Genomic DNA, 55614 nt, shown 5'->3' with positions numbered 1-55614 from the left:
TTGGGCGCCGATGCGCTGCCTGACAGCGCGACCATCTGCTCCTGCCACAACGTCAGCAAGGGGGCGGTGTGCGCCGCGATCGACAGTGGCTGTAGCGACTTGGCTGCGGTCAAGGGCTGCACCAAGGCCGCGACCGGCTGCGGCGGTTGCGCGGCCCTGCTCAAGCAAGTCTTCGAGCACGAGCTGACGGCCCGCGGCGTGGCGGTGGACAAGAGCCTGTGCGAGCACTTTGCCTACACTCGGCAGGAGCTGTACGGGTTGGTGCGGGTGGAGGGTATCCGCACCTTCAGCGAACTGCTCCAGCGCCATGGCAAGGGCCATCTGGGGTGTGACATCTGCAAGCCGGCGGTGGGCAACATTCTCGCCTCGTGCTGGAACCAGCCGATCATGGACCCGGCGCTGGTGCCGCTGCAGGACACCAACGACACCTTCATGGCCAACATGCAGAAAAACGGCACCTATTCGGTGGTGCCGCGCATTCCCGGTGGTGAAATAACCCCCGACAAGCTCATCGTCATCGGCCAGGTGGCCAAGAAATACGACCTGTACACCAAGATCACCGGTGGCCAGCGCATCGACCTGTTCGGCGCCCAGTTGCACGAGCTGCCGCTGATCTGGGGCGAACTGATCGAGGCCGGTTTCGAAACCGGTCACGCCTATGGCAAGTCGACCCGCACGGTAAAGTCGTGCGTGGGCAGTACCTGGTGCCGTTACGGCGTGCAGGACAGTGTCGCCATGGCCCTGCGCCTGGAAGACCGCTACAAGGGCCTGCGCAGCCCCCACAAGCTCAAGTTCGCGGTATCGGGTTGCACCCGTGAATGCGCCGAAGCGCAGAGCAAGGACATCGGCGTTATCGCCACCGACAAGGGCTGGAACCTGTACGTGTGCGGGAACGGCGGCATGCGCCCGCGGCATGCCGAGCTGTTCGCCACCGACCTGGACGACGAAACCCTGGTACGCCTGATCGACCGCGTGCTGATGTTCTACATCCGCACGGCCGACAAGCTGCAGCGCACCTCGGTGTGGCGTGAGAACCTGGAAGGCGGGCTGGACTACCTGAAGCAGGTGGTCATCGACGACAGCCTGGGCCTGGCCAGCGAGCTGGAAGCGCAGATGCAGCATGTGGTCGACCAGTATGAATGCGAATGGGCCAATGCCCTCAACGATCCGGAGAAGCTCAAGCGCTTCCGTACCTTCGTCAACGACCGACGCGCCGACCCGGACGTGCACTTCGTGCGCGAACGCGAACAACGCCGGCCCGCTGCACCGCTGCACCTGATCCCAACTGTCGAGGAGGCTGTCTGATGAACCTGGCCAATGCTGCTGTGAACACGCAAGAAAACTGGCAGACGGTGTGCCAGGCGCAAGACCTGGTGGCCGATTCCGGGGTCGTGGTTTGGTTCGATGGGGCCCAGGTGGCGTTGTTCTACCTGCCGGGGCAGGCGCAGCCGTTATACGCGGTGGACAACCGTGACCCGCGCTCCGGCGCCAATATCATCGGCCGTGGGCTGGTGGGCAGCGTGCAGGGCGAACTGGTGGTGGCGGCGCCGTTGTACAAGCAGCATTTCAGCCTGCTGAGTGGGGAGTGCCTGGAGGATGCCGGGCAGAGGTTGCGGGTGTGGCCGGTGCGGTTGACGGGGGAGGCGGTGGAGCTGGCTTTGGCCTGACAACCCTTTGCTGCCTGTGTCGGCCTCTTCGCGGTCAAGCCCGCTCCTACGGAATCTGCACCGCCTTCAAATACGGCGCTGCACCTGTGGGAGCGGGCTTTCCCGCGAGGAGGCCAGCACGAGCCGACTAGATAACCAACCCCTGCGGCGTGCGCCCGGCAAATACATCCACCAGGCTGGCCACCACCATCTCGCCCATGCGCGTGCGTGTCTGTACCGTGGCACTGGCTCGATGCGGTTGCAGGACTACATCTTCGCGCTCGAACAACGCCTCGGGCGCTCGCGGTTCATCGGCAAACACATCCAGCGCCGCGCCAGCAATCTCGCCGGCCTGCAGCGCGGCGATCAACGCAGGCTCATCTACCAGCTTGCCGCGTGCGATGTTGATCAGGTACCCCTCGCTGCCCAACGCCTGAAGCACGTCGCGATTGATCAGCGCCTCGCCCTTGTCAGCCGCCGCCGCGAGGATCAGCGCATCGCTGTCCTTGGCCAACTGCAGCAGATCTGCCTCGAACCCGTAGGGCACATCCAGCGCCTGTAGATCGGTGTAGCTGATTGGGCAACCGAAGGCTGCCGCCCGCTGTGCTACCGCCCGACCGACCCGGCCCATGCCGACGATGCCCACGCGCATGCCCGACACCTGCCGGGCCAGTGGCAGCGGTGCCAGCGGCGTGGTGCTGGTGGCCCAACGGCCGGCGCGAACGAAGCGGTCACCGGTGCAGATCCCCCGGCACAAGCCGATCAGCAGGCCGATGGCAAGATCGGCGACGTCCTCGGTGAGCGCACCGATGGTCGCCGTCACCTGGATGCCGCGATCGCGGGCATAGGCCAAGTCTACCGCGTCGGTGCCGACGCCATTGACGGCGATCACTTCGAGGTTGGGCAGGCGCGCCATCAGCGCCTGGCTGATGCCGGTGTGGCCGCCGGTAATCACGCCCCGAATGTTGTTTGCATACTGGCTGACGTAGGCATCCTTGTCGGCCTGTTCGTAGTAACGGTGTACGGTGAACAGCTGTTCCAGGCGCTCACGTATCTGCGGGATCAGGATAGGGCTCAGTTGCAGGATTTCTGGTTTCATCGGTCACTCCATCATAAACAGGGATCAGCCACGGCCAACGAACGGCATGTTGCTGGCCATCACGGTCATGTTCAGTACATTGGCGTCGAGCGGCAGCGCTGCGATGTAACGCACCGCATCGGCCACATGGCGCACGTCGAGCATCGGCTCGGCGGCGATCTCGCCATTGGCCTGACGCACACCCCGGGTCATGCGCTCGGACAACTCGGTCAGGGCGTTGCCGATGTCCAACTGGCTGCACACGATGTTGTAAGGCCGACCATCCAGCGCCAGCGCTTTGGTCAGGCCCAGCACCGCATGCTTGCTGGCGGTGTAAGGTGCGGTGAACGGGCGTGGGGTGTGCGCCGAGATCGAGCCGTTGTTGATGATCCGCCCGCCTTGCGGCTGCTGGCGGCGCATCAGGCCGAAGGCGGCGCGAGCGCACAGGAATACACCATCGACGTTGGTGGCGATGACGTTGCGCCAGTTCTCCAACGGAAGCTCGTCGACGGGTACAGCGGGGGCGTTGATGCCGGCATTGTTGAACATTACGTCGAGGCGGCCATGCACCTCCTCGATGGTGGCGAACAAGTGCGCGACGCTTTGCTCATCGCGCACGTCAGTGGGAACGGCCAAGGCCTCACCACCCGCTGCTTGCGCTTGCTCGACGACGGCTTGTAGCGGTTCGGCGCGGCGCCCGGCGAGGACCAGGCTGAAGTTGTCCTCGAGCAGGGCGAGGGCGACGGCACGGCCGATGCCACTGCCAGCACCGGTGACCAGCGCGACTTTCTTGTTTTGGCTCATCGATAGGCTCCAACAGGTTCAGGCGGCGTTGACGGTATGCCCGGCAGGGCGAGGACCGACGTGCAGGTGCAGTTCGCCGATACCGTCGATCCCGGCGTGTATCGTGTCGCCCGGGTTCAGCGGTGCCACACCGGGCGGGCTGCCGGTCATGATCAGGTCGCCCGGGCGCAGCGGCAGCTGGCGAGACAGCCTGCTGATCACTTCGGCCAATGCCCAGGTCTGCTGGCTGAGGTGTGCACGTTGGCGCTCCTGGCCATTGACCTGCAGCCAAAGGGCCGCATCCAGCGGCCAGTCGCATTCGCTGGCGGGGACGATGGCGGTCATCGGTGCCGAAGCCTCGAACACCTTGGCGCCTTCCCATGGCAGGCCCTCGGCCTTGGCCTTGCGCTGGTGATCGCGACGGGTCATGTCCAGGCCGGCGGCAAAGCCGAACACGTGCTCCAGGGCATGCTCGCAGGCGATGTTGGCGCCGCCTTTGGCGATGGCCGCGACCAGCTCGATTTCATGGCAGAACTCGTCGGTCTGCGGCGGGAAGGGCAGTTCGCCCAGGGCCTCGACCACGTTGCTTGCCGGTTTCATGAAAAACACAGGCTCCTGCGGCGCCGCGCCGTAGGATTGCGGCCAGGGGTAGTTGCGGCCGAGGCAGAACACCCGGCCGACCGGGAAGCGCGCATCGCTGCCGCGGATTGGCAGGCTGACGATGGCCGGCGGGTTGAACAGGTAGGTCATGGGTGGATCCTCCGTACTGGAGTGGTCAGCGTATCCAGCGGCTGGCCGGCAAAGTTGGACGAAAGCGGGGTTGGGTTGGACTATCCAAGGCACCTGTACCGGCCTTTCGCGGCTGAAGCCGCTCCTACAGGGATAGCGTCAAACTCAGGGCCAATACCGTCCCCCCGTAGGAGCGGCTTTAGCCGCGAAGAGGCCGGTACCGTCAATACACTCCCAGGCTCAGCCCGCAGTCTTCAGCTCGATGCGATACAGCTTCCCAAGCAGCAGCGAGTAAGACAGTGTGCCCATCAACGCCACACCACCGATGAACCAGAACGCCATGGCGAACGAGCCACTGGCGTGCACGATGGCGCCGATCACGATCGGTGTGACGATGCCGCCGATGTTCGCCGCCAGGCTGGTAATGCCGCCGGTCAGGCCGATCAGCTCCTTTGGCGCCACTTCCGACACGGCAGCCCACGACGACGAGGCGATGCCCTGGGCGAAGAACGCCAGGGTCAGCACGGCGATGCACAGCACATTGGAGTCGGTGAAGTTCACCAGCACGATCGACATCCCCAGCATCGAGCCCACCACCAGCGGCAGCTTGCGGGCAAACGACAGCGAGTAGCCCTTGCGGATCAGCAGGTCGGAGACGATGCCCGCCAGGAGGATCCCGACCGTGGCACCAATGAACGGCATGACCGCGAAGATGCCGACCTTGATCAGCGTCAGCTGGCGTTCTTCGATCAGGTAGGTGGGGAACCATGTAAGGAAGAAGTACAGTGCCGAGGTGCTGGCGAACTTGCCCAGGCAGATCGCCCAGACCTGGCGATAGCGGAACAGTTCGGCGACCTGGCGCCAGTCGAAGCGGGTACGTTGCTGGCTGCTCTTCACCAGGCCACCGCCGTTCTCGATGTAGGCCAGTTCCTCCTTGCTGACCTTCTTGCAGTTCAGCGGGTCGCGGTACAGCACCAGCCACACAACGCCGAACACGATGCCGACCAGACCGGTGCTGTAAAACACGTGGCGCCAGTCATAGGTGGTCGCCAGCCACAGCAGCGCGCCGGTGAACAGCGCGGTGCCCAGGTACTGGCCACATACGTAGATGCTGCTGGCCATGCCGCGCTCGCGGGCGGGGAACCACACCGTGACCGCACGGCTGTTGGCCGGGAAGGCCGGGGCCTCCATGGCGCCGACCGCCAGGCGCAGGCCGAACAGCGAGGCGAAGCCACTGGCCAGGCCCTGGGCCACGGTGACCGCCGACCAGCTGATCAGCGACACGCCATAGGTCAGGCGCGAGCCGAAGCGGTCGGCAATGAAGCCAGCCGGTACCAGGGCCAACGCGTAGGTCCAGGCGAAGGCGGAGAAAATCAGGCCCATCTCGACCTTGTCCAGGCCCAGGTCTTTGGCCATGAACGGCGCTGCGATGGAAATGTTCACCCGGTCGACGTAGTTGATGATGGTCGCCACCAGCAGCAGCGACAGCATGAACCAGCGGCGGCGGGTAGGCAGGCGCTGGGCAGGGGCCGCGTCCAGCGTGTACGACGACGCGGCGCGGGGGGTAGGCGTGCTCGACATGAGTCGACCTCGTTTGTTGTTGTTGGTAGAGGTTGGGCTGCAGTCCCTTTTCTACAGTGGTCGTACGACGCATTGAATGCAACGGTGGTTTTAGACCGTTTTTTTTGCTCGAGGCGGGGGATGGCTGTGCTGTCCAAGAAAATCCGAAGGTGGGGTTTTGCGCGTATTTTCAGCTGTATGTCGCATTCTCAGCGGGTTGTGGGCGTTTAGGGTTGCGCGACTTTTTGCAGACAGGTTTAATTTGATGACTTTAGACATCGTACAACTTGTTGTGCCTGCTCTGGTCTCTTCGCGGCCTTGCCCGTGAAGGGGCCAGACAGCGCCATCCTTGAAGACTGGAGCCAACCCAATGCCTCCCAAGCGCGAGGTTCCGACCTACGTCATGCAGCAGCGCAGCGAGCTGATGGATTTTTACATCCGCGACCAGCGCGGGCGCCCCGCCGAGACCGCGCCGCACCGTCACGAGTATTTTCAGATCCAGGTCAATTTAGGCGGCGACACGGTGCAACACATCGGTAGCGTGCAGCGTCCGTTCAGGCGCAACACCCTGGCTTTCATCCTGCCGCACCGGGTGCACGTGATCCCGCATCCGGCGGACAGCGACTTCGTTGTGATCAATTTCTCCCAGACGTTCCTGCTGCCGCACCTGGCCTGCGACCCGATGGACCTGGAAGAAGTGTCGATCCTGCAGGCGCCGGAGTTGTCACCGTTCCGCTTTCAGGAGCATCTCGACTTTTGCCTGGGTGAAGCCGACTTTGCCCAGGCGCGGCAAATCCTCGATCGCTTGCGTGAACTGGATGCCAACCGCCGCTTCGGCACCCGCGAAATGCTCAAGGGCCTGTTGCTGCAGCTGATCGGCCAGGTCTGCGGCCTGTACGCCGAGCCGCTGCGCGAACTGGCCGACAGCAACGCGGCCCAGCTCAGCCGCCGCGCCGCGCTGGCCCGCATGAGCGACTACCTGCGCCGGCATATCGACGACCCCGATCTGAACCTGCAGAAAGTCGCCGCCGCCACCTACCTGTCGCCGACCTACCTGACCCACTGGCTGCGCAAGGAAATTGGCAAGACCTTCAGCGAGCTGGTGCTGGAGCGGCGCATGCACGCCGCACGCAACTACCTGCTCAACGGCAGCCGCCCGGTGGGCGAGGTGGCGCGGCTTTGTGGCTTTGCGGACGAGGCCTACTTCTCTCGACGTTTCCGCCAGATCCACGGCCTGCCACCTGGCCAGTTTCGCCGCCAGCAACGCGACCCGGATACGCCGCAGGTAGCGATGCGGTAAGCTTGCTGCCATGAACCTCGACACCCGCATCAAATACCGTCACTTGCTGTGCTTCCTGGAGATTGCCCGGCAGGGCAGCCTGGCCAGGGCGGCCGATATCCTGTCGATCAGCCAGCCGGCGATTTCCAAGACCCTCAAGGAGCTTGAGGACCTGCTCGAGGCGCGCCTGTTCGAGCGCAGCCGCCAGGGTGTCGAGCTGACCCTGGCCGGCACCCGCTTCATGCGTTACGCCGGGCCCAGTGTGCAGGCGCTGCGCGATGGCGTCAGCAGCCTGCGCGGTGAAGCGCGGGCGCCGTCGCAGGTGCGCATTGGCGTGCTGTCCACGGTCGAAGGCCTGCTCATGCCTGAGGTGCTGTGCCGCCTGCATCAGCGCCATGAAGCGCTGGTGATCAGCGTGGTCACCGGGGTCAGCGCGCAGTTGCTTGGCCAACTTCACCTGGGGGAGCTGGAACTGGTGGTGGGGCGCATGACCGACAGTCCACAAATCCAGGGGTTGTCGTTCGAGCACCTGTACAGCGAGTCGATGAGCCTGGTGGTGCGCCCGGGTCACCCGCTGCTGGCCAGCACGCCCGTGGAGCGGGGGCAGGTGGGGCGTTACCCGCTGGTGCTGCCACCGGCCGGTACCACCATCCGCCAGCATGCCGACAGCCTGTTTGTGCAATGCGGCATCCAGATGCCGGCCCAGCGCCTGGAAACCCTGTCGCTGGCCCTGAGCCGGCGTTACCTGCTGGGCAGCGATGGCCTGTGGGTGGCGCCGCGTGATGCCGTGCTACTCGACCTGCGCCGTGGCGAACTGGTCGAGCTTGACCTGGGTGTGCGTGAGCCGGGAGGATCGGTGGGGATTTGCCGCAATGCCGCCTTGCCGTTGAGTTTGCCGGGGCAGTGGGTGGGTGAGGTGCTGCGGGAGGTGGCAGGGGAATATCGAGAGGGTCGGTATCCTTGAGTTTTTCGGGGGTGCCTGGCCTGATGTTTCCGACCTCAGAACCCGCAGAAATAAAAAGCCACCAAAGCCCGGCAAACCCGACACAAAGGGTCAATACTGGCCAATGGCTGTAAAGCTTCGATGAAGAAGCTTTTAATGACTGAACTTCCTTACGAAAACCCGCTCCTATGCCGGTAGCCATTGGTCATGGCCGCCTGATAAGCTCGCGGCTTTACCCTGATTGCCCTCATGGCGCATGAACAAGGAAATAGCATGAAACAGCATCGTTTGGCGGCTGCGGTTGCCCTGGTAGGCCTGGTACTGGCTGGCTGCGATCAACAAGCCAGCAGCCCCGAGCTGAAGACTCCGGCGCAGAAAGCCTCCTACGGTATCGGCCTGAACATGGGCAAGAGCCTGGCTCAGGAAGGCATGGAAGACCTTGATTCGAAAGCAGTCGCCCTCGGCATCGAAGACGCCGTTAGCAAGAAAGAACAACGCATCAAGGACGAAGAGCTGGTAGAAGCGTTCACCGCATTGCAGAAACGCGCCGAGGAGCGCCTGGCCAAGGCCAGCGAAGAAGCCGCTTCCGCCGGCAAGAAATTCCTCGAAGAAAACGCCAAGAAGCCAGGCGTGGTTACCACTGCCTCGGGCCTGCAGTACGAAGTGGTCAAGAAGGCCGACGGCCCGCAGCCCAAACCGACTGACGTGGTCACTGTCCACTACGAAGGCAAGCTGATCGATGGCAAGGTATTCGACAGCTCCGTAGAGCGTGGCAGCCCGATCGACCTGCCGGTCAGCGGTGTGATCCCAGGTTGGGTTGAAGGTTTGCAGCTGATGCACGTCGGCGAGAAGTACAAGTTGTTCATCCCGGCTGAACTGGCCTATGGCGCACAAAGCCCTAGCCCGCTGATCCCGGCCAACTCGGTACTGGTGTTCGACCTGGAACTGATCGCCATCAAGGATCCTGCCCAGTTGCAAGGTGCCGAGCCGCAGGCCGAAGCCCCTGAAGAAGCACCTGCCAAGTAACATTGGCTGGTTGTCGGAAACGCCCCACATTGTTGGGGCGTTTTCGTTTGTGCCGATTGGACGAACCTGCAACAGCTGATACTGTCCGAGGAAATGCAGCGTGAAGAAGTAGGATGTTTCTGACGCAAATCGTTTGCGGCGCAGGTAGTCATGGCGTGAAACGACTGTGTAAAAAACGCCCGATCTGACCGGGCCCCTTGCCTGGCAGGCACCTGGGGTCGGAAACGTCGCCCTGTTCACAAGGTTATCCACAATAAATGTGGATAACCTTTTCCTCTCGGAGGCTCCATGAGCGCACCCTGGAATTTTGCCCGTTTCCTGCCATTGGCCGAGCGCCTGCTCAGCCGCGGTCGTTTGCCGGCTTTGTTGTTCGCGGTGGCGCGCAAAGGCCCGCGCCTCGGCCAACTGCGTGAAGATGTGAAGCTGCTGCAGTCGCTGTGCCTGGCCTGGTGGAGGGGTGAGTACCGTGCCATCAGCCCCAAGGCACTGGTCACTGTCGTGGCGGGCCTGCTGTATTTCGTCAGCCCCATCGATGCCATCCCGGACTGGTTGCTGGGGGTGGGTTTCCTTGATGACATCGCGGTGCTGGGCTGGGTGCTGAAAACAGTGGCCGACGAGTTGGCACGCTTCAAGGCCTGGCGCGATAGCCAGGCACCCGAACGGCTGCGCGTGCTCGAGCGCCTGCCGGCTACCCCGGAAGCGCTGCGGCTGGAGCGCAACAAGTAATGAAACCGGCCTGAATCTCACCTCAACTGCACAGACCTCGGAGTTGGTAATATAATTGGCATAAGGGTTATGCCTACGGATTACATGCTGTAATCCTTTTTAAAGGGGTTTGTAATGGGTATTCAGGTCATCAGCCGGGACGGTCAACCCGAGTACGCCGTCGTTCCCTGGGAGCAATACCAGGCGTTGCTCAGCGCTGCAGGGCAGGCACCAGCCGAGGCGGTTTCCAGTGAGGCGCAGGGCGTTGCTGCCAGTGCCCCTCTGCCAGCCTTCAGCGAAGTCGCCCAGATTCGCCAGGCCAAGGGCATTGCCCCGGAGCAACTGGCGCGCAATGTCGGGGTGAGCCCGGCGTATCTGGCCATGATCGAATCGGGTGAACGCCAGCCAGATGCTGCCATCCGCCGCGCCCTGGCCTGGCATCTGGGGGTGGCTGGCTGGAGCGAGCCATCATGAGCCAGGTCAGGATCAGCCGTCAGCACTGGGATAACCTGCTGGGCGAGCTTGACCTGGCCCGTCGTCAACGTCACTTGCTGACATACCGAGCGCTGATCGAGCGCTTGCAGCTACCCAGCCCGGCCATGCAGACGCTGACTGCCGCGCTGGAATACCTGGCGGTGCTGGATGCCCGTGCCGAACAGCCATTGCGCAGTTCGCTGGTGATCAGCCAAGGCGCCAGCCGTTTGCCGCGTACTGGCTTCTTTGAGTGTGTCGAGCGCCTGGGGCGGTTTACCGGGCCGGTCGATGGCATGGAGGCCGCCTCGTGGCATGCCTCTGAGGTGGTTCGGGTGTTCGAGTACAGCTATCCCGAAACGGCCTGAAGCGTTGCCCGTTCCAGCCTGTTCGCTACAGGTGGTGACCCTGAGCGAAAGGGCAGGGCCTGCTGGCCAATCTCCACCCGTCGGTCACCGTTGTCGCCGCTACCGTATTCGCGGGTAAACCCGCTCCTACGCCTGATTGGTGGTTGGGCACAGGCCCCCGTAGGAGCGGGTTCACCCGCGAATAGGCCGGCACAGGCAGCGCATCCCTGTGAATCAAGCCGCACCCTCTGCCATCGGCATCCACCACTTCCAATGCCTCCAGGTGTTGGTATCGACCAAACAGCTCCAGCAGCTGCCCGATCGTGGCATTCAAGCGCACTGTCGGTTGTTCGGTCGGTGGCACCTGCGTCAGTGCAGGTAACAGCCCGCTGTCGCGTACCCCCCGCTCCTGTGGCCGCCCTAGCAAGTAACCCTGCACCAGGTCCACGCCCATCTCCACCAGCACCTCCAGCTCTTCCGCCAGCTCGATGCCCTCGGCAATCACCTGTGCCTTCGATGCCCGGGCGATCTGCAAGATAGAGCCAACAAACTCGCGCTTGAGCGGGTCACGGTGGATGCCGTCAATGAAGTGCCGGTCGATCTTCACGTATTCGGGGCGCAGCTCCGACCACAGGCGCAGGCTGGAATAGCCCGCGCCCAGGTCGTCGATGGCAATCGAGAAGCCCATGTCGCGATAGTGGTGCACGGCATTGGACAGCAGCTGGAAGTCGTCGGTGGGCGTGTGCTCGGTCAACTCGATCACCACCCGGCTGGGCGGCAGGCCAACCTGTTCGAGCAGTTTCAGGGTCAGGCCGGAGGGGTAGTGCGGCTCCAGCAGCGATTCGGGTGAGATGTTGAGAAACAGTTTGCCCTGCAGTTGCTGCTCGCTGAAGCGTTGGCAGGCGCTTTCTCGGCAAGCCGCTTCCAGCTCGGTCAGGCGGCCGGCCTGGCGGGCGATGGTAAACAGGTTGAGCGGCGCATGCAGCGGGCTGTTGGACGGGCCACGGCTCAGCGCCTCATGGCCGAACACCCTATGTTCGCTCAGGCACATGATTGGCTGGAACAGGCTGTGAATACTGCGCTGAGCCAGGATGGCACTCAAGGCACTGAGCTGTTCGGCAACGGTCATGATGGATTCCTGAAAAATAAGGGCCGGGCATCTGCATGCCCGGCCCTTATATTTCACGACAGCACGATGACTGTTTAATGACAGGTCGCATTATTCTGCCATCATTGCTGAGGTGCCTTACTTCTTGGCCACCTTGGTGCTGGCACTGAGGTAGTCGATCAGGATGCGACCGGTTTCCGCGAGGTAGGCGTCGTCTTCCGGCTTGGTATTTTCATCCTCGACCGGCAGAGCGTCTTCGTCCTCTTTCTTCAGCTCCTTCAGCGGTTCTTCACCCTTGGCCTTGCGGCGGGTGTTTTCCAGCGCCAGTTGCTTGCTCTCGATGCTGTCGTGGCGTGCGCGGCGTTCCTGCTCGTTTAGGCTGACGGTTTTCTCGTTCATCAGCCTCTGGGTCAGGGCCAGACGGTCGCGGATGTAGGTGAACTCGGCATCCTTGTCGCTGCGCGCCTCATGCTGCGCCTTGAGCTGCGCCAGGAACGGCCTGAACGGATCGGCCGCAGGCTTGACCACCGGGCGGATGGTGTCCCACGGCATGGCCTCTGGCAGGGCGCTCTCGCCAATTTCCTTGGTGTCGATGATCGAGGGGTAGTCGATGTCCGGCAGCACCCCCTGATGCTGGGTACTCTGCCCGGAAACCCGGTAGAACTTGGCCAGGGTCAGCTTCAGCTCGCCATGGTTGAGCGGCTGGATGGTCTGCACGGTGCCTTTGCCGAAGGTCTGGCCACCGATGATCAGCGCGCGGTGGTAGTCCTGCATGGCACCGGCGAAGATCTCCGATGCCGAGGCCGACAGGCGGTTGACCAGCAGTGCCAGCGGGCCCTTGTAGAAGGCCCCCGGGTTTTCGTCTTCCAGCACGTCGACGCGGCCGTCGCTGTTACGCACCAGCACGGTCGGGCCTTTCTCGATGAACAGGCTGGTCAGCTCGGTGGCTTCCTGCAGCGAGCCGCCGCCGTTGTTGCGCAGGTCGATGACCACCCCGTCGACTTTCTCTTTCTGCAGTTCGGTGAGCAGCTTCTTCACGTCACGCGTGGTGCTCTTGTACTCGGGGTCGCCAGCGCGGTAGGCCTTGAAGTCCAGGTAGAAGGCCGGGATCTCGATGATGCCCAGCTTGTAGTCACGCCCGTCCTGCTTGAGCTTGAGCACCGACTTCTTCGCCGCCTGTTCTTCAAGCTTCACCGCTTCACGGGTGATCGACACAATCTTGCTGGTCTGGTCGCTAGGCGCATTGCTGGCCGGGATGATTTCCAGGCGCACCACCGAACCTTTCGGGCCGCGGATCAGCTTGACCACTTCGTCCAGGCGCCAGCCCACCACGTCGACCATTTCCTTGTTGCCCTGGGCTACGCCGATGATCTTGTCAGCCGGGGCCACCTGCTTGGTCTTGGCTGCCGGGCCTGCAGGCACCAGGCGCACGATCTTTACCTGGTCGTTGTCGCTTTGCAGCACTGCGCCAATGCCTTCGAGCGACAGGCTCATGTTGATGTCGAAGTTTTCGGCGTTGTCCGGCGACAGGTAGTTGGTGTGTGGGTCGTAGGACTGGGCAAAGGTGTTGATGTAGGCCTGGAAGATGTCCTCGGCACGGGTCTGGTCCAGGCGCGCCAGCTGGTTCTTGTAGCGCTTGATCAGGGTTTCCTGGATCTGTTTGGGTTCCTTGCCGGCGATCTTCTGGCGCAGCACTTCGTCTTTCACGCGTTTGCGCCACAAGTCGTCGAGCTCGGCCTGGTTCTTCATCCACGGCGCATCCTTGCGATCGATCAGCAAGGTTTCCTTGGTGGTGAAGTCAATCTTGTCCACGCCCTTGTTCAGCTCGGCCAGGGCGAAGTCCAGGCGTTGCTTGACGCGGTCGAGGTAGCGCTTGTAGATGGTGAAGCCCGGGTCCAGGTTGCCGCTCTTGAGGAAATCGTCGAATTGCGTTTTCCATTTATCGAATTCGGCAATGTCGGCAGCGGTGAAGTAGCTGCGCGCCGGGTCCAGCAGCTTGATGTAGCTGTCGTAGATAATGACCGAACGGGCATCGTCCAGGGGGGGCTTGCTGTAGTGGTGGCGCTTGAGCAATTCCACCACGTTGAGGCTGGCGACGATCTCGTCGCGGTCCGGCTGCAGGCTGTCCCACTTGTTGGCGGCCGCCGCATTGCCGCCGAGCGTGAGGCTGCCCAGGCCGATCATCACAGCCAGTGCGGTGCTTGGAAGGAAATGCTTCATGCTGATTCGACGTGGAGGCAATTGATCACGCATAGTAGGCCGTCTTTTCCGTTGCCGGTTCCATGGAGCCGGGCAAATACTGCAAAAGGCCTGAGGTAAGCGACCTCAGGCCCAGTCATGATTCAACTATGGAGGCACTGTGAAGGCATTGCAAGGCGTTGACGGACATGTGGAGTGGGTCGAGGCCGAACGCCCGACCTGTGACGCGGGCCAAGTGCGCATTCGCGTGGCCGCTGCGGGGTTGAACCGCGCCGACCTGCTGCAGATGAAAGGTTTGTACCCGCCGCCACCAGGTGCCAGCCCATACATGGGGCTGGAGTGTTCCGGGGTGGTTGAAGAAGTGGGGGCTGGTGCCGCCTGGCGCGTGGGTGACCGCGTTTGCGCCCTGCTGGCCAGCGGCGCCATGGCCGAGGAAGTGGTGGTCGACGCCCGTCATGTACTGCCGGTGCCCGAGGGCCTTGGCCTGCATGAAGCGGCAGCGTTGCCGGAGGTGTATGCCACCGCCTGGCTGAACATCTTCCAGCTCGGTGCAGTGAAGGCTGGCGAGAAGGTGCTGGTGCACGCCGGCGCCAGTGGCGTTGGCTCGGCCGCCATCCAGCTGTGCAAGGCGTTCGGCAGCCCGGTATGGGTCAGCGTCGGTTCGCAGGACCGCCTGGCCTACTGCCAGGCGCTGGGCGCTGCGGGTGGTGTGGTACGTAACGAGAACCTGGACGAGCTGGAAGGTTTCGGCCCGTTCGATGTGATTCTCGACCCCGTGGGCGCCAGCTACGGTGAGCTGAACCTCAAGCTGCTGGCACGTGACGGGCGCTGGGTGATCATCGGCCTGATGGGCGGACGCAAGTTCGAGCTGGACCTGGCCCAAGTGCTGGGCAAGCGTCTGCAAATTACCGGTTCCACCCTGCGCAACCGTGATGACGGCTTCAAGGCCGAGCTGCTGCGCGAACTGCAGCAGCAAGTATGGCCGCTGTTCGCCGAGGGGCGGTTGTCGCCGCAGCTGGTCGACACCTATCCGGTGGAGTTTGCCCAGGCGGCGTATGCCGAGCTGGAGACCAACCAGGTGTCGGGCAAGCTGGTGATGGTGATCGACCCTAGCCTGGTGTAAGCAGGCTGGCCCCTTCGCGGGTAAACCCGCTCCTACATCGGGATCGCCACAATTTGAACACTGTGCGATGTAGGAGCGGGTTTACCCGCGAAGAAGCCGGCACAACCCACAAAGACCTTCAGCTCCAGCTCAGAATCGGCCACCCATTGATCTCGGCATGCTCGCGCAACACAGCGTCCGGGTTCACCACATGCGGGTGATCCACTCTCAACAACAACGGCAAGTCATTCCTCGAATCGGAATAGAAACTCGCGCCCTCCAGGTTTTCCTGCTCCTGATCCAGCCATTCCAGCAACCGGGTGATCTTGCCCTCACGATAGGTCAGCACCCCGTGGGTCTTGCCGGTGTACACCCCGTTCACTGCCTCCAGCTCGATGGCCAGGTACTCATCCACGCCCAGTCTCGCGGCAATCGGCCCGACCAGGTGCGTACCCGAAGCGGAAATGATCAAAATGCGATCTCCACGCTTGCGGTGCTCGGCAATGCAGCGGCAGGCGTCACCGTAGATGATCGGTTCGATCACTTCTTCGACCCACGGTGCCACCAGGTGCTCGACTTCTTCCAGGGTACGCCCGGCAATCGGCTCCAGGCTGAAGGCCATGTAGTCCTCCATTTGCAGGTGGCCCCTGCCATAGGCTTCCATCAGTTCATGGTCGCGGCGCAGGAAATCCTTGCCGTCGACCCAACCCAGCCGGGCCATCTGCTCGCTCCAGAGTGATGCGCAGTCGCCGTGGATCAGGGTTTCATCCAGATCAAAAATTGCCAGTGCCATTGTGTTGAGTCTCCTTAAGCCACTTCCCGCAGCGCAGTGGGGTCGATTGACACGCTTACCCGTTTTCCGTCTGCATGCAAGTCGGCCGGCGAGCGGTTGAGCACATCGACCACCAGCTCCACTTCGCGCACCCGAACCCGGTAGCGGATCACGTTGCCCAGCAGGCTGTGGCTGCGCACCTCGGCGTCCAGCTCGCCGTGCTCGCCAAGCGTGATCGACTCCGGGCGGATCGCCAGGCGGCTGGCCACCGGGCGCTGCAGCAGGCGGCTGGCGCTGTCGGCGTCGAGCAGGTTGTAGTTGCCGATGAAACCGGCGGCAAACAGGTCCACGGGGGCGGTGTAGAGGGTTTCGGCATCGCCACTCTGGACGATGCGCCCCTGGTTCATCAGGAAGATGCGGTCGGACATGGTCAGCGCTTCCTCCTGATCGTGAGTGACGAAGATGGTGGTCAGCCCCAGTTCGCGCTGGATGGCGCGAATCTGCTCGCGCAGGTGCTTGCGGATACGCGCATCCAGCGCCGACAACGGTTCGTCGAGCAGCAGCAGGCGCGGGCGGGTGACCAGTGAGCGTGCCAGGGCCACGCGCTGGCACTGGCCACCGGAAAGCTGGTGCGGGTAGCGCCCGGCGAACTTGCCCAGCTCAACCAGCTCCAGCACCTCGCGTACCCGCAACTGGCTTTCGTCGGCCTTGACCTTCTGCATGCGCAGGCCGAAGGCGACATTCTGCTCCACGGTCATGTTAGGGAACAGCGCGTAGCTCTGGAACACCATGCCGATGCCACGCTTTTGCGGGCTTAACGGCACGATATCGTGGCCGTCGAGCAGTATCTGCCCGCTGTCCACCGAGGTCAGCCCGGCAATGCAGCGCAGCAGGGTGGACTTGCCGCAGCCGGACGGGCCGAGCAGGGTGACGAATTCGCCGCGTTCGATGTGGCAGTCGATGCGCTCGAACACCGGGCTGCCGGCGTAGCTTTTCTGCAGTTTCTGTACGCTGACGAAGCTCATGTCAGGTCTTGTCCTTGTTCAGGCGGTTGGCGACCCAGGTCAGTACCAGCACGAAGGCGAAGTAGGAGATGACCAGCGCGCTGTTGAAGTGGCCGCTGCTGTTGCGCATGTTGTTCAGGTACACCTGCAGGGTCTCGTAGCGGGTGCCCACCAGCAGGTTGGCAAACACGAATTCGCCGAAAAGGAACGAGAACGACAGCAGCACTGCCACCATCAGGCCCTGGCGCAGGTTCGGCAGCACCACCAGCAGTGCGGCCTGCCAGGTGCTGGCGCCGAGCAGCTGCGCGGCGTCCATCAGGTCGCGCAGGTTGATGGCCTGCAGGTTGTTGGTGATGGCCCGGTACATGAACGGCAGGGCGATGGTGAAGTAGCAGCCGATCAGGATCCACGGTGTGCCGACCATGGCCATCGGCCCGCTGCCATACAGCTGCAGCAGCCCGACCGACGAGACCACCGGCGGGACCGCGAAAGGCAGCAGGATGAGGATGTTCATCAGCGCGTCGAGCCGCGGGAAGTGGTAATGCACCACGAACAGCAGTGGCAAGATCAGCACCACCGACAGCAGCAGAGCGCCTACGCACACCAGCAGCGACTGGCCGAAGGCTGCGAGGAAGCGCGGCTCGCTCCACAGCGCCGCATACCACTTCAGGGTCAGGCCACTGGGCAGCAGGCTCGCCGACCAGCTGGTGGCCAGCGAGTAGAGGAGGGTGCCGGCCAGGGGCAGCAGCAGGATCAGGAACAGCAGGTAGACCACGAGGCGGTGGTACCAGCCGCCGGAACGGATATCAGCGCGCATGGTAGCTCCTTTTCAGCAGCCATTGATGTACCACCGTGACCAGCGTCATCAGCCCCACCAGCACCATCGCCAGGGCGCTGGCCAGGTTCGGATCGAGGCTGATGTCGCCCGCCACCAGGCCGGCGATGCGGATCGGCAGTACGTTGAAGTTGCCGGTGGTCAGTGCGTACACGGTGGCGTAGGCGCCCAGGGCGTTGGCCAGCAGGATGACGAAGGTGCCCAGCAGTGCCGGGGCCAGCACCGGCAGGCCGATGTGTCGCCAGTACTGCCAGTGGTTGGCGCCCAGCAGCGCGGCTGACTCGCGCCAGTCTTCGCGCAGGGCGTCGAAGGCGGGGTACAGTAGCAATACACCCAGCGGGATCTGGAAGTAGGTGTACACCAGGATCAAGCCGCTTTTGGAATAGATACTGAAGTCTTCCAGCAGGCCGACCTGCTTCAGCAGCAGGGTCAGCGCGCCGTTGAAGCCAAGCAGGATGATAAAGGCAAAGGCCAGCGGTACGCCGGCGAAGTTGCTGGTCATGTTGGCGAAGGCGCTGACGAAGTCGCGCAGCTTCGAGTCCACCTGGCGCAGTGAATAGGCGCCGAGGGTTGCGATGACGATGCCGAATACGCTCGACCAGAAGCTGATTTCCAGGCTGCGTTGCAACGCCTGTCGGTAGAACTTCGAGGCGAACACCTTGCTGAAGTTGTCGATGCCCCAGCCGGCCTCCGATTGCAGGCTGTTGATCGCCACCCAGGCCAGCGGGGCGACCTGGAAGATGACGAAGAACACGGCGAACGGCAGCAGGCAGAGCAGGGCCAGGTAGCGGCCACGTATGCCGCCATTCACTTCAGCAGCTCCCGGCAAACCGTCTTGTCGTGCGCGGCGCCCAGCAGCTCGCAGATGGTGCCGCACAGTTCGGTTTGCAGCGGTTTGGCGGCTGGGTCCAGGCTGAAGGCGTCGCCGAAGACGAACAGCGGTACTTCACGTTCTTCAGCCAGCAGGCCGTTGTGCGAGCGGTCGTTGTTCATGCCGTGGTCGGCGGTGACCAAAACCTGATATCCCTCTTCGAGCCAGCCAGGCAGGTAGTCGGCCAGCAGGATGTCAACGCTGCGCGCAGCGTTGCGATACTGGCTGCTGTCCAGGCCGTGGCGGTGACCCACGTCGTCAACGCTCATCGGATGCACCAGCAGGAAGTTGGGCGCGTGGCGGCGGCGCAGGTACTCGCCATCGGCCAGAAGGTGCGAATCGGGGTAACGGTCGTCCCAGTAGAACAGCCCGTGCTGTATCGGCAGCTTCGGCGCGTGGGTGTGGCGGTCGCGCTGCGGATCGAAGGGCGAGCGGTTGTACAGCTCGCTCATCCAGTGATAGGCCGCCGCCGCGGTGCCCAGGTTGGCCTCGCGGGCGTAGTGAAACACGCTGCGTTGGTTGGACAGGCGGTTGATGTTGTTGTGCACGATACCGCTGTCGATCGGTGGCACGCCGGTGAGGATGCATTCGTACAGCGGCCGCGACAGCGATGGCAGCTCGCATTCCACGCGGTACAGAGCGGCACGGTCGGCCTCGACGTAGGCGTGCAGGTGGCCCATCGCATGGTGAGCGACCTGATAGTTGAGGCCGTCGAGCAGGACCAGGATGACGTTGTGTTGCATGTTTTCTCCAGTCATGAACCGCGTTGGCATCTTCGCGGGTAACCCGCTCCTACATGTATCGCGTATCCCTGTGTAGGAGCGGGTTTACCCGCGAAAGGGCCGGATCAGGCGCTACAAAGCCCAGCCCCTTATTCCATCTCGATGATCACCTGCTCCTGCCACATCTGCGGCAGTTTCTTCGAGGTGGCTTCCCAGGCTTCGGCATTCTTGATCGGCTGGGCGGCACCGTACTGGTCGTTGGGCAGCAGCTTGGCCTGCACATCCGCCGGCAGCTTCAGGTGCTCGGCCCGGATCGGCCGCGCATGGCCCTTGGCCAGGTTGATCTGCCCGGCGTCGCTGAAGATGTATTCACGCGTCAGCTTGGCCGCGTTGGGGTGCTTGGCGTACTTGTTGATGACCGTGGTATAGCCGGAAATCACCGAACCATCCGAGGGGATCAGCACTTCAAAACGTTTTGGGTCGATCTGTTCACGGTAGCTCAGGCCGTTGAAGTCCCACACCACGCCGACTTCCACCTCGCCCTTCTCCAGTGTCTGGATGGTCGGGTTGGCCAGCGACAGGCGCTTCTGCTGCGCCAGCTTGGTGAACAGCTGCAGGCCCGGCGCCACGTTGGTTTCGTCCCCCTTGTAGGCGATGGCCGCAGCCAGCACACCGTTGGCGGCCTGGGCGGCGGTGCCGACGTCACCGATGGCGACCTTGTACTTGCCTTTTTCCAGGTCATGCCAGGTTTTCGGCCGTTCCTCTTCCTTGACCAGGTCCTTGTTGATGATGAAAGCGATGGTGCCTGTATAGGCCAGCGCCCAGTGGCCGTCCTTGTCCTTGGCCCATTCCGGCACCTGGTCCCAGGTGCTTGGCTTGTAAGGCTGGCTGACGCCCTTGGTCACCGCGATCGGGCCGAAGGCGGCACCCACGTCACCGATGTCGGCGCTGGCGTTGTCCTTCTCGGCTTCGAACTTGGCCAGTTCCTGGGCCGAGCTCATGTCGGTGTCGCTGTGTTTGAGGCCGTACTTGCTGGCCAGGTCTTCCCAGGTGCCTTTCCAGTTGGCCCAGGCGTCGGGCATGCCCACGCTGTTGACAGTGCCTTCCTTGCGGGCGGCGTCTTCCAGGGCCTTGAGGTCAGTGCCGGCGGCCATGGCCGTGGTGCACAACGCGATGGCCGAACCAAGCAGTGACGCCATGAAGAACTTTTTCATCCGAAGCTCCTTTGGGTGGGTGCCTTTGCGATCGTTGTTCTGGGTAAAGCCGTTGCAAGCCTTTGACTGGCACCTTTGGTCTAGGTCAGCAAACCTTGAGCCAAGGTAGGCCGCTTGCGTGACAGTTTGATGTAGGGAGGGGGCCGGCAAGGGCCCTGAAGCTACAGCGTAGACCAGGTAATCGCCCCGGTTCTGCTGGCTTGGCGCGTTTCTGGCAGTGCCTGGCCCAAGCTTTGTCACAGGATGTTCATCAGCCCTGCCTAGGCTTGCACTATTCTCAAACTGCCCTGTGATGGGGCTGGACTAGTCCAGATAGGTAACCTTTCGATGCAGTCGACGCCCCCGCGTGCGGTAACAGCCATCTGCCATGCCCTGCAGGAGCAGATCGAGCATGGCCTGCTGGCGCCTGGCGGCAAGCTGCCGGCCGAGCGGCGGCTCAGTGAGGTGTTCGACACCACGCGCATTACCCTGCGTGAGGCGTTGGTGCAGCTGGAGGCCCAAGGCTTGATCTACCGTGAAGAGCGCCGAGGCTGGTTCGTTGCACCGCAGCGCTTGACCTACGACCTGATCGAGCGCAGCCATTTCCATGCCATGGTGCGCGATCAGGGGCGGGTGGCCAGTACCGAACTGCTGTCGGCGAGGCTGCAGCCGGCTTCGGCGGCCATCTGCGCACGCTTGCAGCTGCCGGCGTTGTCCAGCGTGGTGCGCGTCTGCCGGTTACGGCGGATTGACGGGCGGGCGGTGCTGTATGCCGAGCATTACCTGAACCCCCGGTACTTTCCAGGCATTCTCGAACACGACCTGGCGCAGTCACTGACCGAGATTTATGGGCGGGTGTATGGCATCGAGTACGGGCAGGTGTGCTTCGAGATCCTGCCGACAGCGTTGCCGGTGGAGGCGGCAAGCGCCTTGAAAGTGTCGGCGGGCAGCCCGGGGTTGCACATTACCCGGGTCAACAGCGACCAGCATGGGCACTTGATCGACTGTGACCTCGAGTATTGGCGGCATGATGCGATCCGCATTCGTGCCCAGGCTGGATGAGGTGTTGCCTTCTTCGCGGGTAAACCCGCTCCTACGAGCCGGCCTCTGTCATCCCACCCCCACCGGCTGTCACCACCTGCACCGACAACCGCGGCGTCGCCAGGTCCAGCCCGGCTTCATCCAGCTGCCGCTTCAAGGCCAGGTTGAACGCTCGCGACACCTCCCACTGCTTGATCGGCGCGGTCTTGAACCGCGCCCGCAAGATCGCCGACCCTGACTCGAAGCTCTCCACCCCCTGTAGCTCCAGCGGCGACCAGATATTGCGGCGCATCAGCGGGTCATTGCGCAGCTTCTGCCCCACTTCGCGAACCAGCGAGATCGCCTGGTCGATGTTCATGCTGTGCGGGATTGCCACGCGGAAGATCGCGTAGCCGAACTCCCGCGAGTAGTTCTTGATGCTCTTGATTTCGCTGAACGGGATGGTATGCACAATGCCGTCGATGTCGCGCAGGCGCACGGTACGAATGGTCAACCCTTCCACCGTGCCCAGGTGGCCGCCGACATCCACGTAATCGTCGATGGCCAGCGAATCTTCGATGATGATGAACAGGCCGGTGATCAGGTCGGCCACCAGCGACTGTGCGCCAAAACCGATGGCCAGGCCGATCACACCGGCACCGGCCAGCAGCGGGGTGACGTTCATGCCCATGTTGGCCAGGGCGACGATGACCGCGATGATGAAGATGACCACGAACATCACGTTGCGGATCAACGGCATCATGGTTTGCGCACGGGCGTTGGCCAGCCCCCGGCGCGAGCGCACCAGGGCATGGTGTACGGCGGTGTCGGCAAGGATCCACACCAGCCAGGCCACGATCAGCGTGCCGGCCAGGCCCAGCAGGCGAAGGCTGATGTCATGGCCGTCGCCCTCGGCGAAGCTGATCATCGACACGCCCCACACGCGCAGGCCCAACTCGATGAACATCAGCCAGATGAACAGGTGCACCAGCAGGTAGCCGAAGTTGCGCAAGCGCTCGGTGTACACCGCCTGGCGCTTGCTGGCCCGCTTGGGGTTGGCGGCATGGCGGCGCACCAGGCCGTTGAGCACCATGCACACCACCACCAGCACCGTGCACATCAGCGACTGGCGCAGGGCGGTGCTCGTGTCGCCGGCGGAGACGAAGGTGGCGAACAGAGAAATGGCCACCAGTATCAGCGCCGGAATGAACCAGAAGCTGCCGAGGATCTCGATGGTATCGCTGAGGGTACGTCGGGTCAGGCGTCGCGACAGTGGCTGGTTGCGGATCAGGTGGGCGATCGGCCGGCGGAAGCGCAGGATGAACAGCCCGGTACACAGTGCCGCAATCACATTGGCCAAGGTTGCCAGGGCGTGGGCCAGGTGGGTGCCGAGGGCAACCAGCATGCGCGGATCGCTCATCGCCTCGCCAAACGCGGCGAAGCTGCCAATCAGCCACAACGGGCGAAACGCCTGGCGCCGCAGGATGTGCAGGGCGCGGTGGCGGTGTGGGCCGTCCAGCAAGGAAAAGGCGATGACGCAAATGGCCGAAAAGCACGTACCGACCACCAGTGCGTAGGCCAGCACCATGGCCAGGGATTTGCCCAGTGAGGGCGGCAGCACGAAACTCAGGTACACCGTGAACACCAGCGCTACCAGCCAGGGGCCGAGCTTGCGCAAGGCAAAGCGCACCAGGTCCCAGGTCCGCGGGTGCTGTGGCAGTTCCTCGCTCAGGCCAAAGCGCAGGCGGACCCGATGGCCGACCCAGTTGAAGGCATAGGCCAGCACACTCCACACGGCAATCACTGCAGCAAAACCGAACAGGATCGCCGGCCACTGGTGCACGGGCACCACCAGTTCCGCCAGTTCGGCCTGGGCCTGTTCGATTTCCGCGGCCCAGCGGTGGAATGGACTGGCATCGCCGCTGAACTGCTTTTCAAAGTCATGCAGGGCACCGCCGATCAGGCCGAGTACGCCCTGTTCAACGCTGGGTTGCGATTGCCGGGTGGCGTCGCGCAGTTTTTTCAGGTCGGCCAGCAGCTTGGCCCGTTGCTGGTCGTTTTCGAGGTTCTTGATCACCTCGTCCAGCGACTTGCCCAGCGGCTCGGTGGCCTCTGGTTGAGCGGGCGCACTGCCGCCCAGCAGGCCAGGCAAGCCCGCCGCTTGTACCGGGGCAATGAAAAGCAAGAGCAACAGGAACAGGTAACGCGGGAGGGCAGGCACTGGAAAATCTACCTCAGGTCAAACGATTGACCGAGTGTAGAGGTTTATGTCGGCAGTTTCTCGAGGATCTTCCAGCAGGTGAGGCCGAAAATACCCAAGGTGCCGACCCACATCATCAGTACACCGATGTTGCGTTCGCGCATGCTGAAGCCGATGGTCAGCAGCATCAGGAACAGGAACACCGGGACGAACAGTGACAGGAACGGGGACATGGACAGCAATCCTTTTGCAGTGGGGCCATGTAACAAGCATAGCGCTTGGCAAGCGAGGCGTGATTGACCTTGAGCACGCTTAAGCGGGACCGGCCTATTCGCGTCGAACCGCCGCGAATAGGCCGGGCCTGCTTACATCAAGGCAGTTCGCGGCTACGGTAGAACGCGGTCAGTACCTTCACCAGGTGCGCCAGGTCATGGCTGCCGCACAGCTCGCGAATGGAGTGCATGGCAAATGTCGGCAAACCGATATCTACCGTGCGCACACCCAGGTGGCTGGCGGTGATCGGCCCGATGGTCGAGCCACAGCCCATGTCGCTGCGCACCACAAAGCTCTGCACCGGTACTTCCTCGGCCATGCACAAGTGGCGGAAGAACCCGGCAGTCTCGCTGTTGGTGGCGTAACGCTGGTTGTTGTTCACTTTGATCACGGGCCCGGCGTTGAGCTTCGGGCCGTGGTTGCCGTCATGCTTGTCGGCGTAGTTGGGGTGCACGCCGTGGGCGTTGTCGGCCGATACCATCAGCGAACGCTGGAGGGTGCGCACATAGGTGTCGCCATCGGGCAGCAGGCGCTGCAGGGTCTGCTCCAGCATCGGACCATCGGCACCACAGGCCGAGCAACTGCCGACTTCTTCGTGGTCGTTGCACACCAGCACACAGGTTTCGTCGCTGTCGGCGGCCAGCAGGGCCTGCAAACCGGCGTAGCACGACAGCAGGTTGTCCAGGCGGGCGCCGGCGATGAAGTCGCCATTCAGACCGATCAGCGCGGCGTCCTGCGTGTCATAGAAGCTCAGCTCGTAGTCCAGCACCACGTCGGCGATCAACTCGTGCTCGCGGGCCAGTTGCTCGGTGAGCAGGGCGCGGAAGTCGATGCGTTCGTCACCGGCCACTTGGGCGAGGATGGGGGGTAGTTCGTTCTGCGGATTGATCGCCCAGCCTTCGTTGGCGGTGCGGTTCAGGTGGATCGCCAGGTTGGGGATGATCGCGATTGGCAGCTTGAAGTCGATCAGCTGGCTTTCGACCTTGCCGTCACGGCGGTAGGTGACGCGGCCGGCCAGCGACAGGTCGCGGTCGAACCAGGGGGCCAGCAACGCGCCGCCATACACTTCCACGCCCAGTTGCAGGAAGCCCTGGCGCTGCAGCTCGGGCTGAGGCTTGACCCGCAGGCACGGGCTGTCAGTGTGGGCGCCGACCATGCGGATGCCATTGAGCAGCGGCGACTGCTTGCCCAGTTTGATGGCGATGATTGAAGAATCGTTGCGGGTGACGTAGTAGCGGCCGCCAGTCTCGGGGTCCCAACTGTCGCGCTCGTCCAGGCGCTTGTAGCCGGCCGCCTCAAGGCGCTGGACCAGGCTGGCGGTGGCATGGAAGGGCGTGGGGGAGGCCTTGAGAAATTCGATGAGGCCGGTATTCAGTGCGTCGCGCATAGCTCACTCCAGACAGCAGTGGCGCGAGTTTAACGCAGAATGTCGACAATTTGTGTCTGCATCTTCGCGGCTAACCCTCGCTACCACAGGTATTGCACAGCCTCTGAGCGCAGTGCGGACCTTGTAGGAGCGGCTTTAGCCGCGAAGACGCCGGTACAGGCCCTGCGAAATCAGAACGGTGCCGGGCACTCGAACTTCAACCGCTGCCCGGACACCGGGTGGGTAAAGCTCAGCATCGAGGCATGCAGGCACAGCCGCTCATGGGCCGCCAGGGCTTGCGGGTTGGCGTACAGGCGATCACCCAGCAGCGGGTGCCCGATCGACAGCATGTGCACGCGCAGCTGGTGCGAACGCCCGGTAATCGGCGTCAGCTCCACCCGACAGTGATCGCCGCAGCGCTCGACGATACGCCAGAAGGTCAGGGCGTGCTTGCCCTGCTCGTGGTCCACCACATGCCGTGGTTTGGTCGGTGGGTCGTAGCGCAGTGGCAGGTCGATGCTGCCGCTGTCCAGCGCCGGCTGGCCCCAGCACAGTGCGGTGTAGGCTTTTTCGGTTTCACGGTCGTGGAACTGGCGCGACAGCTCGCGGTGGCTATCGGCATCGCGGGCCAGCAGGATGATGCCGGAGGTTTCCCAGTCCAGACGGTGCACGATCAGCGCATCGGGGTAGCCGTTTTCCTGCAGGCGGGTGATCAGGCAGTCCTTGTTGTCCTCGGCACGGCCAGGTACCGACAGCAGCAGGGTCGGTTTGTTGATCACCAGGATGGCGGCGTCTTCGAAGAGGATCTGGACATTCGACAGCGGCATTGCAGGTCTCACGAAAATAGCAGTAAACGCTGGGGCCGCTTTGCGGCCCTTCGCGGGCAAGCCCGCTCCTACAAAGGATATGCGTTCCCCTGTAGGAGCGGGCTTGCCCGCGAAGGGCTGCAAGGCAGCCCCAAATTGTCGACTACGCGGATCAGCGATCCGGCAGGGTGATGTTCAGCTCCAGAATCGAGCAGCTGCCCTGGTTTTCCAGCTCGATATGCACATCATCGTTGCCGATGTTCACATATTTGCGGATTACTTCCAGCAGTTCTTTCTGCAGCGCGGGCAGGTAGTCCGGTTCGCTGCGTTGGCCGCGCTCGTGCGCCACGATGATCTGTAGACGCTCTTTCGCTACCGACGCGCTGGTCTGTTTCTGTCTGCCACGAAAGAAGTCAAAAAGGTTCATGTTTTATTTGCTCCCGAAAATGCGCTCGAAGAATCCCTTCTTCTGTACATCGATGAAGCGCATCGGCTTCTCTTTGCCCAGCAGGCGGTCGACCGCATCACTGTAGGCCTGGCCGGCATCGCTCTGGTCATCGAGAATGACCGGGATACCCTGGTTGGACGCCTTGAGGACGGCCTGCGATTCCGGGATCACACCCTTGAGCTTGATCGACAGGATTTCTTCCACGTCGGCCACGCTCAGCATTTCGCCTTTGACGACGCGCTCCGGGTGGTAGCGGGTGATCAGCAGATGCTCCTTGATCGGCTCTTCACCGTTTTCGGAGCGGCGCGACTTGCTCGACAGAATGCCCAGCATGCGGTCGGAGTCACGTACCGACGAAACTTCCGGGTTGGTCACCACGATGGCTTCGTCAGCGAAGTACATGGCCAGGTGAGCACCTTTTTCGATACCGGCCGGCGAGTCGCAGATGACGTACTCGAAGTCCTTCTTCAGGTCCATCAGTACCTTTTCCACGCCTTCCTGGGTCAGTGCGTCCTTGTCACGGGTCTGGCTGGCGGCCAGCACGTACAGGTTCTCGAGGCGCTTGTCCTTGATCAGGGCCTGTTGCAGGTTGGCTTCGCCGTTGACAACGTTGACGAAGTCGTACACCACGCGGCGTTCGCAGCCCATGATCAGGTCGAGGTTACGCAGGCCCACGTCGAAGTCGACAATGACGGTCTTGTGGCCGCGCAGTGCGAGGCCGGTACCAATGGCGGCGCTGGTAGTGGTCTTGCCCACACCCCCCTTGCCGGAAGTAACCACGAGAATCTTGGCCAAGGTGTTTCACCCCTAAAAATAGTCGGGACACTTGTCCCTGCAAAAAACTGAAAATAGCTAAATAAAGGCAACGGTAAAAAAGTTGCTCTAAAAATGCTGGCAAGTATCCGTTAAAGACGGGTGATGTTCAACACGTCACCAGACAGGCTGACTTGCACGCTGGTCCCCCACAGTGGATCCCGGCGCAGGTCTTCGCAGACTTTGTACTGGCCGGCGATCGAGACCATTTCGGCGGTCATCTGCTGGCAGAAGATACGCGCCTTGGTGTTGCCTTTGATGCCAGCCAGGGCGCGGCCGCGCATGGCACCGTACACATGGATGTTGCCATCGGCCAGAAGTTCCGCACCTGGGCTGACCGAAGCAGTCACAACCAGATCACCGCCCTGAGCATAGATCTGTTGGCCACCGCGTACTGGTGAAGTAATGATGCGGGTCGGGCGTATTTCGGGTTCGGGGGGCGGTGGTGGCGCCGGGGCCGGTTCGGGCTTTTTGATCACCTCGGGCTCGGGCTCCAGCGGCCGCTCGCGGGCCCCGGAGGGCGGCAGCACCGGCAGGTCGATGGCGATGGCGGCGGCGATGTCCTCGATGCGGTTGGCGCGGATGGCCAGGGTACGCAGGCCGTGGTGTCGGCAGATCCGCATCAAGCCGGGCAGGTCGATCGCCCCTTCGTCGGCCGGCAGCTTGTCCAGCGCCAGTACCAGCGGTGTATTGCTGAAGAAGTTCGGGGCCTGGGCGACTTTGGCCGCCAACTGGCGGTCGAGGGCTTCAAGGTCATTGCGCGCCAGTTCCAGTACCGTAATGGCGAGCATGCTGCCCTTGAGCTGGAACACGGAGGCGGTGTCGGGTGTGTGGTTTGGGCTCATGGTCTGCATAGACGGCTTGTTGCGAAAAAAGTGCCCTGACTTATAACGAGAACACCGGTTGCCCGCAACATGCGCTGATCCGTTGTAGAATGCGCGGCCTTTGTCTTTCCGGATGCATCAATGGACCGCCCGCGTTTTCGTCCCTATTTCCTTCACCCCAAGTTCTGGGGCCTGTGGCTGGGCCTGGGCCTATTGTGGCTGGTGGTCCAGTTGCCGTACCGGGTGCTGCTGAAGATCGGTGCCGCGCTGGGCGCCGTCATGTATCGCTTTGCCGGTGAACGTCGGCGCATCGCCGCGCGCAACCTGGAGCTTTGCTTCCCGGAGCTGTCGGTCGACGAACGGCAACGTTTGCTCAAGGCCAACTTCGCCTCCACCGGCATCGCCTTCTTCGAAATGGCCATGAGCTGGTGGTGGCCCAAGGCCAGGCTGGCGCGCCTGGCCCATATCGAGGGCCTTGAGCACCTGCAGGCCGCCCAGCAGGCGGGGCAGGGCGCAATCCTCATGGCGGTGCACTTCACTACCCTGGAAATCGGCGCCGCGCTGCTCGGCCAGCAGCACACCATCGACGGCATGTACCGCGAACACGGCAATGCACTGTTCGACTTCATCCAGCGCAGTGGCCGCGAGCGTCACAACCTCGATTCGCTGGCGGTGGAGCGCGAGGACGTGCGCGGCATGCTCAAACTGCTGCGTTCGGGCCGGGCGATCTGGTACGCACCGGACCAGGACTACGGCGCCAAGCAGAGCATCTTCGTACCGTTGTTTGGCATCCCCGCAGCGACGGTGACCGCTACCACCAAGTTTGCCCGGCTGGGCAAGGCGCAGGTGATTCCGTTCACCCAGAAGCGCCTGGAGGATGGCAGCGGCTATCGGCTGGTCATCCACCCGCCGCTGGCGGATTTCCCCGGCGAGAGCGAGGAAGCCGACTGCCTGCGCATCAACCAGTGGGTTGAACGTGTGTTGCGCGAGTGCCCCGAGCAATACCTGTGGGCGCACCGGCGGTTCAAGTCGCGGCCCGAAGGGGCGCCGCGGCTGTATGACAAGAAGAAGCGCTGAAAACACATCAACTCCAGGAAGGACGCCATGGCACCACCCCCGGTAACCGGTCTCATCCTGTCTGGCGGTGGCGCCCGCGCCGCCTACCAGGTCGGTGTGCTGGCGGGCATCGCCGAGTTGCTGCCCGCCGGCGCGCACAACCCTTTTCCGGTCATCGTCGGCACCTCCGCCGGGGCCATCAACGCTGTAACCCTGGCCAGTGGTGCGGTGCACTTCAGCGACGCCGTGCAGCGGCTCACTGCCTTCTGGCAGAATTTCCGCAGCCATCTGGTCATCCGCAGCGACTGGCCCGGGGTGGTGCGCCAGGCCAGCCGTTTCGTCGGCCACAACCTGCTTGGGCTGGGTGGCCAGGCCCCCGTGGCGTTGCTCGACAGCAGCCCGTTGCGCAGCCTGCTGCAAACGCACCTGAACCTGGATGGTATCGGCCACGCCTTGGCCGCCGAGCAACTGCGCGCCGTGGCGGTGACCGCCTTTGGCTACGAGTCTGGCCAGGCAGTGACCTTCTACCAGGGCCGCGGCACCATCGAGGCCTGGCTGCGCCACCGGCGTATCGGCGTACCCGCACCGTTGACCATCGACCACTTGCTGGCCAGTGCGGCGATCCCGCTGCTGTTCGCCCCGGTGCAACTGGGCGGCGAGTATTACGGCGACGGTGCAGTGCGCCAGTCGGCGCCGATCAGCCCGGCCTTGCACCTGGGCGCCAGCCGGGTGCTGGTGGTCGGGGTGAGCGGAAACCCGCAGCGGCCAGCGCCACCTGTACCGCCCCAGCGTGTGTTCAGCGGGCAGCAGCCGAGCCTGGCGCAGATCGGCGGGCACATGCTCAACAGTACGTTCATTGACAGCCTGGAAGACGATATCGAACTGCTACAGCGCCTCAACCACTTGAGCGGGCTGTTGCCGGCGCACCTGGATGCCCGGCGCCTGGGGCTGGCACCGATCGACGTGCTGGTAGTGGCGCCCAGCCAGCCGCTGGATGAGATTGCCGCTCGGCACCGCCGCGAGTTGCCGGCGGCGTTACGCCTGTTCTTACGGGGGCCTGGGGCGACGCGCACCAGCGGGGCGGGGGTGTTGAGCTATTTGCTGTTCGAGGCCAGCTATTGCAGTGAACTGATCGAGCTGGGGCGGCGCGATGCCCTTGCCAAGAAGCGCGAGCTTTGCGAATTCCTGGGGATTTGATGGTGCCTGTGCGGGCCCTTTCGCGGGTGAACCCGCTCCTACAAGGGGTTGTGCAATACCTGTGAAGGCGCGAAAGGGCCGCGGCAGGCTTATTCGGCTATCTGCAACTTGCGCGCCTGGGTATACACATACCGCACCTTTTCATACTCGAACGGCGAATTCAGCTGGCCGTAACGGAAGTTGGTGGTGTAGCGCTTGTCCACCACACGCAGGGCGAAGATTTCCGGGTGATCGGTGCTGGCTTCGGCCACGTTCAGGTAGTTGACCGCCTGCTCTCCCGCATAGTCCACCACCAGCCCGGTGGTATCGCGCAGGTTCGATGGGCCTAGCACCGGCAGCATCAGGTACGGCCCATCCGGCACGCCATAGAAGCCCAGGGTCTGGCCAAAGTCCTCGCTCTGGCGCGGCAGGCCCATGCTGGTCGCCGGGTCCCACAGCCCACCCACGCCGATGATCGTGTTGAACATCAGTCGCGCGGTGATTTCTGCCGAGCGCTTGGCTTTGAGCTGCAACACGCTGTTGAACAGGTTCGGCACATCGCCAAGGTTGTTGAAGAAGTTGCTCACCCCCGTGCGCACGAACTTTGGGGTTACATACTGATAGCCACTCACCAGCGGCAGCAGCACCCATTGGTCCAATCGGTAGTTGAAGTGGTAGATGCGCCGGTTGATCGATTCCAGCGGGTCGTACACGTTCAGCGCCTGCAGGGTTGAGCGCTCGAACTCGCGCTGGTCCAGCCCCGGGTTGAATTTCAGCTCACGCAGCGGGTCGAGGAAGCCATCGGCTTCGGGCACCAGTGGCGCGGTGCCGATCACCTGCGGGTCGGCCTCGACCACACTGGCTCGGGGTGCGGTTTCGGCGGCCAGGGTGTGGCCAGCGGCAAGCAGGGCAGTGGCGAAGAGGAGTTTGTTAACCACGGAAGAACTCCAGCATGGCGTCACTGTTGACGCGGTAGTTGAGGTTGCCGCAATGGCCGCCATGGGGGTAGAGGGTCAGCCGTTCACCGAATACCTTGCGCAGGAAGCCAATGTCGCCCGGGCCGAGAATGACGTCGTCGGCGTTGTGCATCACGGCGATCTTGTCACTGCTGCGCAGGTAGTCTTCCAGGGCATACAGGCTGACCTGGTTGACCAACTGCAGGATGCTGTTGCCGTCGGTGCGGGCGCGCCACATCGGAATCACCTGTTCGGTCATGTAGCAGTCGAAGTCGCACTGCAGGGCGCGCTTGAAGAACGGCGTGAGGCTACTGCCTTCGGTGATCGGGAACCTCGGCGGAATGATCAGGCCACGGCGGTTGATCAGGTCGGACGTGAAGGCGATGTCGGCTGCCGAGAAGCGGAACGAAGTGCCGATCAGCATGGCCATCTGTTCGTTGGACAGGTGCTGGCGCGACTGCTGGAAGTCGTACAGCAGGGCGTCGTTCAGGTCGATGTAGCCCTTGTCCTGGAAGTAACGGGTGAGTTTTTCCAGCATCAGCTCGTAGAACGTGGTGCTGCGGTCGATGCCCTTGACCTGGGTCTGCACCAGCTTGTCGAGGTTGTTGATCGAGGTATAGAGGTTGACCGGTGGGTTGAGCAGCAGTACACGCTTGAAGTTGAAGCTGCGGCGGGTTTCGTCCAGGTGGCTGACGAAGGCGGCGTCGAGCGCACCCAGGCTGTAACCGGTGAGGTAGAAATCACTGACCGGCAGGCGTGGATGCTGGGCGCGCACGGCCTGCATCACCCGGTACATGTCTTCGGCGTCTTCCTGGCTGATGCCGGGGGTAGCAAAGCGCGAGGCTGCACTCATGAAGTCATAGCTGGTGGGCGATGACAGTTGCACCACGTGGAAGCCGGCCTGGTAGAACAGCTTTTTCAGGTATTCATTGATGCTGCTGTTGTAGGGCGCACCGGTGCCGGCGATGATGAAGATCAGCGGTGCTTCGCGATCCTGGCGGGCCAGGCGGTACTTGAGCTTCTTCACTGCCCAGAAGTTGTCGGGCAACGTGAACTCACGTTCCGGGCGCAAGTTCAGGCTGTAGTCGGACTGATTGATTTCATCGTCGCTGGGCAGCTCAGGGCGCTTGTCCGGCGGCGTTGTGGCGATGGTGGCCTCGAACGGGTTGGTAAGAGGGTAGCCATAGCTGGCAGCGTCGATATCCCGCGCTGAAGCGGCCACAGCCATGAGCAAGCTGCCGAGCAGGGCAGCGAGGCGCAAAGATCGAAGCATGTAATCCCCCAAAAGAACGCAAGGTCGAGCAGTGTGCAGGCTAGGACCACAGCCAGGCGGGCAAAGTTGCCCGCTGCGGTGGCATTTGGCGTACTCGCTATCTGCAACATAGCTGCCGGGGTGTGATTTTGCCTTAGAAACGGGCATAAGCGATCATGGATGCTTTCGATTACCGCTATTGGAGAACAGGATGTCTCGTTCGCTGCCGACGGCGCTGTTGCTGCTGTTCCTGGGGGGTTGGCTCGCGGCCAGTTATGGCGTGCGTTATGGTCTGATGGAGGATGGCCAGTGGGTAGGGCTGTGCGCAGTGCCGACCGCCTATTGGCAGTGCGAGGTGCGTTCGCTGCTGGGGTTGGGCATTCACCATCAGGTCATGGCCTGGGGCGGATTGGGCCTTGCGCTACTGGCCCAGTTCGTTTCCGCGCGTGCCGGCTGGTGGCTGGCAGTGTTGGCACTGGTGTTCGCAGTGCCGGCGCTGGTGCTGTACACCGCCAGCATTGCGGTGTTTGCGCTGGTACTGGCGGGGTTGCGCCTGGTCAGGCAACCCCCGTTGTAAGCAGCTGCGCGTACCTTGTGGGAGCAACTGTCTTGCTCCCACAAGGTACGCGCCGGGCTCGAGGGATATGCAGTATCAAGCCTGTCGCATCCGTAAGCTTCGCCACAACGCCGCTGTCATCAGCACACTCACCACCGCCCAGCCCCAGGCCTGCTGGTTCTCCAGCCCTTCCACGAACAACTGCGGCGCCACCCCGGCGCCCACGATGAACGCCAGCAACGCCACCTCCGCCCGCCGCGCCCGCACCGGCCACAGCACATACACCAGCGCCGGCAACGCCAGCGCCGCGCTGGGGAAGTTGCGGTAGCGCGGGTCGAACACCATTGTCAGCATGCTCACCGCCGCAGCGAAGCCCGCCGCCAGCAACAGCCAGCCGGCTCGCACCTGCAGCCAGGCGAACAAGCGTTCACGCCAGCCGGCCCGCCGCGCCAGCGACAACAACGCATGGGCCAGTACCAGCAGGTTAAGCCCGGCCAGCATCAGTGCCCACAACCATTCCCCGGCGAAGCGCGCATGGGTGCGCATCAACTCGCCCCACAGGCCCAGGCAAGCGGCGCCAAACGCTGCCAGCAGTGGCAGCAGCAAGGCGGCCATCGGTGTAGCGGGGCGCCCGGCCAGCACCAGCATGATCACCGTCAGCACGGCGCTGGCCAGCAACCACTGCGGCCAGTCATGCAGGTTGCTCACTGGCCCTTCGAGCACACCCTTGTCCTGCCGGTCCGCGTCGTATAGCCCCCAGTAACCACCCACCGCGCCCTCATTGGCGCGTTTCCAGGGCTGATCGAAGGCTTCGATCAGGTTGTATTGCCAGCCATTGCGCTCGGCCATGGCCACGAAGCCACGGATGAAGCGCGCCTCATTGACCCGGCTGGGCACCGCCGTTTCGCGTTGGCGGCCTTCGCTGGGCCAGCCGGTTTCGCCAATCAGTATGTCCTTGGGCGCGAAGCGTGTGCCGAACACCCGGCGCACATCGGCAACGTGGGCCAAGGCATCGTCGATGCCACGCGGATCGTCCTCCCAGTAGGGCAGCAGATGAATGGTCAGGAAGTCCACTGCCGAGGCCACCTGCGGGTGCAGCAGCCAGAACTCCCAGACATCGGCGTAGGTCACTGGCACCTTGACCTGGCGCTTCACCCGCGCGATCAATTTGGCCAGGTGGGCACCCGTCACCTCCTTGCGCAACAGTGTCTCATTGCCGACGATCACCGCGCTGACCACGTCCGGGTTGGCGTTGGCAGCAGCGATCAGCAGGTTGATTTCCTTCTCGGTGTCGGCCGGGTGGGCGTTCACCCAGGCGCCCAGCATCACCTTCAGCCCATGCTTGCGTGCCAGCGCCGGGATTGCCTCAAGACCGCTCATGGAATAGGTACGGATGCACTGAAACCGCTCGGCCAGTAACGCCAGGTCGGCGTCCATCCGCGCTGGGCGCAGGCGAAACGGCTGGTCGTAAGGCGACTGGTCTTTGTCAAACGGCGTGTACGAAGCGCATTGCAGCTTGTGTGCAGGGCTGGCCGCATCGGGCAGGTGCACAGGCTTGCCCAGCCCGTACCAGAGCGCCCCCAGCCCGAGCAGGGCCAGCAGGCAGGCAAGCAGGTACAACGGCAATAACAAGCGGCTACAACTGGGCATGTGGCGGTCCATCGTCTGGCACAAAAGGTTAGATAGTAGCCCGGCGCCAAACCTTTGGCATGCAAGGATCGCGCAGGCCGAGGTAGGCCGATGGCGCTAATGGCATAGTGCTGTCGCATATGGGGCGGGTGCAGGTCGCAGCTGGATCAGGTCGACTTGTGTTGCAGGAAGATGATGCAATCTCCAAGACCTGACGAGGGGATGCTTTGATGGCAACTTTGAAGAAAATGCGACGTTTCCTGGGTGTGGGCACCGCCCTGGTAATGGCCATGAGCACTGCACAGGCTATGGCCAAAGAAGTAAGCATTGGTTACGTGGATGGTTGGGCCGACAGCGTGGCGACCACCAACGTGGCCGCCGAAGTAATCAAGCAAAAACTCGGCTACGACGTGAAGTTGCAGGCCGTGGCCACGGGGATCATGTGGCAGGGTGTGGCAACTGGCAAGCTCGATGCCATGTTGTCGGCCTGGTTGCCGGTGACCCATGGTGAGTACTGGGCCAAGAACAAGGACAACGTGGTCGACTACGGCCCGAACTTCAAGGACGCCAAGATCGGCCTGATCGTCCCCGAGTACGTCAAGGCAGTGAGCATCGCCGACCTCAAGACCGATAACAGCTTCAAGGACAGGATTGTCGGCATTGACGCAGGCTCCGGTGTGATGCTCAAGACCGACCAGGCAATCAAGGACTATGGCCTGACCAGTTACAAGTTGCAGGCCAGCTCGGGTGCGGCGATGACTGCGGAACTGGGCCGTGCCTATGCCAAGCAGCAGTCGATTGCGGTGACCGGTTGGGTTCCGCACTGGATGTTCGCCAAGTGGAAGCTGAAGTTCCTCGAAGACCCGAAAGGCGTATATGGCGCGGCAGAAACCGTGAACAGCATCGGCAGCAAGGAACTGGCCACCAAGGCACCGGAAGTGGCGGAGTTCCTGAAGAAGTTCAACTGGCAGTCCAAGGACGAGATTGGCGAGGTGATGCTGGCGATCCAGGAAGGGGCCAAGCCTGAAGCGGCCGCCAAGGACTGGGTTGCCAAGCACCCTGATCGTGTGAAGGAGTGGACTGGCAAGTAATCACCTTCCAGGGCCAATAGGGTTTCTTCGCGGGTAAACCCGCTCCTACAGGAGCGGGTTTACCCGCGAACGGGTCATTACTTTGTTACGCAATCGGTAAAACACCGTTGCATCTAAGACTAAGGTCGTCTGGTTGGCGTCCATCGGCAGCATAAAGTAAGGGTGTGGGTTCCATCCCGTATCTGTGCTGCTAGGACAAAAACAATGAACGACAGCATTTACCTCTCGATACAAAACAGCCCCCGTTTCAAGGAGCTGGTCACCAAACGCGAACGGTTCGCCTGGATTCTCTCGGCGATCATGCTCGGCCTGTACTGCGCCTTCATCCTCCTGATCGCCTACGGTCCTCATGTGCTGGGCGCCAAGCTCAGTCCTGAGTCATCGATTACCTGGGGCATTCCCCTGGGCGTCGGCCTGATCGTTTCGGCATTCGTCCTGACCGCCATCTACGTGCGCCGCGCCAACGGCGAATTCGATGAGCTGAACAAGGAAATCCTGAAGGAGGCGCAACAATGATTCGCCAAATCAAAGCCTTGGCCGTACTGGCCTGCGGAGCCTTCGCACCCGCCGTGTGGGCCGCCGATGCCCTGACCGGCGAGGTGCAGAAACAACCGCTGAACGTTTCCGCCATCGCCATGTTCGTGGCCTTCGTCGCCTTCACCCTCGGCATCACCTACTGGGCCTCCAAACGCAACAAGTCGGCATCGGACTATTACGCTGCCGGCGGCAAGATCACCGGCTTCCAGAACGGCCTCGCGATTGCTGGCGACTACATGTCGGCCGCCTCGTTCCTGGGTATTTCCGCGCTGGTGTTCACCTCGGGTTACGACGGCCTGATCTACTCGATCGGCTTCCTGGTTGGCTGGCCGATCATTCTTTTCCTGATTGCCGAACGCTTGCGCAACCTGGGCAAGTACACCTTCGCCGACGTGGCCTCGTACCGCCTCGGGCAAAAGGAAATCCGCACCCTGTCGGCCTCCGGTTCGCTGGTGGTGGTGGCGTTCTACCTGATCGCGCAGATGGTCGGCGCCGGCAAGCTGATCGAGTTGCTGTTCGGCCTGGACTACCATGTGGCGGTGATCCTGGTGGGTATCCTGATGTGCATGTACGTGCTGTTCGGCGGCATGCTGGCCACCACCTGGGTACAGATCATCAAGGCTGTGCTGCTGCTGTCCGGTGCCAGTTTCATGGCGCTGATGGTCATGAAACACGTGGGCTTTGACTTCAACACGCTGTTCTCCGAAGCCATCAAGGTACACGCCAAGGGCGAGGCGATCATGAGCCCCGGCGGCCTGGTCAAGGACCCGATCTCGGCATTCTCCCTGGGCCTGGCACTGATGTTTGGTACTGCTGGCCTGCCGCACATCCTGATGCGCTTCTTCACCGTCAGTGACGCCAAGGAAGCGCGCAAGAGCGTGCTGTACGCCACCGGCTTCATCGGCTACTTCTACATCCTCACCTTCATCATTGGCTTTGGCGCGATCCTGCTGGTCAGCACCAACCCGGAATTCAAGGACGCCGCAGGCGCTCTGCTGGGCGGTAACAACATGGCCGCGGTGCACCTGGCCAATGCGGTGGGTGGCAGTGTGTTCCTCGGCTTCATCTCGGCGGTGGCCTTTGCCACCATCCTGGCAGTGGTGGCTGGCCTGACCCTGGCTGGTGCCTCGGCAGTGTCCCACGACCTGTACGCCAGCGTTTGGCGCAAGGGCAAAGCCAACGACAAGGACGAGATCCGCGTATCGAAGATCACCACTGTCGCCCTGGGTGTACTTGCGATCGGCCTGGGGATTCTGTTCGAGAAGCAGAACATCGCCTTCATGGTCGGCCTGGCGTTCTCCATTGCGGCCAGCTGTAACTTCCCGGTACTGCTGCTTTCGATGTACTGGAAGAAGCTGACCACCCGCGGCGCCATGATCGGCGGCTGGCTGGGTCTGGTGAGTGCGGTGACGCTGATGATCCTTGGCCCGACCATCTGGGTACAGATTCTCGGCCACGAGAAGGCAATCTACCCGTACGAGTACCCGGCGCTGTTCTCGATGGCCATTGCCTTCGTCAGCATCTGGTTCTTCTCGGTCACCGACAAGTCCAAGGCGGCTGAGGATGAGCGCGCGTTGTTCTTCCCGCAGTTCGTGCGTTCGCAGACTGGCCTGGGTGCCAGCGGGGCGGTCTCACACTAACGTTTACGCGTTGCAATAAAAAACGCCCCGCCTGTCGGGGCGTTTTTTATTGCATGCAGTAAGTCAGAAATCCCCTACATACGCATTGATGTCCTGCTCGTACAGTTCCCTCATGTCGTAATTGCTCTATAGATGCCGGCACATTTGGGGAATGTTCAATGAAGTTACGCTGTTTAATCACCTTCGCTCTCCTTGGCGTGGCGGGCACTGCCGGGGCGAAGGAAATACCGCAGGATATCAGTGTCCAGGCTGTCGTGTCGGTACCTGAATTTCAGGTGGCATCCGTTGGCAATTGGTGGGAAGACGTACTTCAGGCTGAATATGACCCGGACCGGGGCGTCTTCAAGCAAATTGAAAAAGAAGTGTTTGTAAAAAGCACCTACGGCCCGATTTACGCGAAAACAGACCGTTCGGAGTATCGGTTCACGCGGGTGGGCGGTGCGGTAGCGCCCCGTCGATACCACATCATGTTGAATCGCAAAAAAATGGGCACGGCGCCGGTTGAAATCGTCAGTGCTGCTGAAGCTGCTCAGGGAAAAAGCATTCAATTCAGGTTCTATCCGATGTCGGAATCGTCGTCGACTCGCATGCCTGGTACTTACACTACGCAAGCCACCTTGATGTTTGAAACAGGGGCGCCCTGATTCGCAGTTTCATTCGGGTGCCCCAGGGTGTCCGCTATTTGATGTGCAACCGTTAAAGGAAGTTTGATGTGAAATCCTATGTATTGGCTGTCCCGTTCCTTGCATTGTTTGCCGGTGCCGCTGTCGCGTCCGCCCCTGAGCCGATCAGCCAGAATATTTCAGTGACGGCGGTCATTCCCGGGAATGATTTTTCAGTGGCACCCGTAGGGGACTGGCTGGAGAAAGGCGTGACGCTTGAATATGAGCCGGAGCGCGAAGACTTCAAGGCGGTCAGTGAAAAGTTCTCGGCACAGAGTGATGTCGGTGCTATTCAGGCCCACCTGCTGCGCGCAGCAGCGCTGCAAGACCCACAAACCGACCAGCGGATTGATCTTGTCATCTCTGTTGGGGGTAAAAAGTTGGAGTTGACGCCCACGGAGGTCATGAGCGCGGAAGATGCTAAAGGCGGCAATGAACTTCCCATTACGTTTAGTGCCATAAAGCCCGACAATGGTTATTTGAAGGGTGAGTATACCGGGACAGTGAGCGTGTTGTTTGAAACTTCTTCCACCAGCCTTTGATTGAAGCAGAGTCGCCTGCCTCAACTTACTGGATGTCTACCAGTGTCGAGGCAGGTGTTGAAGTGGATTGAATCATGTTCCAGTTTGCTGCACCCGGCCGTGCACTCGCTGTCTGGCTGCTGGGTGCTGCCTGCCTTTTACCCCTCGAAGTGTTGGCCGAGCGCGCGTCCAGTGCCATTGACCTGAAGACATTCGGGCGTTTGCCAGAAGACTTCGAGGCGCACTTTTTCGATGTGCCGCTTGCCGTGCGAGTGGAGCTGGATCAGCGCTACCTCGGCGATGCCATGGTGGTGCTGAGCCGTGATAACCGTGTGCAGTTGCTGGCGTTTACCGACACTGAGCAGAGCGCAGAGCCGGCCACACTCAGGCAGTTATGGCAACAGCGCCTGGAGGGCGGGCGCATGCTGGGCGACTGCCTGCAAAACTGCCCGGACGGGTTGCAGGCTATCCATTACAGCCTGGCCAATTCACAGTTGTCATTGCTGACGTCCAATGCCGAGAAGCTGGAGCAGGACACGCTCTTCCACCGCCTCCCGGAGCAGAGCGACGCTGGGTTGCTGCTGCGTAACCAGCTCAACCTGGTCAATGATGGTAATCAGACCACGGGCAGAATCGGCCTGCTCGGTCAGGGCAACCTGCATAACTGGACGACGCTTGCCGATGCACGCGTGGAACGCACCCCAGCTGAGCAAGGCGATATGCGTTACCGCATGAATCAGCTTTACGCGCAGAGCCTGCATGAAGCGCATTTCTTTCGGCTGGGTTACTTCTCCACTGACACACAAGGCCTGGTGCGCCAGCCAGCGCTGCTGGGGCGTCGCCCTGATAGCACGCTTGGCTTGATGCTGGGCAGCAGTGACAGCCTGCTGGTCGACAATGGCCAGGCCAGCGCCATCCCGGTCTACGTCACGCCGAACCGCCCGGGTATCGTCGAAATCTATCGCAATGGTTCGTTGATCAACAGTCAGCCGGTACAGCCGGGTTTGCAGGCGATCGACACGCGGGTATTGCCCGGCGGCATCTACGATGTGGAGCTGCGTTTGCTCGAAGACGGCCTGGAGACCTCGCGCAGCGAAGTGTCCATCTACAAGCCCAGCCGGTGGCAGAACATGGATAACCGCTGGCGCTACAACCTGTACCTGGGCCAGCAGGTCGAGCTGCTGAGCAACTCGGATGGCAATCGTGAACAGAGCCCGGTGTTCGGTGCCCTTTCCAACTACCTGATGCATCCTTCTGCGGTGCTGGGGTTGTCAGTGCAACAGGTCGATGCTGACCTGCAGTTGGGTACCTCGCTGGACTGGGACGTGCATGAACGGTTCAAGCTTTACGCCAGCCTCAATCAGACCCAGGGCCTGGGCAACGGCGGCGATCTGCAGTTGACCTATACCCACCCTTGGGGCTCGTTGTTGCTGAGCCACAACCAGACCTGGCTGGAGCCTGGCAGTAGCGGTCGCGACGATACTTCACAGCGCCAGGTGCGCAGCCGCACCGCCTTTTCGATCAACCAGCGGGTAACCTCGCGCAGTTCAGCGACACTGCGCCTGGAACACAGTGCGGGCTCGGCAAGCGGCCTGGGTGCCGACCTGAGCTGGGCGTTCTACGGAAAACTGCGGGGGCATCAGAGCAGTGTTCGCCTTTCACTCTTCGACAGGCCTGGAACGCGCAGCAGCGCTGGTGTGCGGAGCCGCGGCGTTAACGTCGCTGTAAGCATGAAGCTTGAGCGCGATGGCAGGCAGCTTGGGGTCGATGTGGGTAGCCGTGCCTCGCGTGAGGGCGGTAATGACCCCTACGCTTCGCTGTGGTATCGGCAGAACGTCGACCTGGGCCCTGTGCACAGCCTGGGGGGCAGCGCGACGCTCGATGGCTATGGCACCAGCCTGGCGGCCAATGGGCGGTTCCACAGTCAGGAACTGCAGGGCGATGCTTATGCACAGACGTCTTCCTTCAACAATAACCTCAGCGGTGGCCTCAACCTGGAAAGCACCCTGGCGCTGGGCGCGGGGAAGCTGGCCATGGGAGGCAGCAATCTGCCGCTCGAAGCCGGCTTGATCATCGATGTCGAAAGCGATCTGCACGGTGTGAAGCTGCGCGCCAACGATGGCCAGGGCATGAGTGCAGTGCTGCACCCCGGGCGCAATATCGTGCCGGTGACGGCGTTCAAGTCTGGCCATGTGCGCTTCGACTTTGACACGAAGGACGTGCCGCCAGCACAGATCCAACCCCTCGCTGTGGACTATCACCTCAACCGCGGTGGGGTGGGGTACCACTCAGTGAGGGTCATGCGAACGGTCACCGTGTTTGGCCGGCTGCTCGACGGGCAAGGCCAGCCACTGCACGGCGCGCATGTGGTCAATGATGCCGGGCGCACGGTTGTCGAGGCGGATGGCTATTTCAACGTGGAAATGAGTGAGTCACGGCCCACCCTGGAAATTCGCCATGGCACGGCAGGCAACTGCCTTCTGACATTAACGCCGGACAACTTTGATCGCGAGGATGACCTGCTGATCGTGGGTGATCAGCGGTGTGTGCCCAGTGTGGGCTGAGCCGGCTTTCGGCATGACGCTGTAGAGGGCCCGATACCCGGGTCGATGGATTGGATGTTGAGTAAACAGAGGTTGAAGATGCACAGGTTCACATTTCACTTGTCACCCTTGTTGTTCGTTGCGCTGATGCTGCCGTGGTTTGCCCAGGCCGGGCCACAGCTGGATGTCGGCGCGCTCTATGACTACCTCGAGCCAGGCAAGGGCACTTATGCCAAACGCATCTACAACCGGGGGGACAGTACTGCGTTCGTCAAGGTCAGCGTGCTGGAGCTGGTCTACGACGGCCAGGCCGAACCCCGTGAGGTGGAAGTCGATGAGCTGCCCTTTGACCAGCGCAGCGTTGTTGCCAGCCCGGCGCGGATGATCATCCCGGCACGCGGCATGCAGGCCGTGCGGTTGCTGTATCGCGGTGAACGGAACCAGGAGCGTTACTACCGGCTGCGCTTCGTCCCGGTGGTGCCGGAACAGGATGACAGCTTTGCACTGGATGAAACGGAGCTTGATGCTTACCGCAAAGAACTCAGTGCCGGTGTGCAGTTTCTGGCCGGCTACGGCACCATTTTGATTACCAAGCCTGCTGCCACGCGGTACCAGACCTCGATTGAGCGCGCCGGGGGGAAATGGACCGTGCGCAACGAGGGCAATGCGACGGTGCTGCTCGACAACGTCGAGGCCTGTGTGCTGGTCGAGGACGAGTGTGATCCTCCGGCCAAGCACCATCTTCGCCCCGGGCGTACGCGCGAGTTCGTCGAGAAGCCCGGTGTTGAATATCGCTTCGAACTGGTGGAAGGCGATGCGCGCAAAGCCATGAACTTCAAGGCAGAGTGAGAGGTAGAGGCATGTTTCGCAAGTGTGCAATGCTGGTACTGCTGTCGGGCGTGTTGGGTTCGTCGTGGGCGCAAGCGGCCGACATTACGCTCAAGCTGCGTTACCGCGGCGAGACCCGGCAATTTGAAAACCTGACACCCCGGTCGTCACCTGTCTGTACTCAGTTGCCGCAGCTTTGTGGCGATCCGCTGCAGGATCTGCTGGATGTGGGGGTCGAATACTCGAAAACAGTCGATGGCGAAGGCACCGATGGCTTCTACCTCTCGGCCCCTGTCCAGCCAACTGCGCTAATGATGGTCCGTGACAAGACCGGCGAGCAAGTCAGCATGGACTTTGCCATTACCCACCTGGGCGGTGCGGTAACTTCGGACGATGGGGCACCTACGCTTACGGCGCGCACGGGCCTGGACTCGAGTGGTTGCCAGGTTGCGTTGGCGAGCGCGGCGCATCGCCTGTTTCTGTGGTCGCCAGCCAGCAACGGGTGCTGGGCCAACCTCAACGCGGCAAATGCGAGCACTTACCATGTGAGTCACCTTACGCTGGGCTACAGGCTGAAGACGCCTTTGCCGGCGAGCTTGAAGTCGGGCGTGTACCGCGGGCGCGTGGTCTATTCGATAGGCCCCGACAGGGATATTGGCCTGGGTTCGAGCCGAACGGTCGCCGGGCTCACGGCCGATTCAGTGGCGATCAACGTCGAACTGGAGGTGGTGCATGACCTTGAGGTGCGTTTTGAGCCGGGTTCCGAGCAGGTGATACTGGTGCCGCAGCAAACGCACGGGCATGGTAGCCGAGGGCGGGGTGTGGCAGAGAAACTGGAAAAAGACGTGGGCTTCAGCCTGACTGCCAGTGGGCCATTCAACGTCTGGGCGCTGTGCAGCACCGGGCTGGATAGCACGTGCAATCTACGGTCGGCCAAAGGCCATGGCATACCGCTGCACCTGGCCATGACCTTGCCTGGGGTTTCCTACAATGGCCGTACGCTCTATCGTCAGGCAATGTCCTTTGGCGGAGTTGAGAACGCCATGAGCCTTCAAGTCCCGCCAGAGGGTGTGACCGGCAGCCAAGGGCAGTTGCATTTTCATGTGTACCCTCGCGGCCACACCCGGGATCAGGACATGTTGCCTGGTATCGAGTATCAGGCCGTCGTGACAATGGTGTTCGACGCGAACCTGTAGAATGGCAACCGGGTGTTGCGACCCGCTTGCCATTCACCTCACGTGACTGTTTTAAGTGGCTATCCGCAGCGCGTCATATCATCCCAAGCAACAGTAATACCAACAGAATCACCAACACCACGCCGATTATGCCGGAAGGGCCATAGCCCCAGCTGCGCGAGTGGGGGAAGACCGGTAAGCCACCGATCAGCAGCAGAATCAGGATGATGATAAGGATCGTGGTCATGTCAAAGTCCTTGCGTGATTAGGGGGCAAGAGCCTGAGAATGCTGGCCTCTCGATAATTCGGACCGGTGCGGGTTGGTAAAGATTCCATCCCCGTGCAGCCGTCTACCCAATCATGCCCGCCCATTCACTGCCCTGATGAATCCTCCCGGATGGCGACGCCTTGATTAGACTCACCGGACTCCCTGTCAAAACAAGGCCTGCGACCATGCAAAAACGCATCATGATCACCGGCGCCGGGTCTGGCCTCGGCCGCGAGATCGCCCTGCGCTGGGCCCGTGAGGGCTGGCGCCTGGCATTGGCCGATGTCAACGAAACCGGCCTGCGCGAAACGCTGGAGCAGGTTCGCCAGGCCGGTGGCGACGGCTTCGTCCAGCGCTGCGATGTGCGCGACTATAGCCAGCTGACGGCCCTGGCCCAAGCCTGCGAAGAGAAGTTCGGTGGGGTCGATGTGATCGTCAACAACGCCGGCGTCGCTTCGGGCGGGTTCTTCGCCGAACTGACGCTGGAAGACTGGGACTGGCAGATCGCGGTCAATCTGATGGGCGTGGTCAAGGGCTGCAAGGCCTTCCTGCCGCTGCTGGAGCGCAGCAAGGGGCGCATTATCAACGTCGCCTCGATGGCCGCACTGATGCAGGGCCCGGGCATGAGCAACTACAACGTGGCCAAGGCCGGTGTGCTGGCCTTGTCGGAAAGCCTGCTGGTGGAGTTGCGCCAGGTGGAGGTGGCGGTGCACGTGGTGTGCCCGTCGTTCTTCCAGACCAACCTGCTGGACTCGTTCCGCGGGCCGAACCCGGCGATGAAGGCGCAGGTGGGCAAGCTGCTCGAAGGTTCGCCGATCAGTGCGGCGGACATTGCCGACTATATCCATCAGCAGGTCGCTGCAGGCGAGTTCCTCATCCTGCCTCATGAGGCAGGACGCCAGGCCTGGCAACTGAAACGCCAGGCCCCTGAGCGGCTGTATGACGAGATGGCCGAAATGGCGGTGAAAATGCGGGCAAAAGCCCCGTCGCGATGATTGGTCTGTAGGAGAAGTTACTCAAAAGTGTAAGAGGCTTCTGAATCGCAGTGGATCTATTGAGTAGCTGAATGCCTACGGGGCAGGCTCCGGTTTTCCCTTTCGCAGGAGGATCGGAACATGCTGGTAATAGGGCGCGAAGTAGGGGAGGTCATCGTGATTGGCGATGACATCCGGATCATGGTGGTAGAGACCCGGGACGGCGTGGTGCGCTTTGGTGTGGATGCTCCGCGTCAGGTGCCGGTGCATCGAGCCGAAGTTCACAAGCGCATCAAGGCGTCCAAGCAGAGCAAGGCCTGAAGAGGCCTGACCTGCTATTCGAGCAGCTCGCGGGGCACATCATGCTTGGCCAGCAACTGGCATTGCTGGCTTTCCAGGTCGAACAGGATGAAAGCCTGGCCTTTGGCCAATGCCTGGCGTACCCGCAGCACGCGGGTTTCCAGCGGGGTGTCGTCGCCGTTGTCAGTGCCGTCGCGGGTGACGAAGTCCTCGATCAGGCGGGTCAGGGTTTCGGCTTGCAATTGGTCGTAGGGGATCAGCATGGTCGGGCGGTGTCTGAAATAGGTATGGGCATGCTACGCGAAACATTCGAGGTGTTGGGGCCGCTTTGCAGCCCCAAGTGCGTTTAGCCTTTGTTTCCGACCAGGCTGTCCACGGCCGGTACCCGCGTGTCGCTCTCCATCTGCGCATCATGCTCCAGCTGGTGGCTGAAGCGCTCAAGCGATGCATTGGCCGGCTGCGAGTCGCTGGCAAACACTGGCGGGCTCAGCAGGTAGGCTGACAACAACCGGCTCAGCGCTGCCAGGCTGTCGATATGGGTGCGCTCGTAACCATGGGTGGCATCGCAACCAAAGGCCACCAGCGCGGTACGAATATCGTGCCCGGCAGTCACCGCCGAATGGGCATCGCTGAAGTAATAGCGGAACAGGTCGCGCCGCACCGGCAGGTCATGGTCGCCGGCCAGTTTCAGCAGGTGCCGGGACAGGTGGTAGTCGTAAGGCCCCGACGAGTCCTGCATGGCCACACTGACCGCATGCTCGCTGGAAGCCTGCCCAGGCGCCACCGGGGCGATGTCGATGCCGACGAACTCGCTGACGTCCCAGGGCAGGGCGCCGGCTGCACCCGAGCCGGTCTCCTCGGTGATGGTGAACAGCGGGTGGCAATCGATCAGTGGCTGGCGGCCGCTTTCCACCACGGCCTTCAATGCCGCCAGCAATGCCGCTACGCCAGCCTTGTCGTCCAAGTGACGGGCGCTGATGTGGCCGCTTTCGGTGAACTCGGGCAAGGGGTCGAAGGCCACGAAATCACCAATGCTCACGCCCAGTGCCTCACAGTCGGCGCGCGTGGCGCAGTAGGCGTCCAGGCGCACTTCCACGTGGTCCCAGCTGATCGGCATCTGGTCGATGGCCGTGTTGAAGGCATGCCCGCTGGCCATCAGTGGTAGCACGCTGCCACGGAATACCCCGGTATCGGTGAACACGCTAACCCGGCTGCCCTCGGCAAAACGGCTGGACCAGCAGCCGACGGGCGCCAGGGCCAGGCGGCCATTGTCCTGCAACTGACGTACGCTGGCGCCGATGGTATCCAGGTGGGCAGAAACGGCGCGGTCGGGGGTGGCCTGCCGGCCTTTGAGGGTGGCGCGAATGGTGCCGCGGCGCGTCAGCTCGAAGGGGATGCCCAGTTCGTCAAGGCGTTCGGCCACGTAGCGCACGATGGTGTCGGTGAAGCCGGTGGGGCTGGGGATTGCGAGCATTTCCAGCAGCACGCGTTTGAGGTAGTCGAGATCGGGTTCGGGGTATTGCTCGGACATGGTTGGGGACTCCTTTAATCCTGTGCCGGCCTCTTCGCGGGTGAACCCGCTCCTACAGGTACAGCGCTGCCTTCGCGGGTGAACCCGCTCCTACAGGTACAGCGCTGCCTTCGCGGGTAAACCCGCTCCTACAGGTACAACGCAACCTTCAAGGGCGGTGATATCCCTGTGGGAGCGGGCTTGCCCGCGAAGAGGCCGGCACGGGTTTACGCCAAAGGCCGGCTATGGGGAAACAGCAGGTCAATAAAACGCTCGGCCGTGGGCTGCGGTTCATGGTTGGCCAGGCCAGCACGTTCGTTGGCCTCGATGATCACGTACTCCGGCTGCCCGGCATCGCGCACCATGAAGTCCAGCCCAACCACCGGAATTTCTAGTGCCCGTGCCGCCCGCACGGCAGCATCGGCCAGCACCGGGTGCAGGCGTTCGGTGACGTCTTCCAGGGTGCCGCCGGTGTGCAGGTTGGCCGTGCGCCGCACGGCCAGGCGCTGGCCGGCCGGCAACACGTCGTCATAGCCAACGCCCGCTGCGCGCAAGGTGCGCTCGGTTTCGTCGTCCAGCGGAATGCGGCTTTCGCCACCGGTGGCGGCCTGGCGGCGACGGCTCTGGGCTTCGATCAACTGGCGCACGCTGTGCTTACCGTCGCCCAGCACCTGCGCCGGATGGCGAATGGCGGCGGCCACCACTTCGTAGCCGATCACCACGATGCGCAGGTCGAACCCGGCATGAAAGCTTTCCAGCAGCACGCGGCTGTCGAACTGGCGGGCATGCGCCACGGCACGGGTGATGTCGTCAATGCAGGTCAGGTTCACCGCCACGCCCTGGCCTTGCTCGCCATCGACCGGCTTGACCACCACCGCGCCATGCTCTTCGAGAAACGCCAGGTTGTCATCGGCATTGCCCGCCAGCTGTTGCGCGGGCACCTGCAGTCCGGCGTTGTGCAGCGCGTGCTGGGTCAGGCGTTTGTCCTGGCACAGGGTCATGGTCACGGCACTGGTCAGGTCGCTGAGCGATTCCCGGCAGCGAATGCGCCGCCCGCCCAGGCTCAGGGTGAACAGGCCGCCAGCGGCGTCGTCCACCTGCACTTCGATGCCCCGGCGCAGGGCCTCGTCGACGATGATGCGAGCGTAGGGGTTGAGGTCGGCTTGCGGGCCAGGCCCGAGGAACAGTTGCTCATTGATACCGTTCTTGCGCTTGACTGCGAAGGTGGGCAGGTTGCGAAAACCCAGTTTCTGGTACAGGCGCTTGGCCTGGCGGTTGTCGTGCAGCACTGACAGGTCCAGGTAGGCCAGGCCACGGCTCATGAAGTGTTCGATCAGGTGGCGCACCAGCACTTCACCCACGCCGGGGCGTGTGCAGTGCGGGTCCACCGCCAGGCACCATAGGCTGCTGCCATGCTCGGGGTCATCGAACGCCTTGGTGTGGTTCAGGCCCATGACGCTGCCGATAATCGCGCCGCTGTCTTCGTCTTCCGCCAGCCAGTACACCGGGCCACCCAGGTGCCGGGGGGTAAGCAGCTCGGCGTCGACGGGGAGCATCCCGCGCGCCTGGTACAGCGTGTTGATCGCCTGCCAGTCGGCGGGGTTCTGTGCCCGGCGCACGCGGAAGCCGCGAAATACCCGCTGCGCCGGGCGGTAGTCGGTGAACCACAGGCGCAGGGTGTCGGACGGGTCGAGGAACAGCTGCTGGGGGGCCTGGGCCAGCACCTGCTGCGGTGCGGCCACGTACAGGGCGATATCGCGTTCGCCCGGGTGCTCGTCCAGCAGATCCTCGGCCAGGGAAGCCGGGTCGGGGTAGGTGTGGCCTATCAGCAGCCGGCCCCAGCCGCAGTGCACGGCACGCGGTTGGTCATGGGGCTGGCTGCCGTCGCCGGCCAGGCGCGCTTGCAGGCGCTCGTAGGACGGCGTCTGGCCGCGCAGCAGGCGCTGACCATAAGCGATTTCATGGGCTTTCATCGGTCAGATTCCTTGTTCGCTCAGCCACAGGTTAAGCGCCGCCAGTTGCCATAGCTTGGAACCGCGCAATGGCGTCAGCTGGCCGTGTGGGTTGCTCAGCAGGCGGTCGAGCATGGCCGGGTTGAACAACCCTCGGTCCTGGCTGGAGTCGGTCAACAGTTCGCGTACCCAGCCCAACGTGGCACCTTCCAGATGCTTCAGGCCCGGTACCGGGAAGTAACCCTTCTTGCGGTCGATCACCTCATGCGGGATCACCCGTCGCGCTGCCTGCTTGAGCACCTGCTTGCCACCGTCCGGCAGCTTGAAGCGGGCGGGAATGCGTGCCGACAGTTCCACCAGGCGGTAATCGAGGAACGGCGTACGCGCCTCCAGGCCCCAGGCCATGGTCATGTTGTCTACTCGCTTGACCGGGTCATCGACCAGCATCACGGTGCTGTCCAGGCGCAGGGCCTTGTCCACGGCAGCCGGTGCGCCGGGGCGCGCGAAGTGTTCGCGCACGAAGTCGCCGGCAGCGTCGGTCTCCAGCAGCCAGGGGGCCTGTACGGTGTCGCGGTATTCGGCGTGGCTGCGGTCGAAGAAGGCGTCACGGTAGGCCGCATAGGCATCGTCGGCGCCGTCCACCTGCGGGTACCAGTGGTAACCGGCGAACAGCTCATCGGCACCCTGGCCGCTCTGTACGCCTTTGCAGTGCTTGGCCACTTCCCGCGACAGCAGGTAGAAGGCGATGCAGTCGTGGCTGACCATCGGTTCGCTCATGGCGCGGAAGGCGGCCGGCAGTTGGTCGATAATTTCGTGTTCGGCGATGCGCAACTGGTGGTGACGGGTGCCGTAGTGTTTGGCGATCAGGTCCGAATACTGGAACTCGTCGCCGCGCTCGCCGCCGGCATCTTCAAAGCCGATGGAGAAGGTCGACAGGTCGTCAACGCCCACTTCGCGCAGCAAGCCGACCAGCAGGCTGGAGTCGACGCCGCCGGACAGCAACACACCCACATCGACGGCTGCCCGTTGGCGGATTGCTACGGCGTCGCGGGTGGCGTCGAGCACGCGGGTGGTCCAGCCTTCCAGGTCCAGTTCACGCTCGTCGGGGTGGGGGCCGTAGTGCAGTTGCCACCAGACCTGGCGTTCCACTTCGCCATGCCGGTCGATGCGCATCCAGGTGCCAGGCTCCAGCTTCTGCACGTTGGCCAGCAGAGTGCGCGGTGCCGGTACCACGGCGTGGAAGTTCAGGTAGTGGTTGAGGGCCACCGGGTCGAGCATCGGGTCGATGTCGCCGCCCTTGAGCAGTGCCGGCAGGGTCGAAGCAAAGCGCAGGCGCTCGCCGTTGCGCGATAGGTACAGGGGTTTGACGCCCAGGCGGTCGCGGGCCAGGAACAGGCGCTGGTTGTCGCGCTCCCAGATGGCCAGGGCAAACATGCCGTTGAGCTTGGGCAGCAGCGCCGCGCCCCAGGCGTGGTAGCCCTTGAGCAGCACCTCGGTGTCGCCGTCGGACCAGAAGCTGTAGCCCAGCGCCTGCAATTCCTCGCGCAGTTCGGGGAAGTTGTAGATGGCACCGTTGAAGGCCAGTGACAGGCCCAGCGTATTGTCGACCATCGGCTGCGCCGAGCCGTCGGACAGGTCCATGATCTTCAGGCGACGGTGGCCCAGGGCGATCGGGCCCTGGCTATGGAAGCCCCAGGCATCCGGGCCTCGCGGGGCCAGGTGATGGGTAATGCGCTCTACCGCAGCCAGGTCGGCTGGGCGAGGGGCTTGGTCGATGGGGGTGAAACGTAACTCTCCTGCTAATCCGCACATAAGTCCTTACCGGTTTTTCCGTTGGGGAGGTGATGCCCCGGATTAGGGCACCTTAAGGAACTGACCTATGTGCTTTTCGAGAGTTTTAGAATGTTTGGTTATATGTGGCCGGGCAGGCAACCCGCTGCAATCATTTCCCCCGGATCAACCGGCGCAATCCAAACCGGTTCGGATGGCAAGCCTCCGCCACTGCCCGCGGCAATGGCAGCGGTTCCCCACATACCCAGGCCGCCACCAGCTCGCCACTCAACGGCGCTGTTATCAACCCGCGTGAGCCATGCCCGCTGTTCACATACAACCCGCCCAGCCAAGGGCAGGGCACATCCGGTACTTGCCGCGCATCCCGGCCCAGTACTGCGTAGGCTTCGGCAAACGCCTGCGCGTCGGCGATGGGCCCGACGATCGGCAGGTAATCCGGGCTGGTGCAACGGAACGCAGCACGTCCCTGCAATTGCTCGGGGTCCCGCTCAGCCACAGCCAGCCGTTGCGCCAGATCGACGGAAATTTCGTCCAGCAGCGCCAGGTTGCCCTGGTGCTCGGCCACCGTCGGCGCAAGGTCTTCGCTATGAAAGTCAAAACTGGCCCCCAGTGTATGTTCACCCTCGCGCGGCGGTGCCACATAGCCTTCGGCGCACACCACGGTGCGCAGTGCCTGGCTGCTGGCGGTGGCCGGCAAGCGGGTGATCTGCCCGCGGATGCGCTTGAGTGGTAACTGCGCGCAAGGTTCGAAGCGCAGCACATCCGCCGCGCCGGCCAGGACCACCACTGGAGCGCGGGCTAACAGCTGGTCGCCAGCCCAGGCTTGCCACTGTTCATCCACTTTGCGCAGTTCGAGTACTTCCTGGTGGGTCACCACGCGAATACCAGGGTGCTGCAACTGCTGTTGGCACAGCGCCGGCGGGTGCACCCAGCCACCTTCGGGGTAGAACAACCCGCCGCCAGGCAACGCCACGCCGGCGATGGCTTCGGCCTCGGCGCGGGCCAGGCAGTGCAGCAAGCCATGGTCGAAGGCGGCAGCCAGCTTGCCCTGGCGTTCGGCCTCCTTGCTGTCGAAGGCCAGTTGCAACACCCCGCAGGCATCCCAGTCCCGGCCACGCTGCAAGCGCTGCAGCTGGCGCCGGGTGTAGCCGAACCCGGACAGGATCATCTGCGACAGCGCGGTGCCATGGGCAGACAGCTTGAGGTACAGCACCCCTTGCGGGTTGCCTGAAGCCTCCTGGGCGGGGGCTTCGTGGCGCTCCAGCACGGTTACCTGCCAGCCGCGCCGGGCCAGGCTGGCGGCGCTGCTGCTGCCGGCAAGTCCGGCACCGATCACCAGCGCCTCGCGCGGCCCCTGTGTAACAGCGGGGCGCGCGTACCAAGGCGCGCATGGGCCGGGCAGGGGGCCGACGTAGGCGCCGCTCATCACCTCCCACTTCTTGCCGATGCCTGGCACCTTCTTCATGGCGAAGCCGGCTTCGACCAGGCTGCGGCGTACCCAGCCGGTGGTGGTGAAGGTACCCAGCACCGTGCCCGGATGCGATAGCCGCGCCAGTTGCGCAAACAGCTCCGGGGTCCACATGTCGGGGTTCTTGGCGGGGGCGAAGCCGTCGAGGAACCACACATCGATCTGTGCATCGAGTTGCGGCAGTTGTTCCAGCACATCGCCGATCAACAGGGTCAGGGTGACCCTGCCACCGGCGAAGGTGAACTGTTGAAAGCCCGGGTGCACCGCCACGTATTGCTCCAGCAGCGGCTCGGTATAGGCGGCCAGTTCAGGCCACAGGCGCACTGCGCGGGCCATGTCGGCGTGGTCGAGGGGGTACTTCTCGACGCTGACGAAGTGCAGGCGCGCGTCGCTGTGTGCGTGCTGGTCGAACAGCTGCCAGGCGCAGAAAAAATTCATGCCGGTGCCAAAACCGGTTTCGCCGATCACCGTGCAGGCGTGCGGCGCCAGGTTGGCAAAACGCTCGGCCAGGCGGGTCTGGCCGAGGAACACGTGCTTGGTTTCTTCGATGCCTTCGTTGACTGCGAAATAGACGTCGTCATAGTGCCGCGAATGGGGGCGGCCCTGGTCGTCCCAGTCGATCTGGGCGTGCTGGAGGAGGGTGGGCATGGTTGGCTCGGTTGCAGCGGATGGCGGGATTTTATGCCATCCGGCTGAGCTGTGGGAGCGCGTTCATTGGTGAAGAGGTCAATACAGGCCGAAATGAAATCCGCTAGTCTTGCTTATCCATTGAAGGAGCCAGTGCATGTTCGAATCTGCCGAAATCGGCCACAGCATCGACAAGGAGGCTTACGACGCCGAGGTACCCGCTTTACGCGAGGCCCTGCTCGAAGCCCAGTACGAACTCAAGCAGCAGGCGCGTTTTCCGGTGATCGTGCTGATCAACGGCATTGAAGGCGCCGGCAAGGGTGAGACGGTAAAACTGCTCAACGAGTGGATGGACCCGCGCATGATCGATGTGCTCACCTTCGACCAGCAGACCGACGAAGAGCTGGCCCGCCCACCCGCCTGGCGCTATTGGCGGGCCTTGCCACCCAAGGGGCGAATGGGTGTGTTCTTTGGCAACTGGTACAGCCAGATGCTGCAGGGGCGGGTGCATGGGGTGTTCAAGGATGCCGTGCTCGATCAGGCCATTACCGGTGCCGAACGCCTGGAAGAGATGCTTTGCGATGAAGGTGCGCTGATCATCAAGTTCTGGTTCCACCTGTCCAAGAAGCAGATGAAGGCACGGCTGAAATCGCTCAAGGACGATCCGCTGCACAGCTGGAAGATCAGCCCTCTGGATTGGCAGCAGTCGCAAACCTACGACCGCTTCGTGCGCTTTGGCGAGCGCGTGCTGCGCCGCACCAGCCGCGACTATGCGCCATGGCACATCATCGAAGGGGTAGACCCGAATTACCGCAGCCTGGCGGTGGGGCGCATTCTGCTGGAAAGCCTGCAAGCCGCGCTGGCCAATAATCCCAAGGGCAAGCACCAGGGCAACGTGGCCCCGCTGGGCCACAGCATCGACGACCGCAGCCTGCTTGGCGCCCTGGACATGACCTTGCGCCTGGACAAGGCCGACTATCAGGAACAGTTGATCACCGAACAGGCCCGTCTGGCCGGCCTGCTGCGTGACAAGCGCATGCGCCGGCACGCCCTGGTGGCGGTGTTCGAAGGCAACGACGCCGCCGGCAAGGGGGGCGCCATCCGCCGCGTGGCGGCGGCGCTGGACCCGCGGCAGTACCGTATCGTGCCGATTGCCGCGCCGACCGAAGAAGAGCGCGCGCAGCCGTACCTGTGGCGGTTCTGGCGGCACATCCCGGCACGGAGCAAGTTCACCATCTTCGACCGTTCCTGGTATGGCCGGGTGCTGGTGGAGCGGGTGGAAGGCTTCTGCAGCCCCGCTGACTGGATGCGTGCCTACAGCGAGATCAACGACTTTGAAGAGCAGTTGGTGGATGCCGGCGTGGTGGTGGTCAAGTTCTGGCTGGCGATCGACCAGCAGACCCAACTGGAGCGCTTCGAAGAGCGTGAGCAAATTCCGTTCAAACGCTACAAGATCACCGAGGATGACTGGCGCAACCGCGACAAGTGGGACGAGTACTCCCAGGCGGTGGGCGACATGGTCGACCGCACCAGCAGCGAGATTGCCCCTTGGACGCTTGTGGAGGCCAATGACAAGCGCTGGGCGCGGGTGAAGGTGGTGCGCACCATCAACCAGGCGCTTGAGGCGGCGTTTGCCAAGCACAAGAAATAGCCGAAGGTGAGGTTGCCTGTTCTGGCCTCTTCGCGGGTAAACCCGCTCCTTCCGGGGATCGCGCGCTGAGCTGCGCCCCGGATGTTGGACAAAAAATCCAACACCGGGGCGCAGCTCACCCTCCCGTAGGAGCGGGTTTACCCGCGAAAGGGCAGGCAACACCTCCCCCCAGCCATGCCCCAAAAGAATGACCTGATGAATTCTTTTCTCGGCACTCTCCACCGTCTCTGTCCTCCAACCCCGTAGAATTCAACAACCCCCACCACGGGCTTGATCGAGGATTTTATGCACACCACTTCTGGCCGCTGGGGCTATGGGCTGTTCCTGGCACTTCTGACAGCGCTGCTCTGGGGCATCCTGCCGATCAAGCTCAAGCAGGTACTGCAAGTGGTCGATCCGATCACTGTCACCTGGTACCGCCTGCTGGTCTCCGGCGGCCTGCTGTTCGCCTGGCTGGCGGCTCAGCGGCGTTTGCCGTCCATACGCAAGCTGGCGCCCAGGGGCAGGGGCCTGGTGCTGGTTGCGGTGCTCGGCCTGATGGGCAACTACGTGCTCTACCTGATCGGTCTCAAACTGCTTAGCCCGGGCACTGCACAACTGGTGGTACAGATCGGCCCGGTGCTGTTGCTGGTGGCCAGCGTGTTCGTGTTCCGCGAGCGCTTCAGTGTGGGGCAGGGCATGGGCCTGTTGGTGCTGCTGGCAGGGTTTGGCCTGTTCTTCAACCAGCGCCTGGAAGAGCTGCTGACTTCACTGGGTACCTACACCACCGGCGTGTTGACCATCTTGCTGGCGACCAGCATCTGGGTGTTCTACGCCCTGAGCCAGAAGCAGTTGCTGACCGTGTGGCACTCGCAGCAGGTGATGATGGTGATCTACCTCAGCTGCGCTGCGTTGCTGACACCTTGGGTGCACCCGCTGGAGGCCTTGCAACTGACCCCGGTGCAAGGCTGGCTGCTGCTGGCCTGTTGCCTGAACACCCTGGTGGCTTACGGCGCGTTCGCCGAAGCGCTGGCGCACTGGGAGGCGTCGCGGGTAAGTGCCACGCTGGCGCTGACCCCGCTGGTGACCTTCGTTGCGGTGGCGCTGGCGGCGTTGGTTTGGCCTGAGTATGTGCATGCCGAGGACATCAACGCCCTGGGCTATGTGGGGGCGGTCACGGTAGTGTTCGGTTCGGCGCTGGTGGCGCTGGGGCCCTCGCTGGTGGCGGGTTGGCGGGCCCGCAGGGCGCGGTTGGCCTAGGTCTGTCGATTGCCTGTACCGGCCCTTTCGCGGGTAAACCCGCTCCTACAATGGATCATCTCGGTGTAGGAGCGGGTTTACCCGCGAAA

The 55614-nt window shown here is 62.7% G+C and carries 53 protein-coding genes (1 of these 53 only partly in view); 25 read left to right on the top strand and 28 right to left on the bottom strand.

The annotated features are described in order from the left end of the window. On the top strand, positions 1-1305 hold the 3' portion of the coding sequence (gene nirB / locus QYE47_RS18860) for a nitrite reductase large subunit NirB (protein ID WP_070384229.1). 1248 nt of this gene lie to the left of the window's left edge; only the last 1305 of its 2553 coding nucleotides appear in the window; the start codon falls outside the window, past its left edge; the stop codon is at positions 1303-1305. After that, a complete protein-coding gene (gene nirD, locus QYE47_RS18855; protein WP_014592070.1) occupies positions 1305-1667 on the top strand; it encodes a nitrite reductase small subunit NirD in 363 nt (120 codons plus the stop codon). The genes nirB and nirD overlap by 1 nt, the downstream gene beginning before the upstream one ends. Before the next feature lie 127 nt (positions 1668-1794). Here the strand turns inward: nirD and QYE47_RS18850 are convergent, their stop codons facing one another. From QYE47_RS18850 to QYE47_RS18835, 4 genes are all read right to left on the bottom strand, one after another. Then, the gene (locus tag QYE47_RS18850; RefSeq protein WP_070384228.1) at positions 1795-2745 is read right to left on the bottom strand and encodes a 2-hydroxyacid dehydrogenase; all 951 of its coding nucleotides are present in this window, start codon (positions 2743-2745) and stop codon (positions 1795-1797) included. A gap of 24 nt (positions 2746-2769) precedes the next feature. Continuing rightward, entirely contained in the window at positions 2770-3528 is a 759-nt protein-coding gene (locus QYE47_RS18845; protein WP_019436771.1) for an SDR family oxidoreductase, read from the bottom strand. A gap of 18 nt (positions 3529-3546) precedes the next feature. Beyond that, on the bottom strand, positions 3547-4257 hold the full coding sequence (locus QYE47_RS18840; protein WP_070384227.1) for a fumarylacetoacetate hydrolase family protein: 711 nt from the start codon (positions 4255-4257) through the stop codon (positions 3547-3549). Positions 4258-4476: 219 nt separating this feature from the next. Further along, positions 4477-5817: an MFS transporter gene (locus QYE47_RS18835; protein WP_070384226.1), complete on the bottom strand. Its 1341-nt coding sequence runs from the start codon at positions 5815-5817 to the stop codon at positions 4477-4479. A gap of 349 nt (positions 5818-6166) precedes the next feature. On the opposite strand from QYE47_RS18835, the gene QYE47_RS18830 reads away from it, so the two are divergent. The 6 genes from QYE47_RS18830 to QYE47_RS18805 all read left to right on the top strand — a co-directional run bounded on the left by QYE47_RS18830 (position 6167) and on the right by QYE47_RS18805 (position 10588). Beyond that, positions 6167-7096 (top strand): AraC family transcriptional regulator, encoded by a 930-nt coding sequence (locus QYE47_RS18830; RefSeq protein ID WP_014592065.1) that lies wholly within the window; start codon positions 6167-6169, stop codon positions 7094-7096. Positions 7097-7106: 10 nt separating this feature from the next. Further along, positions 7107-8039: a pca operon transcription factor PcaQ gene (gene pcaQ / locus QYE47_RS18825; protein ID WP_014592064.1), complete on the top strand. Its 933-nt coding sequence runs from the start codon at positions 7107-7109 to the stop codon at positions 8037-8039. Between the two features lie 252 nt (positions 8040-8291). After that, complete coding sequence (locus tag QYE47_RS18820; protein WP_010952765.1) at positions 8292-9044, top strand: FKBP-type peptidyl-prolyl cis-trans isomerase; 753 nt, start codon at positions 8292-8294, stop codon at positions 9042-9044. Between the two features lie 288 nt (positions 9045-9332). Further along, on the top strand, positions 9333-9770 hold the full coding sequence (locus tag QYE47_RS18815; protein ID WP_070384225.1) for a DUF1232 domain-containing protein: 438 nt from the start codon (positions 9333-9335) through the stop codon (positions 9768-9770). A gap of 114 nt (positions 9771-9884) precedes the next feature. Next, a complete protein-coding gene (locus QYE47_RS18810) occupies positions 9885-10223 on the top strand; it encodes a helix-turn-helix transcriptional regulator (protein ID WP_004577645.1) in 339 nt (112 codons plus the stop codon). Continuing rightward, a complete protein-coding gene (locus QYE47_RS18805; protein WP_003252539.1) occupies positions 10220-10588 on the top strand; it encodes a hypothetical protein in 369 nt (122 codons plus the stop codon). The genes QYE47_RS18810 and QYE47_RS18805 overlap by 4 nt, the downstream gene beginning before the upstream one ends. Positions 10589-10613: 25 nt before the next feature. Here the strand turns inward: QYE47_RS18805 and QYE47_RS18800 are convergent, their stop codons facing one another. Both QYE47_RS18800 and QYE47_RS18795 read right to left on the bottom strand, forming a co-directional pair. Continuing rightward, on the bottom strand, positions 10614-11696 hold the full coding sequence (locus QYE47_RS18800) for an EAL domain-containing protein (protein WP_070384224.1): 1083 nt from the start codon (positions 11694-11696) through the stop codon (positions 10614-10616). 117 nt (positions 11697-11813) lie between these two features. Beyond that, positions 11814-13895: a carboxy terminal-processing peptidase gene (locus QYE47_RS18795; RefSeq protein WP_019436774.1), complete on the bottom strand. Its 2082-nt coding sequence runs from the start codon at positions 13893-13895 to the stop codon at positions 11814-11816. 139 nt (positions 13896-14034) lie between these two features. On the opposite strand from QYE47_RS18795, the gene QYE47_RS18790 reads away from it, so the two are divergent. Continuing rightward, positions 14035-14997: an NAD(P)H-quinone oxidoreductase gene (locus QYE47_RS18790; RefSeq protein ID WP_070384223.1), complete on the top strand. Its 963-nt coding sequence runs from the start codon at positions 14035-14037 to the stop codon at positions 14995-14997. 118 nt (positions 14998-15115) lie between these two features. On the opposite strand, the gene QYE47_RS18785 is transcribed toward QYE47_RS18790, so the two are convergent. From QYE47_RS18785 to QYE47_RS18760, 6 genes are all read right to left on the bottom strand, one after another. Next, positions 15116-15769 carry an HAD family phosphatase gene (locus QYE47_RS18785; protein WP_003252546.1) on the bottom strand — a complete coding sequence of 218 codons (654 nt, stop codon included), beginning with the start codon at positions 15767-15769 and terminating at the stop codon, positions 15116-15118. Positions 15770-15783: 14 nt separating this feature from the next. Beyond that, positions 15784-16773 carry an ABC transporter ATP-binding protein gene (locus tag QYE47_RS18780; RefSeq protein ID WP_010952771.1) on the bottom strand — a complete coding sequence of 330 codons (990 nt, stop codon included), beginning with the start codon at positions 16771-16773 and terminating at the stop codon, positions 15784-15786. 1 nt (position 16774) lies between these two features. Next, entirely contained in the window at positions 16775-17569 is a 795-nt protein-coding gene (locus QYE47_RS18775; RefSeq protein ID WP_003252553.1) for an ABC transporter permease, read from the bottom strand. Further along, positions 17559-18398 (bottom strand): ABC transporter permease subunit, encoded by an 840-nt coding sequence (locus QYE47_RS18770; protein ID WP_014592059.1) that lies wholly within the window; start codon positions 18396-18398, stop codon positions 17559-17561. The genes QYE47_RS18775 and QYE47_RS18770 overlap by 11 nt, the downstream gene beginning before the upstream one ends. Further along, complete coding sequence (locus tag QYE47_RS18765; RefSeq protein WP_003252558.1) at positions 18395-19201, bottom strand: alkaline phosphatase family protein; 807 nt, start codon at positions 19199-19201, stop codon at positions 18395-18397. Before QYE47_RS18765 ends, QYE47_RS18770 begins: the two co-directional genes overlap by 4 nt. A 128-nt stretch (positions 19202-19329) precedes the next feature. Further along, positions 19330-20394: an ABC transporter substrate-binding protein gene (locus QYE47_RS18760; RefSeq protein WP_014592058.1), complete on the bottom strand. Its 1065-nt coding sequence runs from the start codon at positions 20392-20394 to the stop codon at positions 19330-19332. Positions 20395-20721: 327 nt separating this feature from the next. Between QYE47_RS18760 and QYE47_RS18755 the strand changes: the two genes are divergently transcribed. Next, complete coding sequence (locus QYE47_RS18755; RefSeq protein WP_003252562.1) at positions 20722-21435, top strand: UTRA domain-containing protein; 714 nt, start codon at positions 20722-20724, stop codon at positions 21433-21435. A gap of 31 nt (positions 21436-21466) precedes the next feature. On the opposite strand, the gene QYE47_RS18750 is transcribed toward QYE47_RS18755, so the two are convergent. The 7 genes from QYE47_RS18750 to minC all read right to left on the bottom strand — a co-directional run bounded on the left by QYE47_RS18750 (position 21467) and on the right by minC (position 28153). Next, positions 21467-23614: a mechanosensitive ion channel family protein gene (locus QYE47_RS18750; RefSeq protein WP_014592057.1), complete on the bottom strand. Its 2148-nt coding sequence runs from the start codon at positions 23612-23614 to the stop codon at positions 21467-21469. A 44-nt stretch (positions 23615-23658) separates the two neighbouring features. Then, positions 23659-23826: a hypothetical protein gene (locus QYE47_RS18745; protein WP_003252566.1), complete on the bottom strand. Its 168-nt coding sequence runs from the start codon at positions 23824-23826 to the stop codon at positions 23659-23661. Between the two features lie 137 nt (positions 23827-23963). Then, positions 23964-25253, bottom strand: a complete 1290-nt coding sequence (locus QYE47_RS18740) for a M18 family aminopeptidase (protein WP_012053413.1) — start codon at positions 25251-25253, stop codon at positions 23964-23966. Between the two features lie 170 nt (positions 25254-25423). Further along, the gene (locus QYE47_RS18735) at positions 25424-26059 is read right to left on the bottom strand and encodes an RluA family pseudouridine synthase (RefSeq protein WP_019436776.1); all 636 of its coding nucleotides are present in this window, start codon (positions 26057-26059) and stop codon (positions 25424-25426) included. A gap of 151 nt (positions 26060-26210) precedes the next feature. Next, the gene (gene minE / locus QYE47_RS18730) at positions 26211-26465 is read right to left on the bottom strand and encodes a cell division topological specificity factor MinE (RefSeq protein WP_003252572.1); all 255 of its coding nucleotides are present in this window, start codon (positions 26463-26465) and stop codon (positions 26211-26213) included. A gap of 3 nt (positions 26466-26468) precedes the next feature. Beyond that, a complete protein-coding gene (gene minD / locus QYE47_RS18725) occupies positions 26469-27281 on the bottom strand; it encodes a septum site-determining protein MinD (RefSeq protein ID WP_003252574.1) in 813 nt (270 codons plus the stop codon). A gap of 110 nt (positions 27282-27391) precedes the next feature. After that, positions 27392-28153 (bottom strand): septum site-determining protein MinC, encoded by a 762-nt coding sequence (minC, locus tag QYE47_RS18720; RefSeq protein ID WP_014592055.1) that lies wholly within the window; start codon positions 28151-28153, stop codon positions 27392-27394. A 111-nt stretch (positions 28154-28264) separates the two neighbouring features. On the opposite strand from minC, the gene QYE47_RS18715 reads away from it, so the two are divergent. Both QYE47_RS18715 and QYE47_RS18710 read left to right on the top strand, forming a co-directional pair. After that, complete coding sequence (locus QYE47_RS18715) at positions 28265-29200, top strand: lipid A biosynthesis lauroyl acyltransferase (protein ID WP_014592054.1); 936 nt, start codon at positions 28265-28267, stop codon at positions 29198-29200. A 27-nt stretch (positions 29201-29227) separates the two neighbouring features. Continuing rightward, a complete protein-coding gene (locus QYE47_RS18710; protein WP_014592053.1) occupies positions 29228-30376 on the top strand; it encodes a patatin-like phospholipase family protein in 1149 nt (382 codons plus the stop codon). An 89-nt stretch (positions 30377-30465) separates the two neighbouring features. On the opposite strand, the gene QYE47_RS18705 is transcribed toward QYE47_RS18710, so the two are convergent. After that, the gene (locus QYE47_RS18705) at positions 30466-31293 is read right to left on the bottom strand and encodes a VacJ family lipoprotein (protein WP_014592052.1); all 828 of its coding nucleotides are present in this window, start codon (positions 31291-31293) and stop codon (positions 30466-30468) included. After that, the gene (locus QYE47_RS18700) at positions 31286-32584 is read right to left on the bottom strand and encodes a serine/threonine protein kinase (protein WP_070384222.1); all 1299 of its coding nucleotides are present in this window, start codon (positions 32582-32584) and stop codon (positions 31286-31288) included. Before QYE47_RS18700 ends, QYE47_RS18705 begins: the two co-directional genes overlap by 8 nt. Before the next feature lie 190 nt (positions 32585-32774). On the opposite strand from QYE47_RS18700, the gene QYE47_RS18695 reads away from it, so the two are divergent. Next, the gene (locus tag QYE47_RS18695; protein WP_014592050.1) at positions 32775-33140 is read left to right on the top strand and encodes a hypothetical protein; all 366 of its coding nucleotides are present in this window, start codon (positions 32775-32777) and stop codon (positions 33138-33140) included. A 75-nt stretch (positions 33141-33215) separates the two neighbouring features. Here QYE47_RS18695 and QYE47_RS18690 read toward each other — a convergent pair whose 3' ends face one another. After that, complete coding sequence (locus tag QYE47_RS18690; RefSeq protein ID WP_070384221.1) at positions 33216-34781, bottom strand: beta (1-6) glucans synthase; 1566 nt, start codon at positions 34779-34781, stop codon at positions 33216-33218. Positions 34782-34978: 197 nt separating this feature from the next. Here QYE47_RS18690 and QYE47_RS18685 point away from each other — a divergent pair, with 197 nt between their 5' ends. The 8 genes from QYE47_RS18685 to QYE47_RS18650 all read left to right on the top strand — a co-directional run bounded on the left by QYE47_RS18685 (position 34979) and on the right by QYE47_RS18650 (position 43766). After that, positions 34979-35839 carry a glycine betaine ABC transporter substrate-binding protein gene (locus QYE47_RS18685; protein ID WP_014592048.1) on the top strand — a complete coding sequence of 287 codons (861 nt, stop codon included), beginning with the start codon at positions 34979-34981 and terminating at the stop codon, positions 35837-35839. A 204-nt stretch (positions 35840-36043) separates the two neighbouring features. Next, positions 36044-36355, top strand: coding sequence for a DUF485 domain-containing protein (locus QYE47_RS18680; protein WP_010952786.1), 312 nt, complete (start codon positions 36044-36046; stop codon positions 36353-36355). Beyond that, positions 36352-38016, top strand: coding sequence for a cation acetate symporter (locus QYE47_RS18675; RefSeq protein ID WP_014592046.1), 1665 nt, complete (start codon positions 36352-36354; stop codon positions 38014-38016). Before QYE47_RS18680 ends, QYE47_RS18675 begins: the two co-directional genes overlap by 4 nt. A 158-nt stretch (positions 38017-38174) precedes the next feature. Next, the gene (locus QYE47_RS18670) at positions 38175-38660 is read left to right on the top strand and encodes a hypothetical protein (protein WP_019437317.1); all 486 of its coding nucleotides are present in this window, start codon (positions 38175-38177) and stop codon (positions 38658-38660) included. Between the two features lie 68 nt (positions 38661-38728). After that, complete coding sequence (locus QYE47_RS18665; protein ID WP_014592045.1) at positions 38729-39220, top strand: CS1 type fimbrial major subunit; 492 nt, start codon at positions 38729-38731, stop codon at positions 39218-39220. Between the two features lie 74 nt (positions 39221-39294). Then, positions 39295-41763, top strand: a complete 2469-nt coding sequence (locus QYE47_RS18660; RefSeq protein ID WP_019437319.1) for a CS1-pili formation C-terminal domain-containing protein — start codon at positions 39295-39297, stop codon at positions 41761-41763. Positions 41764-41817: 54 nt separating this feature from the next. After that, positions 41818-42591, top strand: coding sequence for a hypothetical protein (locus QYE47_RS18655; protein WP_014592043.1), 774 nt, complete (start codon positions 41818-41820; stop codon positions 42589-42591). Between the two features lie 11 nt (positions 42592-42602). Beyond that, on the top strand, positions 42603-43766 hold the full coding sequence (locus tag QYE47_RS18650; protein ID WP_070384220.1) for a hypothetical protein: 1164 nt from the start codon (positions 42603-42605) through the stop codon (positions 43764-43766). Positions 43767-43839: 73 nt separating this feature from the next. Here QYE47_RS18650 and QYE47_RS18645 read toward each other — a convergent pair whose 3' ends face one another. After that, positions 43840-43992, bottom strand: a complete 153-nt coding sequence (locus tag QYE47_RS18645; RefSeq protein WP_003252624.1) for a DUF3309 family protein — start codon at positions 43990-43992, stop codon at positions 43840-43842. 206 nt (positions 43993-44198) lie between these two features. Here QYE47_RS18645 and QYE47_RS18640 point away from each other — a divergent pair, with 206 nt between their 5' ends. Then, the gene (locus QYE47_RS18640; protein ID WP_014861135.1) at positions 44199-45008 is read left to right on the top strand and encodes an SDR family oxidoreductase; all 810 of its coding nucleotides are present in this window, start codon (positions 44199-44201) and stop codon (positions 45006-45008) included. A gap of 120 nt (positions 45009-45128) precedes the next feature. Beyond that, on the top strand, positions 45129-45308 hold the full coding sequence (locus QYE47_RS18635) for a carbon storage regulator (protein WP_070384219.1): 180 nt from the start codon (positions 45129-45131) through the stop codon (positions 45306-45308). Positions 45309-45322: 14 nt separating this feature from the next. Here QYE47_RS18635 and QYE47_RS18630 read toward each other — a convergent pair whose 3' ends face one another. The 5 genes from QYE47_RS18630 to mnmC all read right to left on the bottom strand — a co-directional run bounded on the left by QYE47_RS18630 (position 45323) and on the right by mnmC (position 52656). After that, entirely contained in the window at positions 45323-45550 is a 228-nt protein-coding gene (locus QYE47_RS18630) for a YheU family protein (RefSeq protein ID WP_004575803.1), read from the bottom strand. Positions 45551-45633: 83 nt separating this feature from the next. Continuing rightward, the gene (locus QYE47_RS18625) at positions 45634-46818 is read right to left on the bottom strand and encodes an osmoprotectant NAGGN system M42 family peptidase (protein WP_019437322.1); all 1185 of its coding nucleotides are present in this window, start codon (positions 46816-46818) and stop codon (positions 45634-45636) included. Between the two features lie 206 nt (positions 46819-47024). Continuing rightward, entirely contained in the window at positions 47025-48770 is a 1746-nt protein-coding gene (gene ngg, locus QYE47_RS18620) for an N-acetylglutaminylglutamine synthetase (protein WP_070384218.1), read from the bottom strand. A gap of 3 nt (positions 48771-48773) precedes the next feature. Next, positions 48774-50561, bottom strand: coding sequence for an N-acetylglutaminylglutamine amidotransferase (locus QYE47_RS18615; RefSeq protein WP_019437323.1), 1788 nt, complete (start codon positions 50559-50561; stop codon positions 48774-48776). 130 nt (positions 50562-50691) lie between these two features. Beyond that, on the bottom strand, positions 50692-52656 hold the full coding sequence (mnmC, locus tag QYE47_RS18610) for a bifunctional tRNA (5-methylaminomethyl-2-thiouridine)(34)-methyltransferase MnmD/FAD-dependent 5-carboxymethylaminomethyl-2-thiouridine(34) oxidoreductase MnmC (RefSeq protein WP_019437324.1): 1965 nt from the start codon (positions 52654-52656) through the stop codon (positions 50692-50694). A gap of 136 nt (positions 52657-52792) precedes the next feature. On the opposite strand from mnmC, the gene pap reads away from it, so the two are divergent. Beyond that, positions 52793-54286 carry a polyphosphate:AMP phosphotransferase gene (pap, locus tag QYE47_RS18605; protein WP_070384217.1) on the top strand — a complete coding sequence of 498 codons (1494 nt, stop codon included), beginning with the start codon at positions 52793-52795 and terminating at the stop codon, positions 54284-54286. A 285-nt stretch (positions 54287-54571) separates the two neighbouring features. After that, positions 54572-55525 (top strand): DMT family transporter, encoded by a 954-nt coding sequence (locus tag QYE47_RS18600; protein ID WP_070384216.1) that lies wholly within the window; start codon positions 54572-54574, stop codon positions 55523-55525. Positions 55526-55614: the final 89 nt, after the last annotated feature.

The sequence above is a fragment of the Pseudomonas sp. 2,4-D genome, from assembly GCF_030418155.1.
Classification (GTDB): Bacteria; Pseudomonadota; Gammaproteobacteria; order Pseudomonadales; family Pseudomonadaceae; genus Aquipseudomonas; species Aquipseudomonas alloputida.
Note: the sequence above shows the minus strand (reverse complement) of the source record. Positions and strands in the feature narration are given on the sequence as shown.

What these genes read in the sequence shown, in the direction of transcription:
- QYE47_RS18645 (WP_003252624.1), bottom strand. Translation starts at nt 43,992, where the DNA reads ATGACCACGATCCTTATCATCATCCTGATTCTGCTGCTGATCGGTGGC.
- minE (WP_003252572.1), bottom strand. Translation starts at nt 26,465, where the DNA reads ATGAACCTTTTTGACTTCTTTCGTGGCAGACAGAAACAGACCAGCGCG.
- QYE47_RS18765 (WP_003252558.1), bottom strand. Translation starts at nt 19,201, where the DNA reads ATGCAACACAACGTCATCCTGGTCCTGCTCGACGGCCTCAACTATCAG.
- QYE47_RS18650 (WP_070384220.1), top strand. Translation starts at nt 42,603, where the DNA reads ATGTTTCGCAAGTGTGCAATGCTGGTACTGCTGTCGGGCGTGTTGGGT.
- QYE47_RS18815 (WP_070384225.1), top strand. Translation starts at nt 9,333, where the DNA reads ATGAGCGCACCCTGGAATTTTGCCCGTTTCCTGCCATTGGCCGAGCGC.
- nirD (WP_014592070.1), top strand. Translation starts at nt 1,305, where the DNA reads ATGAACCTGGCCAATGCTGCTGTGAACACGCAAGAAAACTGGCAGACG.
- ngg (WP_070384218.1), bottom strand. Translation starts at nt 48,770, where the DNA reads ATGAAAGCCCATGAAATCGCTTATGGTCAGCGCCTGCTGCGCGGCCAG.
- QYE47_RS18680 (WP_010952786.1), top strand. Translation starts at nt 36,044, where the DNA reads ATGAACGACAGCATTTACCTCTCGATACAAAACAGCCCCCGTTTCAAG.
- QYE47_RS18715 (WP_014592054.1), top strand. Translation starts at nt 28,265, where the DNA reads ATGGACCGCCCGCGTTTTCGTCCCTATTTCCTTCACCCCAAGTTCTGG.
- QYE47_RS18670 (WP_019437317.1), top strand. Translation starts at nt 38,175, where the DNA reads ATGAAGTTACGCTGTTTAATCACCTTCGCTCTCCTTGGCGTGGCGGGC.
- minC (WP_014592055.1), bottom strand. Translation starts at nt 28,153, where the DNA reads ATGCAGACCATGAGCCCAAACCACACACCCGACACCGCCTCCGTGTTC.
- QYE47_RS18820 (WP_010952765.1), top strand. Translation starts at nt 8,292, where the DNA reads ATGAAACAGCATCGTTTGGCGGCTGCGGTTGCCCTGGTAGGCCTGGTA.
- QYE47_RS18695 (WP_014592050.1), top strand. Translation starts at nt 32,775, where the DNA reads ATGTCTCGTTCGCTGCCGACGGCGCTGTTGCTGCTGTTCCTGGGGGGT.
- QYE47_RS18615 (WP_019437323.1), bottom strand. Translation starts at nt 50,561, where the DNA reads ATGTGCGGATTAGCAGGAGAGTTACGTTTCACCCCCATCGACCAAGCC.
- QYE47_RS18660 (WP_019437319.1), top strand. Translation starts at nt 39,295, where the DNA reads ATGTTCCAGTTTGCTGCACCCGGCCGTGCACTCGCTGTCTGGCTGCTG.
- pcaQ (WP_014592064.1), top strand. Translation starts at nt 7,107, where the DNA reads ATGAACCTCGACACCCGCATCAAATACCGTCACTTGCTGTGCTTCCTG.
- QYE47_RS18775 (WP_003252553.1), bottom strand. Translation starts at nt 17,569, where the DNA reads ATGCGCGCTGATATCCGTTCCGGCGGCTGGTACCACCGCCTCGTGGTC.
- QYE47_RS18850 (WP_070384228.1), bottom strand. Translation starts at nt 2,745, where the DNA reads ATGAAACCAGAAATCCTGCAACTGAGCCCTATCCTGATCCCGCAGATA.
- QYE47_RS18640 (WP_014861135.1), top strand. Translation starts at nt 44,199, where the DNA reads ATGCAAAAACGCATCATGATCACCGGCGCCGGGTCTGGCCTCGGCCGC.
- QYE47_RS18635 (WP_070384219.1), top strand. Translation starts at nt 45,129, where the DNA reads ATGCTGGTAATAGGGCGCGAAGTAGGGGAGGTCATCGTGATTGGCGAT.
- QYE47_RS18805 (WP_003252539.1), top strand. Translation starts at nt 10,220, where the DNA reads ATGAGCCAGGTCAGGATCAGCCGTCAGCACTGGGATAACCTGCTGGGC.
- QYE47_RS18795 (WP_019436774.1), bottom strand. Translation starts at nt 13,895, where the DNA reads ATGAAGCATTTCCTTCCAAGCACCGCACTGGCTGTGATGATCGGCCTG.
- QYE47_RS18755 (WP_003252562.1), top strand. Translation starts at nt 20,722, where the DNA reads ATGCAGTCGACGCCCCCGCGTGCGGTAACAGCCATCTGCCATGCCCTG.
- QYE47_RS18655 (WP_014592043.1), top strand. Translation starts at nt 41,818, where the DNA reads ATGTTGAGTAAACAGAGGTTGAAGATGCACAGGTTCACATTTCACTTG.
- QYE47_RS18760 (WP_014592058.1), bottom strand. Translation starts at nt 20,394, where the DNA reads ATGAAAAAGTTCTTCATGGCGTCACTGCTTGGTTCGGCCATCGCGTTG.
- QYE47_RS18745 (WP_003252566.1), bottom strand. Translation starts at nt 23,826, where the DNA reads ATGTCCCCGTTCCTGTCACTGTTCGTCCCGGTGTTCCTGTTCCTGATG.
- QYE47_RS18690 (WP_070384221.1), bottom strand. Translation starts at nt 34,781, where the DNA reads ATGGACCGCCACATGCCCAGTTGTAGCCGCTTGTTATTGCCGTTGTAC.
- QYE47_RS18840 (WP_070384227.1), bottom strand. Translation starts at nt 4,257, where the DNA reads ATGACCTACCTGTTCAACCCGCCGGCCATCGTCAGCCTGCCAATCCGC.
- QYE47_RS18625 (WP_019437322.1), bottom strand. Translation starts at nt 46,818, where the DNA reads ATGTCCGAGCAATACCCCGAACCCGATCTCGACTACCTCAAACGCGTG.
- QYE47_RS18735 (WP_019436776.1), bottom strand. Translation starts at nt 26,059, where the DNA reads ATGCCGCTGTCGAATGTCCAGATCCTCTTCGAAGACGCCGCCATCCTG.
- QYE47_RS18780 (WP_010952771.1), bottom strand. Translation starts at nt 16,773, where the DNA reads ATGAGCTTCGTCAGCGTACAGAAACTGCAGAAAAGCTACGCCGGCAGC.
- pap (WP_070384217.1), top strand. Translation starts at nt 52,793, where the DNA reads ATGTTCGAATCTGCCGAAATCGGCCACAGCATCGACAAGGAGGCTTAC.
- QYE47_RS18700 (WP_070384222.1), bottom strand. Translation starts at nt 32,584, where the DNA reads ATGCTTCGATCTTTGCGCCTCGCTGCCCTGCTCGGCAGCTTGCTCATG.
- QYE47_RS18830 (WP_014592065.1), top strand. Translation starts at nt 6,167, where the DNA reads ATGCCTCCCAAGCGCGAGGTTCCGACCTACGTCATGCAGCAGCGCAGC.
- QYE47_RS18710 (WP_014592053.1), top strand. Translation starts at nt 29,228, where the DNA reads ATGGCACCACCCCCGGTAACCGGTCTCATCCTGTCTGGCGGTGGCGCC.
- QYE47_RS18685 (WP_014592048.1), top strand. Translation starts at nt 34,979, where the DNA reads ATGGCAACTTTGAAGAAAATGCGACGTTTCCTGGGTGTGGGCACCGCC.
- QYE47_RS18810 (WP_004577645.1), top strand. Translation starts at nt 9,885, where the DNA reads ATGGGTATTCAGGTCATCAGCCGGGACGGTCAACCCGAGTACGCCGTC.
- QYE47_RS18835 (WP_070384226.1), bottom strand. Translation starts at nt 5,817, where the DNA reads ATGTCGAGCACGCCTACCCCCCGCGCCGCGTCGTCGTACACGCTGGAC.
- QYE47_RS18845 (WP_019436771.1), bottom strand. Translation starts at nt 3,528, where the DNA reads ATGAGCCAAAACAAGAAAGTCGCGCTGGTCACCGGTGCTGGCAGTGGC.
- QYE47_RS18630 (WP_004575803.1), bottom strand. Translation starts at nt 45,550, where the DNA reads ATGCTGATCCCCTACGACCAATTGCAAGCCGAAACCCTGACCCGCCTG.
- QYE47_RS18785 (WP_003252546.1), bottom strand. Translation starts at nt 15,769, where the DNA reads ATGGCACTGGCAATTTTTGATCTGGATGAAACCCTGATCCACGGCGAC.
- QYE47_RS18600 (WP_070384216.1), top strand. Translation starts at nt 54,572, where the DNA reads ATGCACACCACTTCTGGCCGCTGGGGCTATGGGCTGTTCCTGGCACTT.
- mnmC (WP_019437324.1), bottom strand. Translation starts at nt 52,656, where the DNA reads ATGCCCACCCTCCTCCAGCACGCCCAGATCGACTGGGACGACCAGGGC.
- QYE47_RS18675 (WP_014592046.1), top strand. Translation starts at nt 36,352, where the DNA reads ATGATTCGCCAAATCAAAGCCTTGGCCGTACTGGCCTGCGGAGCCTTC.
- QYE47_RS18740 (WP_012053413.1), bottom strand. Translation starts at nt 25,253, where the DNA reads ATGCGCGACGCACTGAATACCGGCCTCATCGAATTTCTCAAGGCCTCC.
- QYE47_RS18800 (WP_070384224.1), bottom strand. Translation starts at nt 11,696, where the DNA reads ATGACCGTTGCCGAACAGCTCAGTGCCTTGAGTGCCATCCTGGCTCAG.